The 57,040-nt window shown below is 70.7% G+C and carries 53 protein-coding genes and 3 tRNA genes (2 of these 56 running past the window's edge); 12 read left to right on the top strand and 44 right to left on the bottom strand.

Annotated elements, in window-relative coordinates:
• The 3 genes in view from IR212_RS07495 to IR212_RS07485 are tightly spaced (at most 42 nt apart) and all read left to right on the top strand, a layout consistent with a single transcriptional unit that may run on beyond the window.
• On the top strand, positions 1-587 hold the 3' portion of the coding sequence (locus tag IR212_RS07495; RefSeq protein ID WP_194398288.1) for an App1 family protein. It extends 469 nt beyond the left edge of the window; only the last 587 of its 1,056 coding nucleotides appear in the window; its start codon lies beyond the left edge, outside the window; its stop codon occupies positions 585-587.
• Positions 588-629: 42 nt separating this feature from the next.
• Positions 630-1,337 carry an SOS response-associated peptidase gene (locus IR212_RS07490; RefSeq protein ID WP_194398287.1) on the top strand — a complete coding sequence of 236 codons (708 nt, stop codon included), beginning with the start codon at positions 630-632 and terminating at the stop codon, positions 1,335-1,337.
• Positions 1,338-1,377: 40 nt separating this feature from the next.
• Positions 1,378-2,250: a 3-methyladenine DNA glycosylase gene (locus IR212_RS07485; RefSeq protein WP_420488619.1), complete on the top strand. Its 873-nt coding sequence runs from the start codon at positions 1,378-1,380 to the stop codon at positions 2,248-2,250.
• A 1-nt stretch (position 2,251) separates the two neighbouring features.
• On the opposite strand, the gene IR212_RS07480 is transcribed toward IR212_RS07485, so the two are convergent.
• The 15 genes from IR212_RS07480 to rplU form a co-directional block, all read right to left on the bottom strand.
• Entirely contained in the window at positions 2,252-3,460 is a 1,209-nt protein-coding gene (locus tag IR212_RS07480) for a glycoside hydrolase family 3 N-terminal domain-containing protein (RefSeq protein WP_228479532.1), read from the bottom strand.
• Between the two features lie 27 nt (positions 3,461-3,487).
• Positions 3,488-5,167, bottom strand: coding sequence for an acyl-CoA dehydrogenase family protein (locus tag IR212_RS07475; RefSeq protein ID WP_194398286.1), 1,680 nt, complete (start codon positions 5,165-5,167; stop codon positions 3,488-3,490).
• Positions 5,164-6,249: a zinc-binding metallopeptidase family protein gene (locus IR212_RS07470; protein WP_228479531.1), complete on the bottom strand. Its 1,086-nt coding sequence runs from the start codon at positions 6,247-6,249 to the stop codon at positions 5,164-5,166. The genes IR212_RS07475 and IR212_RS07470 overlap by 4 nt, the downstream gene beginning before the upstream one ends.
• A gap of 37 nt (positions 6,250-6,286) precedes the next feature.
• Complete coding sequence (locus IR212_RS07465; protein ID WP_194398284.1) at positions 6,287-7,426, bottom strand: PQQ-dependent sugar dehydrogenase; 1,140 nt, start codon at positions 7,424-7,426, stop codon at positions 6,287-6,289.
• Positions 7,423-7,914 (bottom strand): VOC family protein, encoded by a 492-nt coding sequence (locus IR212_RS07460; protein ID WP_194398283.1) that lies wholly within the window; start codon positions 7,912-7,914, stop codon positions 7,423-7,425. Before IR212_RS07460 ends, IR212_RS07465 begins: the two co-directional genes overlap by 4 nt.
• A gap of 87 nt (positions 7,915-8,001) precedes the next feature.
• Positions 8,002-8,077 (bottom strand) — tRNA-Ala (locus tag IR212_RS07455).
• A gap of 68 nt (positions 8,078-8,145) precedes the next feature.
• Complete coding sequence (rsfS, locus tag IR212_RS07450) at positions 8,146-8,526, bottom strand: ribosome silencing factor (protein ID WP_194398282.1); 381 nt, start codon at positions 8,524-8,526, stop codon at positions 8,146-8,148.
• Positions 8,526-9,716, bottom strand: coding sequence for a hypothetical protein (locus tag IR212_RS07445; protein ID WP_194398281.1), 1,191 nt, complete (start codon positions 9,714-9,716; stop codon positions 8,526-8,528). Before IR212_RS07445 ends, rsfS begins: the two co-directional genes overlap by 1 nt.
• Positions 9,713-10,309, bottom strand: coding sequence for a nicotinate-nucleotide adenylyltransferase (nadD, locus tag IR212_RS07440; RefSeq protein ID WP_194398280.1), 597 nt, complete (start codon positions 10,307-10,309; stop codon positions 9,713-9,715). Before nadD ends, IR212_RS07445 begins: the two co-directional genes overlap by 4 nt.
• A 9-nt stretch (positions 10,310-10,318) precedes the next feature.
• A complete protein-coding gene (locus IR212_RS07435) occupies positions 10,319-10,543 on the bottom strand; it encodes a hypothetical protein (RefSeq protein ID WP_194398279.1) in 225 nt (74 codons plus the stop codon).
• Between the two features lie 55 nt (positions 10,544-10,598).
• Complete coding sequence (locus IR212_RS07430) at positions 10,599-11,858, bottom strand: glutamate-5-semialdehyde dehydrogenase (RefSeq protein WP_194398278.1); 1,260 nt, start codon at positions 11,856-11,858, stop codon at positions 10,599-10,601.
• The gene (gene proB / locus IR212_RS07425; RefSeq protein ID WP_194398277.1) at positions 11,855-12,697 is read right to left on the bottom strand and encodes a glutamate 5-kinase; all 843 of its coding nucleotides are present in this window, start codon (positions 12,695-12,697) and stop codon (positions 11,855-11,857) included. Before proB ends, IR212_RS07430 begins: the two co-directional genes overlap by 4 nt.
• The gene (gene obgE / locus IR212_RS07420; RefSeq protein WP_194398276.1) at positions 12,694-14,202 is read right to left on the bottom strand and encodes a GTPase ObgE; all 1,509 of its coding nucleotides are present in this window, start codon (positions 14,200-14,202) and stop codon (positions 12,694-12,696) included. Before obgE ends, proB begins: the two co-directional genes overlap by 4 nt.
• A gap of 122 nt (positions 14,203-14,324) precedes the next feature.
• Entirely contained in the window at positions 14,325-14,582 is a 258-nt protein-coding gene (gene rpmA / locus IR212_RS07415; RefSeq protein WP_109211194.1) for a 50S ribosomal protein L27, read from the bottom strand.
• 18 nt (positions 14,583-14,600) lie between these two features.
• The gene (gene rplU / locus IR212_RS07410; protein WP_109211193.1) at positions 14,601-14,909 is read right to left on the bottom strand and encodes a 50S ribosomal protein L21; all 309 of its coding nucleotides are present in this window, start codon (positions 14,907-14,909) and stop codon (positions 14,601-14,603) included.
• 161 nt (positions 14,910-15,070) lie between these two features.
• Here rplU and IR212_RS07405 point away from each other — a divergent pair, with 161 nt between their 5' ends.
• Positions 15,071-15,337, top strand: coding sequence for a DUF4031 domain-containing protein (locus IR212_RS07405; protein WP_194398275.1), 267 nt, complete (start codon positions 15,071-15,073; stop codon positions 15,335-15,337).
• A gap of 4 nt (positions 15,338-15,341) precedes the next feature.
• On the opposite strand, the gene IR212_RS07400 is transcribed toward IR212_RS07405, so the two are convergent.
• On the bottom strand, positions 15,342-16,430 hold the full coding sequence (locus IR212_RS07400; RefSeq protein WP_194398274.1) for a glycosyltransferase: 1,089 nt from the start codon (positions 16,428-16,430) through the stop codon (positions 15,342-15,344).
• Positions 16,431-16,525: 95 nt separating this feature from the next.
• A complete protein-coding gene (locus IR212_RS07395) occupies positions 16,526-18,898 on the bottom strand; it encodes an Rne/Rng family ribonuclease (RefSeq protein ID WP_194398273.1) in 2,373 nt (790 codons plus the stop codon).
• A gap of 331 nt (positions 18,899-19,229) precedes the next feature.
• Here IR212_RS07395 and IR212_RS07390 point away from each other — a divergent pair, with 331 nt between their 5' ends.
• A complete protein-coding gene (locus IR212_RS07390) occupies positions 19,230-19,847 on the top strand; it encodes a vitamin K epoxide reductase family protein (protein WP_194398272.1) in 618 nt (205 codons plus the stop codon).
• 51 nt (positions 19,848-19,898) lie between these two features.
• Here the strand turns inward: IR212_RS07390 and ndk are convergent, their stop codons facing one another.
• From ndk to ileS, 4 genes are read right to left on the bottom strand one after another with little or no spacing between them, the layout of a single operon-like run.
• Positions 19,899-20,315 carry a nucleoside-diphosphate kinase gene (gene ndk / locus IR212_RS07385; RefSeq protein WP_194398271.1) on the bottom strand — a complete coding sequence of 139 codons (417 nt, stop codon included), beginning with the start codon at positions 20,313-20,315 and terminating at the stop codon, positions 19,899-19,901.
• Between the two features lie 19 nt (positions 20,316-20,334).
• Entirely contained in the window at positions 20,335-20,733 is a 399-nt protein-coding gene (locus IR212_RS07380; RefSeq protein ID WP_228479530.1) for a DUF4233 domain-containing protein, read from the bottom strand.
• Positions 20,730-22,088 (bottom strand): bifunctional folylpolyglutamate synthase/dihydrofolate synthase, encoded by a 1,359-nt coding sequence (locus tag IR212_RS07375; RefSeq protein WP_194398269.1) that lies wholly within the window; start codon positions 22,086-22,088, stop codon positions 20,730-20,732. Before IR212_RS07375 ends, IR212_RS07380 begins: the two co-directional genes overlap by 4 nt.
• Positions 22,085-25,501 carry an isoleucine--tRNA ligase gene (ileS, locus tag IR212_RS07370; protein WP_194398268.1) on the bottom strand — a complete coding sequence of 1,139 codons (3,417 nt, stop codon included), beginning with the start codon at positions 25,499-25,501 and terminating at the stop codon, positions 22,085-22,087. The genes IR212_RS07375 and ileS overlap by 4 nt, the downstream gene beginning before the upstream one ends.
• 307 nt (positions 25,502-25,808) lie before the next feature.
• Between ileS and IR212_RS07365 the strand changes: the two genes are divergently transcribed.
• Complete coding sequence (locus IR212_RS07365; protein ID WP_228479529.1) at positions 25,809-27,146, top strand: MFS transporter; 1,338 nt, start codon at positions 25,809-25,811, stop codon at positions 27,144-27,146.
• Positions 27,147-27,218: 72 nt separating this feature from the next.
• On the opposite strand, the gene IR212_RS07360 is transcribed toward IR212_RS07365, so the two are convergent.
• Positions 27,219-29,219, bottom strand: coding sequence for a hypothetical protein (locus tag IR212_RS07360; RefSeq protein WP_194398267.1), 2,001 nt, complete (start codon positions 29,217-29,219; stop codon positions 27,219-27,221).
• 165 nt (positions 29,220-29,384) lie between these two features.
• On the opposite strand from IR212_RS07360, the gene valS reads away from it, so the two are divergent.
• Entirely contained in the window at positions 29,385-31,982 is a 2,598-nt protein-coding gene (valS, locus tag IR212_RS07355; protein ID WP_194398266.1) for a valine--tRNA ligase, read from the top strand.
• Complete coding sequence (locus tag IR212_RS07350; RefSeq protein WP_194398265.1) at positions 31,982-32,230, top strand: hypothetical protein; 249 nt, start codon at positions 31,982-31,984, stop codon at positions 32,228-32,230. The genes valS and IR212_RS07350 overlap by 1 nt, the downstream gene beginning before the upstream one ends.
• 3 nt (positions 32,231-32,233) lie before the next feature.
• Here the strand turns inward: IR212_RS07350 and IR212_RS07345 are convergent, their stop codons facing one another.
• From IR212_RS07345 to IR212_RS07335, 3 genes are read right to left on the bottom strand one after another with little or no spacing between them, the layout of a single operon-like run.
• Complete coding sequence (locus IR212_RS07345) at positions 32,234-33,505, bottom strand: MFS transporter (RefSeq protein ID WP_194398264.1); 1,272 nt, start codon at positions 33,503-33,505, stop codon at positions 32,234-32,236.
• The gene (locus tag IR212_RS07340) at positions 33,502-33,732 is read right to left on the bottom strand and encodes a hypothetical protein (RefSeq protein WP_194398263.1); all 231 of its coding nucleotides are present in this window, start codon (positions 33,730-33,732) and stop codon (positions 33,502-33,504) included. The genes IR212_RS07345 and IR212_RS07340 overlap by 4 nt, the downstream gene beginning before the upstream one ends.
• 10 nt (positions 33,733-33,742) lie before the next feature.
• Entirely contained in the window at positions 33,743-34,363 is a 621-nt protein-coding gene (locus tag IR212_RS07335; RefSeq protein WP_194398262.1) for an ArsR/SmtB family transcription factor, read from the bottom strand.
• A gap of 93 nt (positions 34,364-34,456) precedes the next feature.
• On the opposite strand from IR212_RS07335, the gene IR212_RS07330 reads away from it, so the two are divergent.
• Positions 34,457-36,508 carry a M3 family metallopeptidase gene (locus IR212_RS07330; protein ID WP_194398261.1) on the top strand — a complete coding sequence of 684 codons (2,052 nt, stop codon included), beginning with the start codon at positions 34,457-34,459 and terminating at the stop codon, positions 36,506-36,508.
• On the opposite strand, the gene IR212_RS07325 is transcribed toward IR212_RS07330, so the two are convergent.
• From IR212_RS07325 to IR212_RS07280, 10 genes are all read right to left on the bottom strand, one after another.
• Complete coding sequence (locus IR212_RS07325) at positions 36,505-37,575, bottom strand: alpha/beta fold hydrolase (protein WP_228479528.1); 1,071 nt, start codon at positions 37,573-37,575, stop codon at positions 36,505-36,507. The two genes, IR212_RS07330 and IR212_RS07325, sit on opposite strands and share 4 nt — an antisense overlap.
• 68 nt (positions 37,576-37,643) lie before the next feature.
• Positions 37,644-38,774 (bottom strand): class I SAM-dependent methyltransferase, encoded by a 1,131-nt coding sequence (locus tag IR212_RS07320; protein WP_194398260.1) that lies wholly within the window; start codon positions 38,772-38,774, stop codon positions 37,644-37,646.
• 139 nt (positions 38,775-38,913) lie between these two features.
• A complete protein-coding gene (locus IR212_RS07315) occupies positions 38,914-39,738 on the bottom strand; it encodes a hotdog family protein (protein WP_194398259.1) in 825 nt (274 codons plus the stop codon).
• 122 nt (positions 39,739-39,860) lie between these two features.
• On the bottom strand, positions 39,861-40,832 hold the full coding sequence (locus tag IR212_RS07310; RefSeq protein WP_194398258.1) for a serine hydrolase domain-containing protein: 972 nt from the start codon (positions 40,830-40,832) through the stop codon (positions 39,861-39,863).
• A gap of 50 nt (positions 40,833-40,882) precedes the next feature.
• Positions 40,883-42,151, bottom strand: a complete 1,269-nt coding sequence (gene clpX, locus IR212_RS07305) for an ATP-dependent Clp protease ATP-binding subunit ClpX (RefSeq protein WP_194398257.1) — start codon at positions 42,149-42,151, stop codon at positions 40,883-40,885.
• Positions 42,152-42,333: 182 nt separating this feature from the next.
• Positions 42,334-43,008: an ATP-dependent Clp protease proteolytic subunit gene (locus tag IR212_RS07300; RefSeq protein ID WP_194398256.1), complete on the bottom strand. Its 675-nt coding sequence runs from the start codon at positions 43,006-43,008 to the stop codon at positions 42,334-42,336.
• A gap of 32 nt (positions 43,009-43,040) precedes the next feature.
• Positions 43,041-43,625, bottom strand: a complete 585-nt coding sequence (locus tag IR212_RS07295; RefSeq protein ID WP_194398255.1) for an ATP-dependent Clp protease proteolytic subunit — start codon at positions 43,623-43,625, stop codon at positions 43,041-43,043.
• A gap of 165 nt (positions 43,626-43,790) precedes the next feature.
• A complete protein-coding gene (gene tig / locus IR212_RS07290; protein WP_194398254.1) occupies positions 43,791-45,275 on the bottom strand; it encodes a trigger factor in 1,485 nt (494 codons plus the stop codon).
• 81 nt (positions 45,276-45,356) lie between these two features.
• Positions 45,357-45,430 (bottom strand) — tRNA-Pro (locus tag IR212_RS07285).
• A 78-nt stretch (positions 45,431-45,508) separates the two neighbouring features.
• Positions 45,509-45,886 (bottom strand): nuclear transport factor 2 family protein, encoded by a 378-nt coding sequence (locus IR212_RS07280; RefSeq protein ID WP_194398253.1) that lies wholly within the window; start codon positions 45,884-45,886, stop codon positions 45,509-45,511.
• Between the two features lie 96 nt (positions 45,887-45,982).
• Between IR212_RS07280 and IR212_RS07275 the strand changes: the two genes are divergently transcribed.
• Positions 45,983-46,053 (top strand) — tRNA-Gly (locus IR212_RS07275).
• A gap of 132 nt (positions 46,054-46,185) precedes the next feature.
• Positions 46,186-47,085, top strand: coding sequence for an alpha/beta fold hydrolase (locus IR212_RS07270; protein ID WP_194398252.1), 900 nt, complete (start codon positions 46,186-46,188; stop codon positions 47,083-47,085).
• Between the two features lie 9 nt (positions 47,086-47,094).
• Here IR212_RS07270 and IR212_RS07265 read toward each other — a convergent pair whose 3' ends face one another.
• Together IR212_RS07265 and IR212_RS07260 are read right to left on the bottom strand one after the other, a co-directional pair.
• A complete protein-coding gene (locus tag IR212_RS07265; RefSeq protein WP_194398251.1) occupies positions 47,095-47,634 on the bottom strand; it encodes a gamma carbonic anhydrase family protein in 540 nt (179 codons plus the stop codon).
• Positions 47,631-49,778: an acyltransferase family protein gene (locus IR212_RS07260; RefSeq protein WP_194398250.1), complete on the bottom strand. Its 2,148-nt coding sequence runs from the start codon at positions 49,776-49,778 to the stop codon at positions 47,631-47,633. Before IR212_RS07260 ends, IR212_RS07265 begins: the two co-directional genes overlap by 4 nt.
• Positions 49,779-49,943: 165 nt before the next feature.
• On the opposite strand from IR212_RS07260, the gene IR212_RS07255 reads away from it, so the two are divergent.
• Complete coding sequence (locus IR212_RS07255; RefSeq protein ID WP_194398249.1) at positions 49,944-50,426, top strand: Dps family protein; 483 nt, start codon at positions 49,944-49,946, stop codon at positions 50,424-50,426.
• A 51-nt stretch (positions 50,427-50,477) separates the two neighbouring features.
• Here IR212_RS07255 and IR212_RS07250 read toward each other — a convergent pair whose 3' ends face one another.
• The 7 genes from IR212_RS07250 to IR212_RS07220 all read right to left on the bottom strand — a co-directional run.
• Positions 50,478-51,170 (bottom strand): LuxR C-terminal-related transcriptional regulator, encoded by a 693-nt coding sequence (locus IR212_RS07250; protein ID WP_194398248.1) that lies wholly within the window; start codon positions 51,168-51,170, stop codon positions 50,478-50,480.
• A complete protein-coding gene (locus IR212_RS07245; RefSeq protein WP_228479527.1) occupies positions 51,167-52,591 on the bottom strand; it encodes a sensor histidine kinase in 1,425 nt (474 codons plus the stop codon). Before IR212_RS07245 ends, IR212_RS07250 begins: the two co-directional genes overlap by 4 nt.
• A gap of 84 nt (positions 52,592-52,675) precedes the next feature.
• Positions 52,676-54,181: an amidohydrolase gene (locus tag IR212_RS07240; protein ID WP_194398247.1), complete on the bottom strand. Its 1,506-nt coding sequence runs from the start codon at positions 54,179-54,181 to the stop codon at positions 52,676-52,678.
• Positions 54,178-54,819: an FMN-binding negative transcriptional regulator gene (locus IR212_RS07235; RefSeq protein ID WP_194398246.1), complete on the bottom strand. Its 642-nt coding sequence runs from the start codon at positions 54,817-54,819 to the stop codon at positions 54,178-54,180. Before IR212_RS07235 ends, IR212_RS07240 begins: the two co-directional genes overlap by 4 nt.
• A 92-nt stretch (positions 54,820-54,911) precedes the next feature.
• The gene (locus IR212_RS07230) at positions 54,912-55,910 is read right to left on the bottom strand and encodes an Fpg/Nei family DNA glycosylase (protein ID WP_194398245.1); all 999 of its coding nucleotides are present in this window, start codon (positions 55,908-55,910) and stop codon (positions 54,912-54,914) included.
• 3 nt (positions 55,911-55,913) lie between these two features.
• Positions 55,914-56,462 carry a ribose-5-phosphate isomerase gene (locus tag IR212_RS07225; RefSeq protein WP_194398244.1) on the bottom strand — a complete coding sequence of 183 codons (549 nt, stop codon included), beginning with the start codon at positions 56,460-56,462 and terminating at the stop codon, positions 55,914-55,916.
• A 41-nt stretch (positions 56,463-56,503) separates the two neighbouring features.
• Positions 56,504-57,040 carry the 3' end of a ferrochelatase gene (locus IR212_RS07220; RefSeq protein ID WP_194398243.1) on the bottom strand. 663 nt of this gene lie beyond the right edge of the window, so the window shows 537 of its 1,200 coding nt (coding positions 664-1,200); its start codon lies beyond the right edge, outside the window; the stop codon is at positions 56,504-56,506.

Below are 57,040 nucleotides of genomic sequence, written 5' to 3'. Positions count from 1 at the left end.
CCGTCATGGTCACCGCGCTGCCGCGCCCGCTGCTGGCCGCGTGGAACTCGTTCGTGGTCAACGAGCACGCCCGGCAGCCGGTCCCCGGGATGGCGGTGCTGATGGAGCGCGTCGTGCGCGAGAATCCGGGCGCGCCGTTGATCTACCTCTCCACGGGAGCGTGGAACATCGCTCCCACGCTCATCCGCTTCCTGAGCAGGCATGTCTTCCCGCCGGGCGCGCTCCTGCTCACCGACTGGGGGCCGACCCACGATCGCTGGTTCCGCAGCGGGAAGGCGCACAAGCTTTCCAACCTCCGGCGCCTGGCGGTCGAGTTCCCGCACGTCCGGTGGCTGCTCATCGGCGACGACGGCCAGCACGACGACGAGATCTACACGACCTTCACCGACGAGCATCCCTCGCGGGTCGTCGCGGTCGCCATCAGACGCCTGACCCCTGCCGAGGCCGTGCTGGCCGGCGGCCGCACCGCCGTCAACGACCACGCCGCGGCCGCCGTGCCGTGGGTCAGCGACGATGACGGCGCCGGCCTGCTCGAGCGCCTCGAAGGCGTCGGCGTCGTCGGCAGCGGCGGCGCGATCGAGGCCTGACCGGTCCGCGCCGACGTCCGGGCCCGCGCGTAGGCTGGCCGCATGTGCGGACGCTTCGTGGTGGCAAGTGCCGGTTCCGACCTCGTCGGCGTGCTGCGCGTCGACGTCGAGGGCGACGACCTTCCCGAGCCCTCGTACAACGTGGCGCCCACTTCTCGCGTGGCGATCGTGCTCGACTCGGCCAAGAGCGAGCCGCCCACCAGACGCCTCGAGGCGGCTCGCTGGGGACTGATCCCCTCCTGGGCGAAGGACACCAAGATCGGGGCGCGCGCGTTCAATGCCCGCGCCGAGGAGCTCGAAGACAAGCCGATGTTCCGGGGCGCGCTCGAGAAGCGCCGCGCCGTGGTGCCCACGTCGGGCTACTACGAGTGGAAGAACGTCGACGGTGCGAAGATCCCGCACTACATCCATCCGGCCGATGGCGAGCCGCTGTTCCTCGCCGGCCTGTACGAGTGGTGGCGCGACAAGACGAAAGGCGACGACGATCCGGATCGGTGGCTGCTGAGCTTCACGATCCTCACGCGCGACGCGATCGGCCACCTCGGCTCCATCCATGATCGCATGCCGCTGTTCCTCGACCCCGATCATGCCGACGCCTGGCTCGACCCCACCACCGACAACGTTCGGGACGTGCTCGATGCGGCGATCGACGCCGCGCCGGCGCTGGCCGAGACGCTCGACGACCACGAGGTGTCCAAGGCCGTCGGCAACGTCCGCAACGACTCGCCGGAGCTCATCGCGCCGGTGTGATCGCGGCTGCAGCGCCGTGGTGCCCACGTATCCTCGAACGGTGACCACCGCACCCCCCGCCGCCCCGGTGCTGCCGGCAGCGGTGTGGCGTGCGCGCGAGGCGGCACACGAAGCGCGGGCAGACGAGCTCACCGCCGCGCACCGTGCGCGTCAGGCGCGCCGCGAGGCGCACCCGGTCGAGGATTTCCTGTTCACGTACTACTCGTACAAGCCGGCGGTCCTGCGTCGGTGGCATCCGGGAGTGGGAGTGGAGTTGGCGGATGCCGCCGCCGACGCGCGCGCATCGTGGCGCTGGTACCGCGCCGGCGGCACCCCCGGTGCGATCGCCGTCGACGCCGAGGCGTTCCGCGCGGAGCGCGGCGCCCTGATCGGCACGGTGGCGCGCATCCTGCGGGCGACGGCGGCACGGGCGCCGGGCTTCGGCTGCTTCGGTCTGCACGAGTGGGCGATGGTCTACCGCCAGGCCGAGCATCGGCATGCCGTCCCCCTCCGCCTCGGGCGGGACGGGACCGACGCCGTCGTGGAGGCGCATGAACTGCGCTGCACACACTTCGACGCGTTCCGGTTCTTCACTCCGGACGCCGCTCCGCGCAATCGCGAAGCGCCCACTCGCGAACGGCAGCCGGATCTCGAGCAGCCGGGATGCCTGCACGCCGGCATGGACCTCTACAAGTGGGCGGTGAAGCTCGGGCCGCTGGTGCCGGGCGCGCTCCTGCTCGACGCGTTCGAGCTGGCCCGCGACGTCCGAACGCTCGACATGCGGGCGTCCCCCTACGACCTCAGCGACCGAGGTTACGACGCGGTGCGCATCGAGACGCCGGAGGGGAAGGCCGCCTACGTCCGCGAGCAGCGGCGCTTCGCCGAGCGGGCGCAGGTTCTCAGAACCCGCCTGCTCGCGGCCGCGACGGGGTGAGTCAGCCGGCGGGTTCGCACGTCGTGCACGGCAGCGTCCCGCTTCCCGCCTCGGCGATCGCCAGACGCAGCTCGGTCACGCGCTCCGCCGCCTCGTCCAGACGTTCGGCGGGAAGGGCGCCCGACTCGACGGCGGCCACGATGCCATCGACGGTCTGCGGCGCGGTGTCGGCCGTGGAGCGGACCACGGTGAGCACCATGTCGTTGCCCGCCGCGAGGGCCGCGACCGCAGTGGCGACGGGGTCGCGGTAGGCGTCGATGCCGGAGGCCTGCAGCATGCCGAGGTCGTCGGTGACCGCGACGCCGCCGAAGCCGAGCTCGTCGCGGGCGATGCGATGCCACGCGGCGGAGAGACTGGCCGGGGCGGGATCGACGGCGGTGTACGCGAGGTGCCCGAACATGAGCAGCTCCGCGCCGGCGTCGATGCCCGCCACGAACGGGAGGGCGTCGGCAGCGCGCCACTGGTCGAGCGTCATGCCGGTCGTCGGGATCGTCGCATGGGAATCGCCGGGTGCGGCACCGTGGCCGGGGAAGTGCTTGAGGGTCGAGAAGACGACGCCCCGTTCGCCCGCGACCGCGGCCGAGACCCGCTCGGCTCCGGCGTCCGGCGTCGTCCCGAGCACCCGCCGGTGGATGAAGGAGCCGGGGTCCGCAGAGACGTCGGCCACGATCCCGAAGTTGACGGTGACGCCGCTGCGGGAAAGCAGCGCGGCGCGCTCAGCGTACGCGGCTTCGGACGCGGACGGGTCGGCCTGCTGGAGCTCGTACGGCGCCGGGAGGCCGTCCCAGTGCAGGCGCGCCACGTCGCCGCCCTCCTGGTCCACCGCGACCAGGGGCGGGCGGGCGGGATCCACGGTGAGCGACGCGGTGAGCTGTCGCAGTGCGGCCTCGTCCGCCGGCACGTTGGCCCCCATGAGCAGGAACCCGCCGATTCCGCTGCCCGCCATGTACGAGTGCAGTACCGCGGGATCCGTCGTGGGGATATGCCCCATCACGACGCTGGCAGCCCGCTCCCGCAGCGTCATCGCGGCGACCGCCTCCTCGGCCGGACTCACCTCGACCTCCGGCGTCGGCGTCGGCGAGGGCGCGGACGCCGCGGGGGGCGACGCGGTGCGAGCCGGCGAACCGGCGGACATCGGCGCGCAGGAGGCGCATGCGATCGCGGCGACCACGACGGCGGCGAGCGAGGTCGCCCGCCGTGATGACATCATCCATCAAGCCTAAGCGGGGGCCCGGTGTCAGTGGCGCGCGGCGATGGCCGAGGCATCCGCTCCCCCAGGCAGCACCCCGAACTGCGCCCGCCGGTCGTCGCCCAGGCGGGCTCCGATGAACTCCTCGGCATCGCGGGATGGCGCGTGACGCAGCATCAACGACGCCTGCAGCGCCAGAGCGAGGTCTTCGCTGAGCCGACGTGCGTGCGGTGCGGCTTCGGCGGTCTCCGACCGCGAGAGGCGCTGGAGCAGCGACAGCGCGCTCTGGACGTGCCGATCGAGGACGGCCGATGCTCCCCCGGTCGTGCTGAGCTCGTCCGCGAACGCCTCCGCCGAATCGCCGTCGCGCGAAAGGGCGCGCAGCACGTCCAGTGCGATCACGTTCCCGGAACCCTCCCAGATCGCCATCACCGGCTGCTCCCGGTATCGGCGGGCCAGCGGGAAGGATTCGGTGTAGCCGTTCCCCCCGAGGCACTCGAGCGCTTCGTAGGCGTGCTGCGGACCGCGCTTGCACACCCAGTACTTCGACACGGGTGTCGCGAGCCGCCGCAGCGCGACGTCCCGCTCGGGAGCCGCGGCGTCGAACAGCTGTGCCAGTCGCAGTCCGGTCAGCATCGCCGCCTCCGACTCCAGCGCGAGGTCGGCGAGCACTGCCGTCATCGCCGGCTGGTCGACCAGCACGGAGCCGAAAGCGCGACGCTCGCGGGCGTGCCAGAGCGCCTCCGCCACCGACTGGCGCATGCCGGCGGCGGTGCCGAGCACGCAGTCCAGCCGGGTGCGCTGGACCATCTCGATGATCGCACGGACTCCCCGCCCGGGTTCGCCGATCAGAAATCCGACGGTGCCGTCGAACTCGACCTCGGCGGATGCGTTGGAGCGGTTGCCGAGCTTGTCCTTCAGGCGCTGGATGCGGAAGACGTTGCGGATGCCGTGAGGGAGGATGCGCGGCACGAACAGACAGGACAGACCCTGCTCGGTGCCGCCGTCCCGCGTGTGCGCGAGGACGAGGAATGCGTCCGACATGGGCGCCGAGCAGAACCACTTGTGCCCGGTGAGCTGATACGCGCGCCCGCCCATGGCCTCGCCCACCGTGGTCCCGGCACGGACGTCCGACCCGCCCTGCTTCTCGGTCATCGCCATACCGACCAGCGCGCTCCGCTTGCCGCCTTCGACGACGAGGCGAGGGTCGTACTCGCGCGAGTACAGCCGGGGAAGCCAGTCCTCCGCGATCGCGCCGGATCCCTCCAGCGAGGCCACCGCCGCGTGGGTCATCGACACCGGACACGCGTGCCCGGGCTCCACCTGCGCGAAGAGCATGAACATCGCCGCGCGGGCGACGGTCGCGCCCGCACGAGGAATGGCCCAGGCGGACGTGTGGGCGCCGCGGGCGATCGCCTCGCCGATCACGCGGTGGTACGACGGGTCGTACTCGACCTCATCCAGTCGGAAGCCCCAGCGGTCGTGCGAGTGCGCGACCGGAGGGTGGGTGTCTGCCAGCTGGGCATCGCGCTGGAAGGAGGCGGAGCCGACCACCTCGCCGGCCTCCCGGAGGTCGTCGTGCGCCCACGCCGCACCGAACGCCCCCACTGCCTCGGCGAGGGGGCGGTTGAGCTCGTACTCGTTCACGTCGACGCGCCACGGCGGCTGGTTCTCCACGTGGTGCGTCGCCGCGCCGATCACGCGATCGCCGCGGGCGAACGACGTCATGCCCGCTCCGTCTCGGCCGGCACCGCGAGCGCATACTGCTGCTCTGGCGTGAGCGGGGCGCGCGTGACGATGTCGTGGACGAAGGCCAGCTTGTGGCGCACCGGGGAGACGATCGTGAACGGATACAGATCTCCGAAACCCATGGAGCGGTTGATGCGGTTGAAGCCCTGCGACAGCCATTCCCAATCCGTGAGCAGGCGCTGGATCGGCTCACGCTCGTAGGACGCGAGCGGGACGACATCGGTGTCGCGCAGGTTGCTCACGGTCGCGTCCAGGCGGATGCCGATCACCGCGGCGGTCTGCAGCGTGCCCGTGATGTGCAGGTAGTGGGCGAAGGTCTCCGCGAAGTCCTCCCACGGATGCATGGTGGCGTACTCCGAGATGAAGGACTCCTGCCATCCCGAGGGCGCACCCATCTTGTAGTACGCGGTCAGCGCGTCGCGGTAGCTCACGCGCTCGTCGCCGAAGAGCTCGCGGCATTCCGCCCACAGCGCGTCGTCCGTCAGGAGGACGTTCTGGAAGTAGTGGCCGACCTCGTGCCGGAGGTGGCCGAGGATCGTCCGGTACGGCTCGCCGAGGCGGACCCGCAGGGCTTCGCGGCGGTCGTCCAGGCTCTCGGCCAGATCGATCGTGATGATGCCGTTGGCGTGGCCGATGGTCACCGGCTTGCCGTCGGAGAGGCTCGAGATGAGGTCGAAGCCCAGGCCTCCGGTGCGCACATCCCATCCGACGATCGGCAGGCCCAGATCGGCCAGCTGCAGCACGAGGCGGCGCTTGGCCTCCTCCGTCTTGGCGAGCTTCTCGAGGGCGACCGTGTCGTCTGCGGCAGGCCGCCGGCGGGTCAGCCGACACGAGAAGCAGCGGCCGGCCGGCGCGTTCTCCCACACGAGCCAGTTGCAGGCCCAGTCGCGGTTCGAGCAGGTGTACCAGGTCTCGCCGTCGATGCCCACCTGACCGTGACGGATGCCGTAGAACTGCCGAGTCAGGAGGTGATACGCGATCTCCCCCTCGCAGTTGGGGCACCGCAGCGTGTCGAGGTAGACGAAATGGCGGCAATGCGGACAGCGCGGCTGCGAGCTCACGCTCTCACCGTAGCGCGCCGCACCGACCGCGGGCGCGTCACGTCGCGGGCGTGAGCTCCACCCGAAGCAGGCGGTCATCGTCCGCGCGGGGTGCCCCACGGCCGTCGGTGTTGCCGGTGAGCACCCAGAGGGAGCCGTCGGAGACCGCGACGACGTCGCGCAGCCGACCGTGTGCGCCGTCGAGGGCGGCCACCGGGCTCCGGACCAGCTCACCGTCCGTCGTGTCGACCTGCCAGAGCCGCTCGCCGCGCAGACCGGCGACGAAGACCGTGTCGCCGTATGCGGCGATGCCGCTCGGGCTCGCCTCGCTCGTCGCCCAGGTCACGACCGGCTCGATGAAATCCTCCCGGCCGGCCGCCCCCTCTACGACGGGCCAGCCGTAGTTGCCACCGGCCTCGATGCGGTTGAGCTCATCCCACGTGTTCTGCCCGAACTCGCTCGCCCACAGAGTCCCATCGGCCGTCCAGGCGATTCCCTGGACGTTGCGGTGCCCGATCGAGTACACCTCCGTGCCCCACGGGTTCCCCGGCGCGGGTTCGCCCTCCGGGGTGACGCGCAGGATCTTGCCGCCGAGAATCGCGGGGTCCTGTGCCGCATCGCGCTGCTGCGCGTCGCCGGTGGTGATGTAGAGATGCCCGTCAGGACCGAAGGCGAGCCGTCCGCCGTCGTGCGTGCTCGCCCGCGGGATCCCGGCCACCACCACCTCGGCAGGTCCGAGTGCGTACGAACCGGGTTCGCCGAGCAGCGGCATCCTGACCACGCGGTTGTCCTCCGCCGCTCCGAAGTACGCGTACAGCAGGCGCGTCCCGCTCTCCTCGCGCAGCGCGAGACCGTGCAGACCGGACTCTCCTCCCGAGACGACGCCCGGGATGGTGTCCACCCTGCGCACGTCGCCGCCTGCGGTCACCTCGAGCACCGCTCCATCGTCCCGCTGCGAGATCAGCGCGCCGCCTCCGGCCAGTGGCACCACCGACCACGGCGACGAAAGGCCCGACGCCAGGGTGCCGCTCGCCGCCCCGGCGCGCCACCACGCTTCCGCGTGCACCGTGGGGCTGGGCCCGAGCGTGGGGGCCTGGGGCGACGGCGCGGCCCCCGGCGGAGGCGCGCTGCAGCCCGACAGCGCCGCCGCTGCCAGCAGCAGGGCCGCTGCCGCTCCCCCGACGGCGAGGCGGCTCATCCCGGAGCGGCGACCGTGTCCGCAACGGCCTCTTCGAGGCCGGCGAGATCGATGCGCCGCATCCGGAGCATCGCCTGCACCGCGCGGTGCGCGACGTCGGGGTCGGGATGGCGGATGAGCTCGACGAGGCGGTCCGGGATGATCTGCCACGACAGCCCCCACCGGTCCTTCAGCCAGCCGCAGGGCTGCTCCTGTCCGCCGTCGGCGGTGAGCGCGTCCCAGTAGGTGTCGACCTCTTCCTGATCGGCACACGAGACGTAGAGCGAGACGGCCTCGGTGAACGGGAACTGCGGCCCTGCGTCCATGCCGTAGTAATCGCGGCCGGCGAGGCGGAAGTGGACGTGCATCACCTTGCCGCCCATGCCCGGCACCTCGTCGGGGTACCTGCTCATCGAAACGATCTCCGAGCCGGCGATGAGCGCGGTATAGAAGGCGACAGCCTCCTCGGCGGAATCGTCGAACCAGAGGAAGGGAGTCACGCCGCTCATGCGTCCCACCTTTGCCGACGAGGCGCGCGGGCGCAACGGCCGACATCGCCGGGAATGGGCGAAGGCCGCCGGGAAGGGCGGCCTTCTTGGTGGACCTGAGGGGACTCGAACCCCTGACCCCCTGCATGCCATGCAGGTGCGCTACCAGCTGCGCCACAGGCCCGGATGTTTCCCGCTCCCGCGGGCAACTCGTCTAGCTTACAACACTCCTCCAGGTCCTCCGAACCACTGTCACTCCTCGGCGGCGGCGGACGCGGGAAGCGTCACGGGAACCACGGGGCAGTCCTTCCACAGGCGCTCGAGTCCGTAGTAGACGCGCTCCTGCTCATGGAAGACGTGCACCACCAGGTCGCCGAAGTCGATCAGCACCCAGCGCGATTCCTGGCGGCCCTCGCGGCGAAGCCGCTTGTACCCCGCCTCCAGGAGCTTGTCCTCGATCTCGTCGGCGATGGCCGCGACATTGCGCTCGCTGCGGCCCGTGACCAGCAGGAAGATGTCCACGAGCGGAAGCGGGCCGGACACGTCCAGCGCGACGAGGTCCTCGCCGCCTTTCGCGTCCGCTGCCGCGGCGGCGACCTGGAGCATGGCGTGCGACTGCGGGCTCGCGACCATCAGAAGACCCCCGTCACGAACGCGAGGATGAGCACGCCCACGAGCGCGAGGGCGAGGACCCCCGCGGTGACGGCGAGTGTCATCATGAGCCTGCCGCCCTTCTCCGGCGCCGGCGGTTTGATGACGTCGCCCGGCATCTTGGACGTGCTGACGGCGGCGCTGGCGGCGATCGGCGTCGGCGAGGAGTGCCGAGGCAGTTCGCCGTCGATGAGCGTCGCGTCGATCTCCTTGCCGTCGGCGGTCCCCTTCGCATGACCGGTCGAGCCGAGACCCTCGGGCAGGCTGTAGGTACCCGTGACGATGACTTCGCCGGTCGCGGTCACCGGCGCCACCAGCGGCGACATCTCCGGCGCCTGCGAGACGATGAGCGTGTTCGGGATGACCGTAGCGCCGGTGGTGCGCGACAGCAGCTGATCGAACGAGGGCGGAAACTCCACAGCCTGCGGTGCGGATGCCGCGGGGTCGGCATCGAGCAGCTGCGCGCCCAGGCTCGGATTCACCACCGAGGCGGGCCGGTCGCTCCCGGCCGAGTCATCGGCAGCCGCCGGCGCGGGAATCTCCTCGTCGTGGGCGTCCTCCGACTGCTCCGGAGCGAGGACGGGTGCGGCGGCTGCGGACGCGTCCGACGATTCCGCGTCGCCGTCGCGCTCCGCAACCCCGGCCTCGGTGTCGCGCGAGAGCCCGAACAGGGCATGCACGCCGCTGTCGGTCGCCTCGGCCGACGCGGCGCCCGGGGCCGTGAAGATCGGGCGCTCCGCCTCGGCGAAGGACTCGTCGGGGACCGGTGGAGCGTCGACGGGAAACGCAAGTGCCGGGGAGTGGCCGGGGGCAGCCGCGGCGTGCGCCGCGACGACCTCGGGTGTGATGACCGGCACCGAGGCGGTGCGGATGCGCTCCTGCTGCCGGGCCTGGCGTCGGGTGAGAGGCGAGACGCCGAGATCGACCGCCGAGTCGGCGACGGGAGGCGGGGGCACCACCACCGGGTCGGCCGGTCGCGGGAACGGCGCCGCGGCCGGCTCGGGTGCTGCGGGCGGCGTGGACGGAACGGGCTGCTCGGGCTCGGTCGACTGGGCGGACTCATCGGTCGCGGCCTGGGCGCCGGTGATCACGGGGGTCGACCCCGTGTTGCGCAGCTCGCGCATCTGCTTACGCGTGAGGGCTGGTGTTGCCGGGTGCTCGGGTGTGCTCATTCCTTGCTCCGGTAGAGGTGGTGCTTCGCAATGTATTGGACGACCCCGTCGGGAACGAGGTACCACACGGGGTGTCCGCGTTGAACGCGATCGCGGCAGTCGGTCGACGAGATGGCGAGGGCGGGGATCTCGAGCTGGCTGACGTCATCGCTGGGCAGGCCGTCCGTGTTCAGCACGTGTCCGGGTCTGGAAACCGCGACGAAGTGGGCGAGGTCCCACAACTCATCATGGTCTCTCCAACTGAGAATTTGCGCTATGGCGTCCGCGCCGGTGATGAAGAACAGCTCCGCCTCGGGGCGCTGCGCCTTCAGGTCACGGAGCGTGTCGATGGTGTAGGTGGTCCCCTCGCGGTCGATGTCGACGCGGCTGACCGTGAAGCGGGGATTGGATGCCGTCGCGATGACGGTCATCAGGTACCGATGCTCCGTCGGCGAGACGTCGGATTTGTGCCAGGGCTCGCCGGTCGGCACGAAGATGACCTCATCGAGGTCGAACCACTGCGCCACCTCGCTGGCGGCGACGAGGTGACCGTGATGGATCGGGTCGAACGTCCCGCCCATCACCCCGATGCGCGGGGCCGCCGTCACCGACATGAAGCAGCCTCAGTGGCCGTGCCCCGCTCGCTGGACGTCGTCGGCGTGCGCACGGGCGTACGCCTCCGCCTTGTGGGAGTGTCGGTTGGCCACATTGCGATACGACAGAGTCACCAGTGCCAGCGCCGCGAAGACCACGATCGCGACGATGCCGTACCACACCGTCTCGAGCGCGACGTTCCCGTGGGACTCGGCCTCTTCGGCGGCGAGGGCGATGATCGTGGCGAATGTCATTCGGACTCCGTTTCGGGTTCGCCTCAGGGGCGCAGGACTGGACCAGTCTATTCCGTTACGCCCGCACCTGCCCGGCGCCGCGCGCGAGCCACTTGGAGCTGGTGAGCTCCGCAAGGCCCATGGGCCCACGAGCGTGCAGCTTCTGCGTGGAGATGCCGACCTCGGCGCCGAACCCGAACTCGCCGCCGTCCGTGAAGCGCGTCGACGTGTTCGCCATGACGACCGCCGAGTCCACCTCCGCCAGGAAGCGCGCCTCGCTGGCCGCGTCCGCGGTCACGATCGATTCGGTGTGGTGGGTGGAATACCGGCGGATGTGGTCGAGCGCATCGTCGAGGTCGTCGATCACGCGCATCGCCAGGTCGAGGCTGAGATACTCGGCCGCCCAGTCCTCGTCGGTGGCGGGGACCACCCCGGGGGCGAGCCGGGCGACGGACTCGTCGCCGTGCACCGTGACGCCGCCCTCTTGGAGGGCCTCGACCACCGGTCCCACGAGTCGCTCGGCAGCCGCGCGGTGCACGAGCACCGTCTCGACCGCATTGCAGACACTCGGACGCTGCGTCTTGGCGTTGACGACGATGTCGCGGGCCCATTCCAGCGGTGCGCTCTGGTCGAGGACGATGTGCACGACGCCGGCGCCCGTCTCGATGACCGGGACGGACGACTCGGTCACCACGGTCTCGATCAGCTGCGCACTGCCGCGCGGCACGAGGACATCGACGATACCCCGGGCATGCATGAGCTCACGCGCGCCCTCTCGCCCGAAATCGTCGACCGTCTGGATCGCCTCGGGATCGAGGCCTCGCTCGGCGAGTGCGGCGCGCATGGCCTGGACGAGCGCCGCATTCGTGCGCTCGGCGGCCGTCCCACCGCGCAGCACCACCGCATTCCCTGAACGCAGGGCGAGCGCAGCGATGTCGACGGTCACGTTGGGACGCGCTTCGTAGATGGACCCCACCACGCCGAAGGGCACCGCGATCTTCGTGAGCGACACACCGTTGGGGAGCGTCCGCTCATCCAGCACGCGTCCGACGGGGTCGGGCAGCGCGGCGATCTCACGTACCGAGGCCGCGAGGGCCTTCACGCGCGGCTCATCCAGGCGCAGCCTGTCCTGCAGAGCCGTGGAGAGCCCTGCCTCGGCGCCGCGCCGCAGATCCTCCGCGTTCGCCGACACGATCTGCTCCGTCGCGGCTTCGATCGCGTCGGCGATGGCCAGCAGCGCATCGCGCTTGGCCTCGTCTCCGAGCAGCCCCACCGTGCGGGCGGCATCCTTCGCCAGAAGCATCCGTTCGCGGGCCGTCGTGGCGATCGTGGTCATCTGGCCATTCTATCGACGGCCGTGCGCACCGGCCCGGTCGCGGCGGGCGCCGCCGGCTCGGGGTTCGGCTGGAACCACGTGCCGATCTCGTCGCCCGCGAGCGCCTCGGCGACGAGGTCGGCGCTGGTGACGAGAACGCCGATCCCGGATGCCGCCGCCAGCCGCGCGGCGGACACCTTCGTGGCTGCTCCCCCGGTGCCGACGCTGTTGACCACGACCGATCCGAACTGGAAGCCGTGCAGGTCGTCACCGTACGCGACGCGAGGAATGGGCACGGCGCCCGGCTCGTCCGGCGGACGCGTGTAGAGGCATTCGATGTCGCTCAGCAGCACAAGCGCGTCGGCGCCGATCAGCTGCGCGACCATTGCGGCGAGGCGGTCGTTGTCGCCGAACCGGATTTCGTGGGTGGCGACGGTGTCGTTCTCGTTGACGATCGGCAGGATGCGCAGCCCGAGCAGGCGCTCCATCGCCCGGCGCGCGTTCGAGCGGTGGGTGGCGTTCTCCAGATCGCCCGCGGTCAGCAGCACCTGACCGGCGACGATCCGGAAGGGGCGCAGCGCCTCCTGGTACCGGTAGATGAGCACGTTCTGACCGACGGCGGCCGCCGCCTGCTGCGTGGCGAGGTCGCTCGGGCGCTCGTCCAGCAGCAGGTACGGCATGCCCGTGGCGATCGCACCGGAGGACACGAGCACGACCTCCGTGCCCCGTCCGTGCGCGGCGGCGAGGGCGTCGACCAGCGGAGCGATCTTGTGGGCGTTGTCCCCGCTGATCGAACTGGAGCCGACCTTGACCACGACCCGGCGCGCGGTCGGGATGTCGCGACGCTCCGCCGCGCTCACTCCTCACCCTCCTCGTCCCACCCGCGCTCGGCGAGGCGCTCGGCCTCGAGGTCGGCGCGGGCCTGGGCCTTGGCATCCATGAGCTCGTGGTACTGCGCGCGGCGCTCGGAGCTGGTGCGGCGGCCGCGATCGTAGAGTCGGGGGTCGGTGCCGCGCGGGGCCGTCATGACCTCGGCGGCCGACGTGAGTGCGGGCTGCCAGTCGAAGACCACGCCGTCTCCTTCGCCGATGACCACCGTGGCACCCGGCGTCGCACCCGCGCGGTAGAGCGCATCGTCGACGCCGAGACGGTCCAGGCGGTCGGCGAGATACCCGACGGCCTCGTCGTTCTGGAAGTCGGTCTGCTGCACCCAGCGCACCGGCTTGTCGCCGAGGATGCGATAGACGTTCCCGTAGGTGCCGCCCTCCACCCGCACGGTGAACTCCCGATCGGCGCTCCGGGGCCGGATCACGATGCGCTCGGGCGCGGGGGCCTTCGCCTGCTCGAGCCGGTGGTCGGCGACGATCTCGGCGAGCGCGAAGGTCAGCGGGCGCAGGCCGGCATGGCTGACGGTCGAGATCTCGAACACGCGGTACCCGCGCGCCTCCAGGTCGGGGCGCACGAGGTCTGCCAGATCCTTCGCCTCCGGGACATCGACCTTGTTCAGCGCGACGAGCTGCGGCCGCTCCAGGAGCGGCACCTGACCATCCGGAACGGGGTAGGCGCCGAGCTCGGCGAGGATGACGTCGAGGTCGCTGATCGGGTCTCGCCCGGGCTCGAGGGTCGCACAGTCGAGCACGTGAACGAGCGCGGTGCACCGTTCGACGTGGCGCAGGAACTCCAGCCCGAGGCCCTTGCCTTCGCTCGCGCCCTCGATCAGGCCCGGAACGTCGGCGACGGTGAACCGCACGTCGCCTGCCTGCACGACGCCCAGGTTGGGGTGCAGCGTCGTGAACGGGTAGTCGGCGATCTTGGGCCGCGCTGCGGAGACCGCGGCGATGAGGCTCGACTTGCCGGCTGACGGGAACCCGACCAGCGCGACATCCGCGACCGTCTTCAGCTCGAGGACGACGTCGCCTTCCCAGCCCGGCACTCCGAGGAGCGCGAACCCCGGCGCCTTGCGCTTGGGGTTGGCCAGCGCGGCGTTGCCGAGCCCGCCTTGTCCGCCCGGGGCGACGACGAAGCGCATGCCCGGTTCGATCAGGTCGACGAGGACCTCGCCGTCAGGATCGCGGACCACGGTGCCGACGGGCACGGGAAGATCCAGGCCCTCGCCGGCTGCACCCGAGCGGTTGTCGCCCATTCCGAACCCGCCGTTGCCGGCGTGGCGGTGCGGCGAGTGGTGGTATGACAGCAGCGTCGTGACCTGAGAATCCGCGACGAGCACGATGTCTCCGCCGTGTCCGCCGTTGCCTCCGTCGGGCCCGGCGAGCGGCTTGAACTTCTCGCGGCGCACCGACACGCAGCCGTTGCCGCCCTTGCCGGCGCGCAGGTGGAGCGTCACCCGGTCGACGAACGTGACCATGCGGTCCCCCTCGGGTCGGGGCCCCCGGGTGAGCCGGGAGCGGATGAAACGGAAGGGGCGAGCCGAAGCCCGCCCCTTCACGAAGTCTGCGCCACTCTCGCGGTGCGTGAGCCTTTCGAAGACTACTCTGCGACCGCCACGACGTTGACGACCTTGCGACCGCCCTTGTGGCCGAACTCGACAGCGCCCGCGGCCAGCGCGAACAGCGTGTCGTCGCCACCGCGGCCGACGTTGGCGCCCGGGTGGAAGTGCGTGCCGCGCTGGCGGACGAGGATCTCGCCGGCGTTGACGGCCTGCCCGCCGAAGCGCTTCACGCCGAGGCGCTGCGCGTTGGAGTCACGACCGTTGCGGGTGGAGCTTGCGCCCTTTTTGTGTGCCATCTCTGCGTCTCCTGTGGCTTACTTGATGCCGGTGACCTTGACGCGCGTCAGGTCCTGGCGGTGACCCTGGCGCTTCTTGTAGCCGGTCTTGTTCTTGAACTTCTGGATCACGATCTTCGGGCCGCGCTCCTCACCGAGCACCTCGGCGGTCACGGTGACCTTCGCGAGCTTGTCGGCGTCGGTCGTCACGGTGTCACCGTCGACGAAGAGCACCGCGGGGAGCTCGATCTTGTCGCCGACCTTCGCGGCCTGGCGGTCGAGAACGACGATCGTGCCGACCTCGACCTTCTCCTGCCGGCCACCGGCGCGCACAACTGCGTAAACCACTTCACACCTGTTTCTTCTGGGAGCACGCGTACGCGCTCAGGACGTCATCCAAGACTCGGTGCGGATATCTCGACGCACCAAGGGTCTACTTTACCAGATGCCGCATCACCTCGCGAAAGCGCGTGCGACCGTGTCGAGGCATCCGTGCGTAGGATTCGGACGTGGCGATCCTCATCGACGACCCGCGCTGGCCCGCTCACGGCCGCCTGTGGGCGCACCTGGTGACGGATACCGACCTCGCCGAGCTTCACGCCTTCGCCGCAGCGAACGGAATCCCGCGCCGCGGCTTCGATCTGGACCACTACGACGTCCCGCAGGAGGCGCACGCCCGGCTGGTCGCCGCCGGCGCGGAGCACGTCAGCGGGCACGAGCTGGTACGCCGCCTCATCGCATCCGGTCTGCGCGTGAGGGCACGCGACCGCCGCTGACCGCTCACGGCGAGGAGGCGGACAGCTCCAGCACCCGCGCTGCCCTGGTCGGTCCGTCGAGAGCTCTGACGGCCTCCCCCAGGCGCTGAGAACGCCGCTGGAGGGATTCGTCCCGCAGCATGCGTTCGACGGTCGCGCGGATGGCCGCGGGGCCCGACCGGCGAGGCAGCGTCTCGCCGACTCCGGCCAGCGTGACCGCCCGCCCGATGCGGGGCTGGTCCGACGTCGAGTCCAGGGGGAGGACGAGCACCGGCACGCCGTGGGCGAGCGCGGCGAGGGACGTGCCGTGTCCGCCGTGGCTCACCACGAGCGCGGCATCCGGGAACAGCTCCTCGTGGGGCATCCATTCGTGGACCCGTACGTTCGGCGGCACACGCACCTCGCCGGGAGCGAGCGCGGGCCCGAGGGTCGCTACGACGGGCGCGTCGATCGCGCGGACGGCGTCGAGCACGCGCTGCCACAGCGCGACCAGGCCGGGGAACCGAAAGGTGCTGAGGCTGAGCACCACGGTGGCGGCATCGCGGCGGGCGGCGCTCGCCGGCGTCATGGGTCCCGCGTACACGACGGCGCCGGGTGCCGCCGTCAGCGGCGCCGGCGGGAACGGCACGCGCAGCCGCGGGACGGACGCCACCACGATGGGCCTGGCGTGCGAGCGGGGTCGTGCGACGCGCATCCCGCTGGTCCAGACGAGGGGCTCCAGGGCGCGCAGACCCGGAACGAGGATGTCGTGCATGGTGTGTTCGAGCACGGCGAATCGCTGGTCCGCGCGGTCCAGCGCGTCCAGCACCGAGACGAGCATGCAGTCCACGACCACGACGTCCGCGGACTCGGCGGCCAGCCAGCCCACCGCGTCGTCGGCGAGGCCCCGGTCCGTCACGAGCCGCAGCAGGCCCCGCGGCCGCGGATCGAGCCGGAAACCGGGGGCGCTGGCATAGGGCCGGAAGCGCAGGCCCGCCGCACGGTAGGCGTCGGCCTGCGAGTCGTGTCCCAGCACGCGCACCTCGTGCCCACGGGCGGCGAGAGCGCGTCCGATGGCGATGGTCGGCGTGCGGTTGCCACCGCCGTCCCATGTGACGAACATGTAGCGCGCCATGGCGCCCCCGCTCCCCCCGCTCCCCCCGTCCCCCGGGCCCACCCTAGCGATGCCGCGCCGGCGCCGACAGGGCCCGGAGGGACCGGGCCGCGGTCTCAGTCCTCGGCGGGAGTGTGCGCCACGGGGGTGCCGGTGAGGGCGGCGGTGGTGACGCGTCGGCGGGAACGCCCCTGGCCCGGCGCCTTCGGCTCGGGAAGGGCGCTGAGCACCGAGTCCAGGAGCATGTCCTTCTCGGTCTTCGCCTCGCGCTTCTGGCCCGAGTCCTGGCGCTTCTTGCGCTTCTTCGGACGCTCCGCCGGCGCGGGATCCACCGGGGGTGCGGGCTCGGGCGCCGGCGCCTCGTCGTGGTGGTGGATGGTCGAGGCGGCGATCTGAGCGAGCGCCGACTTCACGCCCTCGGTGATGACGTGCGTGCCGTTCGAGCCGCCGTTCGCCGGCGCGGGCGAGCCGCCGCGCGGGCGGCGGCCCGAGGTCGGCGCGCCGGCTGCAGCCGAGCGGTGCTTGACCACGGGATCGTGGTGCACGATGAGGCCTCTGCCCGCGCACACCTCGCACGGCTCACTGAAGGTCTCGAGCAGCCCGAGGCCCAGCTTCTTGCGGGTCATCTGCACGAGACCGAGAGATGTCACTTCGGCCACCTGGTGCTTGGTGCGGTCGCGGCTCAGGCACTCCACGAGCCGGCGCAGCACGAGGTCGCGGTTGGACTCCAGCACCATGTCGATGAAGTCCACGACGATGATGCCGCCGATGTCGCGCAGCCGCAGCTGGCGGACGATCTCTTCGGCCGCCTCCAGGTTGTTCTTGGTGACCGTCTCCTCCAGGTTGCCGCCGGAGCCGACGAACTTGCCGGTGTTCACGTCGACGACGGTCATCGCCTCCGTGCGGTCGATGACGAGGGATCCCCCGGAAGGCAGCCACACCTTGCGGTCGAGCGCCTTCTCGATCTGCTCGGTGACGCGGAACTCGTCGAACGGATCGTGTTCGCCCTCGTAGCGCTCCACGCGCTCGAGGAGGTCGGGCGCGACTGACTCGAGGTACTTCGAGATCGTGTGGTGCGCGTCGTCGCCCTGGATGAGCATCTTCGAGAAGTCCTCGTTGAACACGTCACGGACGATCTTGACCAGCAGGTCGGGCTCCGAGTGCAGCAGGGCCGGCGCCTGGATCGACTCGATCTGCTTCGAGATGTGCTCCCACTGGTTGGTGAGTCGCTGCACATCCCTGGTCAGCTGCTCCTCGGTGGCGCCCTCGGCCGCGGTGCGGACGATGACCCCCGACGACTCGGGGAGCACCTCCTTGAGGATCTTCTTCAGACGAGCCCGCTCGGTGTCGGGGAGCTTGCGCGAGATGCCGTTCATCGCGCCGCCCGGCACGTACACGAGGTACCGGCCCGGCAGCGAGATCTGGCTGGTCAGCCGCGCCCCCTTGTGCCCGACCGGATCCTTGGTGACCTGTACCAGCACGCGGTCGCCGGTCTTGAGCGCCAGCTCGATGCGCCGCGGCTGGTTGCCCGTCTCGACGGCGTCCCAATCGACCTCGCCGGAGTACAGCACCGCGTTGCGCCCGCGGCCGATGTCCACGAACGCCGCCTCCATGCTGGGCAGCACGTTCTGGACGCGGCCGAGATAGACGTTGCCGATGAGCGATGCGTCCTGACTGCGCGCGACATAGTGCTCGACCAGCACGTTGTCCTCGAGGACGGCGATCTGGATGCGCCCGTTCCGCGAGCGCACGATCATCACGCGGTCCACGGCTTCGCGGCGTGCGAGGAACTCCGCCTCGGTGACGACGGCGCGGCGTCGGCCGGCCTCCCGGCCGTCGCGGCGACGCTGCTTCTTGGCCTCGAGCCGGGTCGAGCCCTTGATCCGCTGCGGCTCGGTGATGAGCTCGACGGCGCGCTGACGCGGGTGCGGCGGCTGATCGGAGGGAGCGGATGCCTCGTCCCGGCCCTCGCCACCTCGGCGGCGGTTGCGACGGCGCGACGATCCGGGACCTGAGGCATCCGCCTCGGGCTCACGGTCGCCGAAACGATCGCGCTCGCGCCCCGGCCGAGCGGGGAGGACCGTGATCTCGGGTGCGTAGAAGTGGAGCTGCGTCGAGACCGCCGAGACGAATTCCGCCGGCAGCAGCCCCAGGCTCACAGCAGTGGGCGCCTCGGTCGCGGGCTCTCCGTCGGCGCCGTCGACCTCCGCATCCTCAGCGGGCGAAGCCTCGGGCTCCGCGCCCGCGCTGCCCGACTCCACGCCCCGGGCGTCGGTCCCTGCAGGACGGGGATCCGCCTCGTCGGCGGCATCCGGGATCTCCTCGGCGGCATCCGGAGTCGCGGCCTCCGCCGCGTCCTGGCCGGCCTCGGTCGCGTCCGTCGCCTGCTCGCCCGTGACCTGGTCGGGTGCCGCGTCGCCCGCGGATGCCGTCAGCGGCGCGTCCGGATCGGTCTCAGGCGGGAATTCTGCATCGGTTCCATCAGCCATCACTGGCGTACTCCTAGCGGGGCGGCACCGCGCGTCGCCCGGCGAAATCTCGTGCGGCGCCGCCCATGCCCCTCCGGACGGGGCGGTGCCGCGAACTCACTCGGTCTGCAGCGGATCCCGGCGCTCCGGCGGAGGTTCGCGCTGCCAAGGGCATTCGTCGCCCTGAAGTCTTCTGTAGCGATCTCCACGGCGCGGCCGTGATCGATCGAGTCTCATTATCGCACTTCCCCCGCCGGATTGCCCATTCGCGGCACGCCGACGGCTTCCCACCGCGATTTCGCACGGCCGCTCCGTGCGGGCCCTCCCAGAGCCGGATGCCATAATCCGAGGCATGCCCGAGCAGCCGACCCGCGCCCGTCCCACCGGACTCGCCGTCTGGCTCGTGGTCGCCGGCGCGGTCGGCTGGTGGGCGGCACTCTCGCTGACGCTGGAGAAGCTGCACTCCCTCGCGAATCCGGACGCGATCGCCTCGTGCGACTTCTCGGTGCTGGTCCAGTGCACAGCCAATCTGGACTCGTGGCAGGGCAGCGTGTTCGGCTTCCCCAACCCGATCCTCGGTCTCGCGGGATGGGTCGCGCCGATCGTGGTGGGGATGGCGCTCCTGGCCGGCGCCCGGTTCGCACGCTGGTTCTGGTGGTGCTTCTGGGCCGGCATCGCCTTCGCGTTCGGCTTCGTGATCTGGCTGATCGCCCAGAGCATCTACGCCCTCGGGACCCTGTGCCCGTGGTGCATGGTGACGTGGTCGGTGACCATCCCCACGTTCTACGCAGTGACGCTCCACCTGTTCCGCACCGGGCAGTTCCCCGCATCCGCACGCGTGCGGCACGCCGCCGACCGGCTCATGGCATGGGTGCCGCTTGCTGCGATCCTCAGCTACGCCCTCATCCTGCTGCTGGCGCAGCTCGAGATGAACGCCATCGTGAACATCTGGCAGACATTCGTCGGGTGAACGAGCATGCCGCCCTCGGCGACCGCCCCTCCGGCTGCGTCTTCCGAGGTGTCAGGCGAACCAGATGTCGAGCTCGCGGGCGGCGGACTCCGGGCTGTCGGACCCGTGGACCAGGTTCTGCTGCACCCTCAGACCCCAGTCGCGGCCGAGGTCGCCGCGGATCGTCCCCGGCGCGGCCGTGGTCGGATCTGTCGTCCCCGCCAGCGAACGGAAGCCTTCGATGACGCGGTTGCCGGCGAGTCGGATCGCGACAGACGGCCCCGACATCATGAACTCCAGCAGCGGCTCGTAGAAGGGCTTGCCCTCGTGCTCGGCGTAGTGGCGCTCGAGCCGCTCGCGGTCGGGCTCCACCAGGCGGATGTCGACGAGGGCGTACCCCTTCGCCTCGATGCGGGCGAGGATCGCGCCGGTGAGGCCTCGAGCGACGCCGTCGGGCTTGACGAGGACCAGGGTCTCTTCGGTGGGCATGCGGGCCTTTCGTCTCGGATCAGGCTTCTTCGGGGCTGCCCGCCGGCTGCGCGTTGCGCCGGTCCAGGGCGGCCCCCTTGATCGTCGCATATCCGTACATGCCCCCGAAAACGACGGCGACGACGGCCAGCGCCGGCACGAGGAACGCGCCGAGCGCGACGATCACCTGCAGCGCCCAGCCGAGCGCGATACCCCAGCGGAAGCGGAGCACTTGCGTGGTCGCGATCATGAGCACCGCCATCACGATGCCCGCCACGATTCCCCACCACGGCTCTATGGGCGCCGGAAGCGCCGCCAGCCCATAGATCACGAGCCCCGCGAGGAATGCGATCAACGACTCGAATCCGAGCACGATGGCGCCGAGCGACTCGGCCGCGCCCCGGGGACGGCGCCGCCGTGCGGGGCGTTGCGCGCTCACTCGCTCCACCCGCTCTTCCAGTCCTCCGCGGTCGCGAGGGCCAGCGCCTCCCCGGCGAGCACGACCGAGCCGGCGACGACGACGGCGCGCCGATCGGATGCCGCGGCCCACGCCCGCGCCGCGTCCGCGGCGGCCGGCAGGTCGGCGTGCACCGACACGCGCAGGTCCTGCGCCTCGGCGAGATCGGCGATGGCATCGGCGTCCTCGGCGCGCTCGGACTCCGGCGCCGTGGCGAAGACGTGCGCTGCGATCGGAGCGATCTCCGCGACGATCCCGGCGGCGTCCTTGTCGGACAGCACGCCGAGCACCACCCCCCACTCGTCGAAGTCGAAGCTCTCGCGCAGTGCGGCCACGAGCGCCCGCACGCCGTGCGGGTTGTGCGCGGCGTCGACGAGCACCGTCGGCGCCGTGCCCACGAGCTGCAGACGGCCCGGCGACGTCACGGCACCCAGCCCCTCAGCCAAGATGTCGCCGGTGATCCGCTGCGTACCGCCGCCGACGAGCGACTCCACCGCCGCGATGGCCAGCGCGGCGTTGAAGCCTTGATGCGCGCCGTACAGCGGAAGGTACTCGTCCTCGTACGTGCCGGCGAGGCCGCGCACCGTGATCTGCTGGCCGCCCACCGCCAGTCGCTGCGAGGCGAGGGCGAACTCCGCCCCCTCGAAGGCGATCGACGCGCCGTGGCGCCGCGCGGTCTCGCGCAGCACGCCTTCCGCGGCGGGATCCTGGCGGGCCGAGACCACCGCGGCTCCGTCCTTGATGATGCCCGCCTTGACGCGGGCGATCTGCGAGATCGTCTCGCCGAGACGGTCCGCATGGTCGAGGTCGATCGGGGCGAAGACGGCGACATCACCGTCGGCGGTGTTCGTCGAGTCCCATGACCCGCCCATTCCCACCTCGAGCACCAGCACGTCGATGGGCGCGTCGGCGAACGCGACGAAGGCGAGCACGGTGAGCAGCTCGAAGAAGGTCAGCGGCGCGTCGTCCTCGGAGGCGAGCTCCGCGTCGACGATGTCGACGAACGGCGAGACCTCGTCCCAGGCGTCGGCCACCGCGGCGTCGTCGATCGGCTCGCCGTCGATCATGATGCGCTCGGTGAACCGCTCCAGGTGAGGGCTCGTGAACAGCCCGGTGCGCAGGCCGTGGGCGCGGACGAGGCTCTCGATCATGCGGCTGGTCGAGGTCTTCCCGTTCGTGCCGGTGACGTGGATGACGCGATACGTCTTCTGCGGGTCGTCGAGCAGCTCGAGCACGCGACGGGTGCGCTCGACGCGCGGCTGCACCCAGCGCTCCCCCTGGCGCTGGAGCAGCGCCTCGTAGACCGCGTCGGCGCGGCGGCGGTCGCGGTCTGTCATGCCGGCACCTCCGTCCGGCCCACCGACACCGTGAAGGCGCCGCGGTTGGCGTAGGTGCCGGCGTCGAACACCGCCTCGTACTCGATCGGGGCCTCGCCGTCGCGCGACGCGACGAGCTCGCTCGCCCCGGTCGTCACGGCGTAGCCGACGGCGAGCGTCTCCCCCGCGACATCTGCCGCGTCGAAGGCAGCGGCCACCGCCTCGCCGTCCGCCGCATCATCGAAGAGGAGCCTCAGGTGGATGCGGTCGCTGACGTCGAAGCCGGCGGCCTTGCGCGAGTCCTGCACCGCGCGGATGACGTCGCGGGCCAGCCCTTCGGCCTCGAGGGCGGGCGTGGTCGTCGTGTCGAGCAGCACGAACCCCTCCCCCGCGAGCAGCGCGATCGCCGTTCCCTCCTGGACCCCGCCCGCCTCGAGGGTGAGCTCGTACTCGCCCGGCTCGAGGGCGATGCCGTCGACGACCACGACGCCGTCGCGCTCCTCCCAGACACCCGCCTTCGCACCGGCGATCACGTGCTGCACCTGCTTGCCCAGGCGCGGGCCGGCGGCGCGGGCGTTGACGGACAGCCGCTTGCTGATGCCGAATCGCTCCGACACCTCGTCGCCGAGCTCGATCAGCTGAACCGTCTTGACGTTGAGCTCGTCGCGCAGGATGCCCTCGAACTGCGCGAGGGAGGCGGCATCCGGGACCGCGACGGTCAGCGTGGGAAGCGGCAGGCGCACCCGGCGGCCCTCCTTCTTGCGCAGCGCGTTGGCGACGCTGGATGCCTCGCGCACGGCGTCCATGGCGGCGCGGATGTCATCGGCCACGGGGAACGCCGTGGCATCGGGCCAATCCTGCAGGTGCACGCTGCGTCCGCCGGTGAGCCCCTGCCAGACCTTCTCGGATACCAGCGGGATGAGCGGCGCGGCCACGCGCGTGAGCGTCTCGAGCACGGTGTACAGCGTGTCGAAGGCTTCGCGGCTCTTCGGGTCGTCGGTGACGCCCAGCCAGAACCTGTCGCGGGAGCGGCGGATGTACCAGTTGGTCAGCGCCTCCGCGAAGTCGCGCAGCTTGGCCGCCGCGAGCGTCGAGTCCAGCGCCTCCAGATCGGCCGCGACGTCGCGCACCAGATCGCCCGTGAGCGCGAGGATGTAGCGATCCAGCACGTCTGTCGAGTCGGTACGCCACGACGCCTCGTAACCTTCGCCGCCCGCACCACCGGCGGCGTTGGCGTAGGTCGCGAAGAAGTACCACGCGTTCCACAGCGGCAGGAGGAACTCGCGGACGCCTGCGCGGATGCCCTCCTCGGTGACGATGAGGTTGCCGCCGCGCAGCACCGGGCTGGCCATCAGGAACCACCGCATCGCATCCGACCCGTCGCGCTCGAACACCTCGCTCACATCGGGGTAGTTCTGCAGCGACTTGGACATCTTCAAGCCGTCGCTGCCCAGCACGATGCCGTGGCACGACACCCCGATGAAGGCGGGTCGGTCGAAGAGCGCGGTCGAAAGCACATGCATGACGTAGAACCAGCCGCGCGTCTGCCCGATGTACTCGACGATGAAATCCGCCGGCGAGTGCTCGTCGAACCACTGCTGGTTCTCGAAGGGGTAGTGAACCTGCGCGTACGGCATGGAGCCGGAGTCGAACCAGACGTCGAAGACGTCCTCGATCCGGCGCATGGTGCTCTTGCCGGTCGCGTCGTCCGGGTTGGGCCGGGTCAGGTCGTCGATGAACGGGCGGTGCAGGTCCACCTCGCCCTCGGCGTTGCGGGGCAGGCGGCCGAAGTCCCGCTCGAGCTCCTCGAGCGACCCGTAGACGTCGACGCGCGGGTGCTCGGGGTCGTCGCTCTTCCACACCGGGATCGGGGACCCCCAGTAGCGGTTGCGACTGATCGACCAGTCGCGCGCGCCGTCCAGCCACTTGCCGAACTGCCCGTGCTTGACGTTCTCGGGCACCCACGTGATCTGCTCGTTGCCCGCGAGCAGGCGGTCCTTGATGGCGGTCACCCGCACGAACCAGCTCGACACCGCGCGGTAGATGAGGGGGTTGCGGCAGCGCCAGCAGTGCGGGTACGAGTGCTCGTAGCTCGCCTCGCGCAGGAGGCGGCCCTCCTGACGCAGCAGGCGGATGAGCGGGCGGTTCGCGTCCATCCACAGCTCGCCGGCCACGTCGGTGACCTGCGGCAGGAACCGTCCGCCGTCGTCGAGGCTCATGATGAGCGGGATGCCGGCCGCCTCGGTGATGCGCTGGTCGTCCTCACCGAACGCCGGTGCCTGGTGGACGATGCCCGTGCCGTCGCCGGTGGTGACGTAGTCGTCGACGAGGATGCGCCACGCGCTCTGGGTGCCCCACGTCGCGGCATCCGCGTAGTAGTCGAACAGCCGGTCGTACGCGACGTTCTCGAGCTCGGTCCCGAGCACCGTCTGGACGACGGCTTCGCGCGCCGCCTCGGCGGAGTCGTAGCCGAGGTCCTTCGCATAGCCGCCGAGCAGCGCCTCGGCCAGAAGGTAGCGGTGCGCGTACGCCTCCTCGGCCTCGTCCGCCTGACCGTCCGGGCCGCGGTGCACGTCGGCGGCGCCGTTCGGCCCACCCGGCACGACGACGTACCGGATCTCGGGGCCGACAGCGAGGGCGAGGTTGGTGGGCAGCGTCCACGGTGTCGTCGTCCAGGCGAGAGCGCGCACGCCGGTGAGCCCCAGCGCCTCGGCCTTCGTCCCGACCAGCGGGAAGGTGACCGTCACCGAGGGGTCCTGACGCATCTTGTAGACGTCGTCGTCCATGCGCAGCTCGTGCGCCGACAACGGCGTCTCGTCGCGCCAGCAGTAGGGCAGCACGCGATAGCCCTCGTAGGCGAGACCCTTGTCGTGGAGCGTCTTGAACGCCCAGAGCACCGATTCCATGTACGACGAGTCGAGCGTCTTGTAGCCGCGCTCGAAGTCGACCCAACGCGCCTGACGGGTGACGTAGTCCTCCCACTCGCGCGTGTAGGCCAGCACCGACTCTCGCGCCTTGGCGTTGAACGCGGCGATGCCCATCGCCTCGATCTCGCTCTTCTCGGTGATGCCGAGCTGCTTCATCGCCTCGAGCTCGGCGGGGAGGCCGTGGGTGTCCCACCCGAAGACGCGGTCGACGCGCTTGCCGCGCATGGTCTGGAAGCGCGGGAAGAGGTCCTTCGCGTAGCCGGTGAGGAGGTGACCGTAGTGCGGCAGCCCGTTGGCGAACGGCGGGCCGTCGTAGAAGACCCACTCGTCGGCCCCCTCGCGCTGGTCGATGGACGCCCGGAAGGTCTGATCGGCCTCCCAGAACGCCAGCGTCTCACGCTCGATGTCGGGGAAGCGAGGACTCGGGACGACGGGACTGACTCCGGTGGCCGGGCGCGCTGACGCGTCGGCCGCGGGTCCGAAGGCGGAGGGGCGGGGATAGGTCATTGGTCTCTCGCAGGTGCTCGCTCGCGTGCTTCCTGCGGGGACGACCCGTCTGGAGACCAGACCGACCGCGGTACCACCCTGCATTGCCGGATGCCTCGGCTGAGGCATCCGACCCCTCTCACTGCGGCTGTGACGGGCCTGCCCCGCCCGGTTCTACTGGGGATGCCACGCCGTGGCGTCCTGTTCTTCCGAGAGCTCCCCGGTGATGGCCGGATCTGCGCTGGTCCGATGATTCTACCGTGGCGCCGCAAGGGGGAATGCGGCGGCCACGCTCGCGGTTTCTGGACTCGTGCCAAGATTGACGTCCGTGACCGCCGCTGCATCCGCCTCGTCCCGTCCCGCCGACACCTCGCCGACGCGCCGCGTCGCGTGGGCGTCGATGGTCGGCACCTCGCTCGAGTCGTTCGACTTCTACCTCTTCGCCTACTTCTCGGCGTTCTTCGTCGGGCCGTTGTTCTTCGACCCGCTGGGGCAGTTCGGTGCCACGAGCGCCGCGTTCCTCACCATCGCGCTGGCGTTCGTCGTGCGCCCGATCGGCGCGATCATCTTCGGCTATATGGGCGATCGCGTGGGTCGCCGCGCGACGCTGCTGTGGACCGTCGCGATCATGGGCGTGGCGACGGGCCTCATCGGCCTGCTGCCCACCTACGCGCAGGCCGGATGGCTCGGCGCGATCCTGCTCATCCTGTTGCGCATCGTGCAGGGGCTGTCGCTGGGCGGCGAGTGGGGCGGCTCCATCCTGATCGCCACGGAGAACTCCGGGCCGGTCAAGCGCGCCTTCTACGCCGCGGTCCCGCAGCTGGGGTCGCCGGTGGGCTCGATCCTGTCGGCGACCGTGTTCATCGTCCTCACGGCCGTGCTGCCGCCCGAGCAGATCGCCGAGTGGGGATGGCGGATCCCGTTCCTGCTGGCGCTGCCGCTCCTGCTCGTCTCGCTGTACCTGCGCTGGTCGATCTCGGAGACCCCCGTGTTCGAGGGTCTCGTCGCCGAGGGGCGCCGCGACCGGATCCCCTTCGTGACGATGTTCGTCCAGCGCCCCGCCGCGATGGCGATCGCGATCGGGGCCGCCCTGCTGGGCATCGGCTCGTATTCGCTCATGAACACCTACACGGTGAACTACGGCGTCGAGCAGCTCGGGTTCAGCTTCCAGGATCTTCTGATCGCGACCACCGTCGGCGGCCTCCTGCAGCTCGTCACGATCCCGCTGTTCGGCGCGTGGGCGACCCGCGTCGGTTCGGCGAACGTCGTGGTGTGGGGGGCGCTCGGCACGCTCCTCATCACCTTCCCGATGTACTTCCTGCTGCAGTTCGCGACCTTCCCGATCCTCGTCGGGACGATGATCGTCGGCGGCATCCTGCCGACGATGGCGTGGGCGGCGCTGGGGGGGCTGATGAACGACCTCTTCCCCGACCACTTCCGCTATTCGGCACTGTCGTTCGCGTATGCGCTGGCTGCGACCCTCAGCGGATTCGTCCCGTACCTCACTCTCACCCTCGGCGAGGCCACGGGGTACGCATGGTGGCACCCCGGCGTGATCCTGGCGATCATGTCGGCCGTGACGCTCGTGTCGGCCTTCCTCGCTTCGCGGCGCCGCCCCGAGCCGGAGCTCGCGACCGAGCCCGAGAGCGTCACCGCCAACGCCTGACCGCAGCTGACGAGAGCGGATGCCCCGCCCCGCCGCGCGCGCGGAGCACCTCGTGATCCCGGGACGGCCGCATCACCAGGTGGTGATCGTCGCCTCCGAGAGCCGGGGATCCGACCTCAGCGAGTCGTGGATGTGCGGCGGCACGACGATCACGACATCGGGGTCGGCCGCGTGGATGCGCCCAGCGGCCTCGGCCGGAGTGCGTGGGCGATCCTCGACGGGGACGCTATCGCCCCACAGCTCATCGACGATGCGGTAGCCCGCGTCCGTCCACTGCCCGACGAGCGCGAACATCCACTGGTTGGTCAACCGCGGCTGTGTGGATCCGTCGAGGTCCGCCGGCACGAAGATGTGCTGAGCGGCATCCGTCACCGCAGCCGCTGCCTGCAGCTCGACGGGCGATGATTCGGGCTCTGATGGCGTCGGTCCGTCCGACATGCGCTGCCACGCCGCACGGCTCTCGACGGCGGCCGGAGTTCGCAGGGCGACCCCCTCAGCGACCACGTTCACGACGCCGGAGTAGACCAGCAGCAGGCACGTGAGACCGACCGCGGCGACGACCAGACTGGTGCGCGACGTGCGGCGCCGTCGCTCGACGCTGACGAGGACGCCGGTCGTCACCGCGATCAGGACGATCGAAGACAGCTGGACGGCGGCGCCGTACTTGTAGAAGTAGTAGCCCAGCTGGCCCACCGAAGCGACCTGATAGGCCGCGAGGGCGGCGAGAAGGGCAAGCCCGGTCAACGGCAGGAGACCTAAGGCTGCAGTCCGCATGGCCTCGGACGACCCGCACCGGTCGCGATGTCGAGATCGCCACCAGAGCGCGATCGCCCCGAGGACCGCGACGACGGGAGCCAGCAGCATCTCGGAGCGCGAGCCGCCGATGAAGCCGCCGTCGATGAGCAGATGGGACACCGCCTTTCCGCCGGGCGCACTTTGCAGGGTGAACCACGCGAGCGCGACCCCGAGCAAGGTGACGGCCGCGACCCCCGCCAGTGACATCCATTCCCGGGAGGATCGTGGCCAGCGGCCGCGCCTCGCAGGAATGAGCACGCCGACCAGCGCTCCGACCGCCGGGACCAGCAGCAGCGCCCAATTGTGGGCGACGCCCACGAGCGCCGCGGACAGCGCGAGCGCCGGTGCAATCGGCGTCACACGCTCCAGGCAGATGACGATGACCGGGACGCACGCCAGCAGTGCGACGGCGACGAGGAAGTTGGGGAAACCCGCGAAGACCAGCGTGCCGCCCGCAGGGCCCAGGGTGAACGCGACTGTCACGAGCGCGACGAGGGGCACCGCGACCAGGGTGTGGCGGCGGATGCTCGGAATCGAGACGACGCCGGCGAGCAGCACGGCGACGACGAGCACGCTCACCACAGCCGTCGCCTGCGCGAAGCCGACCAGCTCCTCCCCCGGGGCCGCGAGATCGCCTCCCAGCGTCAGTTCCATCAGGACTGCCACAGCCGCATGGAATCCCTTGGGGTAGTCGCGGTAGGCGAACCCCTCGAAGGGCGGCCCCGCCGTGAGCGAGAGGAGTGAGCCGCTTCGCCGGATCATCTGGACCATGTCGAAGTGCGCCGCGTAGTCCCAGCCGCTTCGCATCATCCGCAGCGCGGTGTGTCCGTCTCCGACGGTCAGCAGCGGCGCCACGCACCAGGCAGCGAACACCGTGCCCGCCGCGGCGACCGCGTCGGTGCCACGAAGACGAGGCACGAGGTCGCGCGCTCGAACTGTCCCCCCGACCACACAGGCTGTCAGTACCGCGATCACCAAAGCGGTGGACGCGCCGTACCGAGTCACCCCCACCTGAGGAAACGGCAGCCAGAAGATCAGCGGCGCGAACCCCACCGCCATGCACCCGATGAAGAGCACGCGTCGACCTAGCTCGCGCGAGAGAGGCAAGGCGAGGACGGCGATGACGCCGATCACGACCAGCGGCCAGCCGCCGACGATGCCCAAGCGCTGCACACCGACGAGCAGGAGGAACACGGCGATCCCCGCGGCGACCGCGACGAGGACCGCACGCGGGCGCGAACGCCGCTTCCGATGGCGGAGATCGGAGTCTGTGGCCATGCCATCACCATAGGTCCCCGTCCCCGGGGCGATCGTGAGCGGAATCGCACGCCGGGGTCCTGGAGACGCCGGGCGGCGCCCCGCACGCGCGCGGGCTAGAATCGAGCGACATCTCACACTCAGGCACGCTCACACAGTGCCGCATATATCGCTCGAGGAGCCGCCATGACCGACGCCCGCCCCGCGCAGGGACACATTCCCGACAAGCCCGCTCTGGAGGGACTCGAGCAGAAGTGGGATGCCGCCTGGTCGGAGCAAGGCACCTACCTCTTCGACCGCAACCGTGCGGCCGAGGTCGGCCGTGACGGCGTGTACTCGGTCGACACGCCCCCGCCCACCGCTTCGGGAAGTCTCCACATCGGGCACGTGTTCTCGTTCACGCACACCGATCTGAAGGTGCGCTACGAGCGAATGCGCGGCAAGACCGTGTTCTACCCCATGGGCTGGGACGACAACGGCCTGCCCACCGAGCGGCGCGTGCAGAACTACTACGGCGTGCGCTGCGACCCGTCGCTGCCGTACGACCCCGCCTTCACCCCGCCCTTCGAGGGGGGCGACAACAAGTCCAGCCGCGCAGCCGACCAGGTGCCGATCAGCCGGCGCAACTTCATCGAGCTGTGCGAGCGCCTCACCGTGGAGGACGAGAAGCACTTCGAGGCGCTCTTCCGTCAGCTGGGCCTCAGCGTCGACTGGACCCAGACCTATCGCACCATCTCCGACGACACGATCCGCACGAGCCAGCGGGCGTTCCTGCGCAACCTCGAGCGCGGCGAGGCCTACCAGGACCTCGCACCGACGATGTGGGACATCGACTTCCGCACCGCGATCGCGCAGGCGGAGCTCGAAGAGCGAGAGCAGCCCGCCGCCTATCACCGGGTCGCCTTCCACCGCACCGACGGATCGGGCGACGTCCACATCGAGACCACCCGCCCGGAGCTCCTCCCCGCGTGCGTGGCGCTGGTCGCCCATCCCGACGACGAGCGCTACCAGCCGCTGTTCGGAACGACGGTGCGCACGCCGCTGTTCGAAGTCGAGGTCCCGGTGCTGGCTCACCCGCTGGCGCAGCCCGACAAGGGTTCGGGCATCGCGATGATCTGCACCTTCGGCGATGTGACCGACATCGTGTGGTGGCGCGAGTTGAGCCTGCCCAACCGCACGATCCTGGGTCTCGACGGCCGTGTCCTGGCGGACGCGCCCGAGGCGGTCGTGTCGGATGCCGGTCGGTCGGCGTACGCGGAGCTCGCCGGCAAGACGGTGTTCAGCGCGAAGAAGCGCGTGGTCGAGCTCCTCCGCGACTCGGGCGAGCTCGTCGGCGATCCGAAGCCGTTCTCCCACGTGGTGAAGTTCTACGAGAAGGGCGACCGCCCGATGGAGATCGTCTCGACGCGCCAGTGGTACATCCGCAACGGCGCGCGCGACGAGGCGCTGCGCGAGAAGCTCATCGCCCTCGGCAAGCAGATGTCGTGGCATCCGGATTTCATGCGCGTCCGTTTCGAGAACTGGACCAACGGCCTCACCGGCGACTGGCTGGTGTCGCGCCAGCGGTTCTTCGGCGTGCCGATCCCGGTGTGGTACGCGCTGGACGAGAACGGCGAGCGGGACTACGGCCGCGTGCTGACGCCCGACCACTCATCGCTGCCGGTCGACCCCTCCACCGACGTGCCGCCGGGCTACACCGAGGAGCAGCGCGGCGTGCCGGGCGGCTTCGACGGCGAGACCGACATCTTCGACACGTGGGCGACCTCGTCGCTCACACCGCAGCTGGCGGGCGGCTGGGAACGCGACCCCGAGCTGTGGAACCTGGTGGCCCCGTTCGATGTGCGGCCGCAAGGTCAGGACATCATCCGGACGTGGCTGTTCTCCACCCTGCTGCGCAGCGCACTGGAAGACGATCGCGCGCCCTGGACGGATGCCGCCATCTCGGGCTTCATCGTCGACCCCGACCGCAAGAAGATGTCGAAGTCCAAGGGCAACGTCGTCACGCCCGCCGACATCCTCGCCCAGCACGGCTCCGACGCGGTGCGGTATTGGGCCGCATCAAGCCGCCTGGGCACGGACGCCGCGTTCGATCCCCAGAACCCGACGCAGATCAAGATCGGCCGGCGCCTGGCGATCAAGGTGCTGAACGCGGCGAAGTTCGTGCTGTCGTTCCCGGTTCCCGAGGGCGCCGAGGTCACGCACGCCCTCGACGCGTCGATGCTCGCGACCCTCCATGGCGTCGTGCGCGAGGCGACGAAGGCGCTCGACGGCTACGACCACGCCCGCGCGCTCGAGGTGACGGAGTCGTTCTTCTGGACCTTCTGCGACGACTACCTCGAGCTCGTCAAGGAGCGCGCCTACAACCAGAGCGATGTCGGGCAGGCCTCCGCCGCGCTGGCGCTGCGTCTGGCGATGTCGGCGCTGCTCCGGCTGCTCGCGCCCGTGCTGGCGTTCGCCGCCGAGGAGGCGTGGTCATGGTTCAACGAGGGGTCGGTCCACAACGCCGAATGGCCCGTCGCCCCCGCCGAGGAGTGGGGCGACCCCGCCGTCCTCGCCGCCGTCAGCGAGGCGCTGATCGGCATCCGCCGGGCCAAGACCGAGGCGAAGGCGTCGCAGAAGACGCCGGTCGCCCGGGCGGTCATCGCCGCTCCCGCCGCGACCCGCGCCGCACTGGAGCTCGCCGAGGGCGACCTCAAGGCGGTAGGCCGCATCGACGACATCTCGTACCTCGACGCCGACAGCGTGGCGGTCGCCGAGATCCAGCTCGCCCCGCAGGAGGCCTGATGCAGCTCGGAACGCGCTGGACGTCGGGTGACGAGCCCCCCGCCGCCGTCCCCGACGCGCTGCGGCGGGGGGTGAAGTCGGTCGATGCGACCATCCCCGCCGACCAGTTCGGGCAGCCGCGCCCCCGCTGGACGTTGACGTGGCTCGAGGGCAAGCCGATCGCGGAGCTGGATACCGGAATCATCGTGTCGCTCGATGCCGACGGCCAGCCGGTCGCCCGCAACGATCCCGATGACGGGTTCGGCTGAGCGTCAGTCCTCCGAGACGTCGTGCCGGGACGCCTCGAGGAGCAGTCGTCCGGCGATGAGGGTCGCCGCGATCGTGACGCCGGCGGCGATGACGAACGGCAGCCGCAGGTCGGCACGCGCCACCCAGCCGCCCAGCAGCGTCGCGAACGGGAAGATCCCCCAGGTGAGACTCCGGATGATGCCGAGCACCCGCCCGAACAGCTGACCCGGGATGATCGCCTGACGCAGCGCGCCCCAAGGGACATTCCAGATCGACACGGCGCACGCCATCACCGCGTAGGCCACCGTGCCGCTGACCGGCTCGGGCGCCATCCAGACGCCGAACAGGCCGAGAGCGGCGGTCACGTTGGCGCCGATCATGACGCGGCCGCGGCCGAAGCGCTCCACCAGCCGGGATGCGATCAGCGATCCCACAAGCGCGCCCAGCCCGATACCGGCGGTGACGAAGCCGATCGCTGCGGGGGCGACGGCGAGCTCGTCCAGGAAGTACAGGAAGATCGGCGCCTGGGCGAACGAGAACGCCGAGCCGACGACGCAGGTGAAGAGCACCATCCCACGCAGGAATCGGTGCTGCCAGAGGTAGCCCACAGCTTCGCGCGCCGAAACCGGCGACGCCTGGGCGGTGGCCGCGGGTTCGCGAAGCGGGCGCGCAGCCGACAGCGGCAGGAGCAGCGCCAGGGCGATCGGGATCAGATAGCCCGTCGCGCCCACCCACAGCGGCAGCGCGAGCGAGACGGCGAAGAGCACGCCGCCGATGGGCGCCGCGACGAAGTTGTCGATCGTGATGTGCGCCGCCTGCAGGAAGCCGTTCGCGCGGTCGAGCCCGCGTCGAGGCACGACCGTCGGGACGATGGCGTTCGTCGCGTTGTCGAACAGTGTCTCACCGAACCCGAAGACCAGCACGCCGACGAGCAGCCACCACACCGTGATCGAGCCGGTCACCGTCAGCACCGCGAGGCCGACCGCGGCGACACCGCGGATGGTGTTCGCGATCGCCATGATCCGGCGGCGATCGAACCGGTCGACGATCATGCCCGCCGGAAGGCCGAACAGCAGCCACGGCAGGAAAGCCAGCGCGCTGATGGCCGCGATCGCGAGCGGATCGCGTGTCAGCGTCGTCGCGACCAGGGGCACCGCGACACGCCCCACGCCGTCGGCGAGGTTGCTGAACGCCGCGGCTGTCCACAGCTTGCCGAAATCGCGGCCGAGCGGGACCGGCCGCGCACGCCGGGCCGGCGACCCACTGGGCGCCGCGGTGCCCGTCGGCGCACTCACCGCGGGAGGATCCCGATGGCCGCCCGTGCCGCCGCTTCACGGCGCACCGCGTCCACGCGAGCCTGCACGGTCAGCGCTCGGCGCCGCTCGAGGCCGGCGCGCCGGCCCAGCCTCGCGAGGACGTGAGAGCCCAGGGCGTCCGCCGCGCGCAGCAACGCGCGATCCACGCGCGTGGCAGCGGGAGCGACGCGCCGGGTGGGCACGTCGGAGACGGTGAGGGTGGTCATGACTGCGCTCCTATCCTTCTAGTCCCGGCAGTGGGAAGACATCTGCCCGGATGGTGACGGGACGGACGTCATCGCCGTCCTGGTCGCGGTGCTTGTCGACGGCATCGTCGATCAGCGCCATGATCTTGCGCGTGAGCTCCTTGCTCTGCTCGGGGGTCAGTCGCGCGGTCGCGGTGGAGATCATCGTCCCCTCCTGCCACGACGGGTCTTCTCCACCGAGCCCGCGGTCGACGAAGGCCATGAGCTGCTCCTGCCGCAGACGGAAGAACTCGTTCATCACGATCTGCGTCGCCGCCCTGCCGGAGGGCGTCTTGATGGCTTCCGGGTTGGCGAAGGACACGCCGCCCACGGGTCTTTCCCACCACCGCTCCCGCCCCGACCCTCGTCCGTCGACCTCCACGATGAGCTCGTGCTTCGCCAGCGCGCGCAGGTGGTAGCTCGTCGAACCAGACGATTCCCCCAGCCGCTCGGCGAGGGAGCTGGCGGTCTGGGCGCCGTACTGGCTGAGGATGTCGTAGATCCTCACCCGCAGCGGGTGAGCAAGTGCCCGCAGCGCCCCCGCGTCCAGCACACGATCGCCCGGCCGGACCCCGTCCCCGGCGCCGTCCTGCGCAGGCAGCTCGTTCGTCATGTTCCAAAGGTAGCTTTGCAAAGGTGTCTTTGCAAGCATCTGTTTGCAAAATATCGTTGGGCGGATCGGATGCCGCGCCATAGGCTGGCACGCATGCCGACGAGCAATCCCCTCCTCTCCCCCAGCGGGCTCCCCTACGGCCTGCCCGACTACGCAGCGATCCGGCCCGAGCACTATCTCCCGGCTTTCGAGGAGGCTTTCGCCCGGCATTCGGCCGAGGTCGGCGCGATCACCAGGGTCCGCTCCATGCCGACCTTCGAGAACACGCTCGTGCCCCTCGAACAGAGCGGCCGGCTGCTCGGCGACGTCTCACGGGCCTTCTACACGGTGTCCTCGGCCGACGCGACGGCCGAGATCCAGGAGATCGAGGAGAAGCTGGCCCCCCTCATGTCGGCCCACCATGACTCCATCCAGCTGGACTCCTCCCTGTACTGGCGCATCAAGACGATCCACGACCAGCTCGACCAGCTCGACCTCGACGCCGAACAGCGATACCTCGTACAGCGCCACTTCACGGAGATGTCCCACGCCGGCGCCGGTCTCGATGACGACGCGAAGCAGCGCTTGACGCGGCTGAATCAACGTCTGTCGACGCTGACCACGCAGTTCGAGAAGAACCTGCTGGCCGACACGAACGACCTGGCGGTCGTCTTCGACGATGCCGCGGAGCTCGACGGGCTGTCGGAGGGCGAGCTGTCGGCTGCGGCCCAGGCCGCCGCCGACCGGGGTCTGGACGGCAAGTGGGTGGTCACGCTGACCCTGTTCACCGGGCACCCGTACCTGTCGAGCCTCACCGACCGGCGGTCCCGCGCGCGCCTGCTCGAGGCATCCCGGTCGCGCGGGTCGCGGGGCAACCAGCACGACAACCGGGCGACGCTCCTCGAGATCGTGCGACTGCGCGCCGAACGTGCCGCCTTGCTGGGCTATGGATCGCATGCCGCCTACATCACGTCCGACGAGACCGCGGGCTCTCCGGCCGCGGTGCACGACCTTCTCCGTCAGCTGGCGGGACCTGCAGCTCGCAACGCGCGCCGTGAGCAGGAGAAGCTCCAGGCGATCATCGACACCGAACCGGCGCCCTTCCCGCTGGAGGCGCACGACTGGGCCTTCTACACCGAGAAGGTCCGCGCCGCCGAGTACGATCTCGACCGCGCGACGCTGCGCCCGTGGTTCGAGGCGGAGCGGGTGCTGCAGGACGGCGTGTTCCGGGCCGCCACCGACCTCTACGGCGTCACGTTCACCGAGCGCGGCGACCTCGTCGGCTATCACCCCGACACCCGGGTCTTCGAGGTCCACAACGCCGACGGGTCCGCCCTGGGGCTGTACATCCTGGACCTCTACACCCGCGACACCAAGCGCGGCGGGGCCTGGATGAACTCGATCGTGCTCCAGTCCCGCCTCCGCGGCACCGCCCCGGTCGTCGTGAACAATCTGAACGTGCCCAAGCCGGCCGCCGGGCGCCCGACCCTGCTCACGCTGGATGAGGTGACCACGCTCTTCCACGAGTTCGGGCACGCGCTGCACGGCCTCTTCGCGACGGTCACCTATCCCCACTTCGCCGGGACGAACGTCTTCCGCGACTTCGTCGAGTTCCCGAGCCAGGTGAACGAGATGTGGATCTACTGGCCGGAGGTCCTGGCGTCGTACGCGCGGCACATCGACACCGGCGAGCCGCTGCCCGCCGAGATCGTCGAGCGGCTCCACGCGTCCGAGGCGTTCAACCAGGGCTTCGCGACCAGCGAGTACCTCGCGGCGGCATGGCTCGACCAGGCCTGGCACTCCCTGTCGGTCGACGAGGCTTCGGCGGAGCTGGATGTCGCTGCATTCGAGGCATCCGCCCTCGCCGACATCGGCCTCGACAACCCCGCGGTGCCGACGCGGTACTCGTCGACGTACTTCGCCCACGTCTTCTCGGGCGGGTACAGCGCCGGGTACTACTCCTACATCTGGAGCGAGGTGCTGGACGCCGACACGGTCGAGTGGTTCCGCGAGAACGGCGGGCTGCGCCGCGAGAACGGCGAGCGGTTCCGCGACCGGCTGCTGGGTGTGGGGGGTTCGAAGGATCCGCTGGAGGCCTACCGGGACTTCCGAGGGCGGGATGCCGTCATCGAGCCTCTGCTCGAACGCCGCGGTCTCACCGGCTAGCTGCGACGGTGCGAGACCGCCCAGGCGGCGGCCGCCGCGCGCGACGGCACACCGAGCTTGGTGCGCGCGTTCGCGACGTGCCGGTGGACGGTGTGAACGCTCAGGAAGAGCTCCGCGGCGATCTGGGCGTCGGTGAGCCCGCGGGAGACCAGCAGCAGCACTTCGAGCTCGCGATCGGAGAGCGGGGAGTCGCCGTTCCCCTGGTGTGCGGCGCTGCCGGCGGAGGTGAGCCCGCCGGCGCCCAGCGACGCCGCCGAGACCCCGTCGAACGCGAGCGCGCGCCGAAGGAGGGTCTCGGAGTCGCCGTGCCAGGGGTGGTGGTCGGAGCCGTCCAGCACCTCCAGGTGCGCTCCGGCGATCGCGGCGGCGGTCTCCGCGCCGAGCGCGAGGCGGATCGCCCGATCCCCGCGCCGGTGCAGGACGAGCGTGGGTGCCCGCACGGCGCCGGCTTCCGCACGCGCGTCGAACGAATAGACCGCCTGCAGCCCGGCGGCGGCGGCCTCGGGGGTTGCCGTGGACCGTTGGTGCCGCGCGTACGCCCGCCGCTGCTCTGCCGTGGCATCGGGATAGAAGATGTCGGACATCACCCGCGAGCTCACCCCCCAGCTGCTGCGCACCAGCTCCACCAGCGCCGCCCGATCCGCCGGCGCAGCGACGGACGCTCCGTGGAGGTAGGCGCCCGAGAGCACCAGGCGACGCACGCGGTCCGGGTGGCGTGCCGCGAACGCGATGGCGACGGCGCACCCCGACGACCCGGCGAACAGCGTCGCCCGCCCCGCGTCCGCCGCATCGAGCACGGCCAGCATCGCCTCGACGTGCGGATCGAGGGTCGCCGGGGTGTCGGGCCGGGAGCGCGAGAGCCCGCTGCCCGGAGGATCCATGCGGATCACGCGGCGGAATCGGGCGATCGCCTCGACGAACCCGCGAAACGGCGGGTAGTCCCAGTCCCGCTGCAGATGACTCATCCACCAGCCCCCGACGAGCACCGGATCTCCGTCGCCGAGCTGCGACCACGCGACGTCGTCGGAGCCCGACCACACATAGCGGATGTCTGTGGCGGTGGACACGACAACAGTATGGGCCACGGCCCGGACCGCACGGGGCGGGCCGGGCCGCGGCATCCGCAGCATCAGCGTCACGGGTCGAGCCGGTAGAACGACCACGTCGGGTGGTCGATCGCCAGCCGGGTGCTGCGCCGGAGTCCGGCCTCGGCGCTCCACGCGGCGACCGTCGGAGCGCGCAGCACCGTGCCGTGCGCGTGCCCCGCGCCCTCCGCGAGAGTCGCTGGCAGGCAGTGGAGCACACTGAACGCGGCGAACATCCGGTCGAGTTCACCGGCAGGGGCGACGAACTCGTCGGCCACCTTCGCGTCGCCGACGAGGATCGCGCCCTCTGCGGCGAGAGTCCCGGCCATCGCTGCGAGGGCGCGTTGCGGATCGTTCATGTCGTGCAGGGCCAGGAACACGGTGACGAGCGTCGCCTGCTCACCCACGAGTGCACGCAGCGTCGTCGCATCGCCGACGTCGGCCCGCTCGAACCGCACGCGATCGGCGACGCCCGCCGCCTCCGCGTGCCGCCGTGCCTCGGCGACCGAGGCGACGTCGAGGTCGACGCCCACCACCCGGGCGTGCGGGAAGCGACGCGCCAGCGCGATGCTGGACCAGCCGGTTCCGCAGCCGGCGTCGAGGATGACCCCGCCTGCGTCCAGTCGCGCCTCGATGTCGGGAAGCTGCTCGAGCCAGGATGCCAGGGCGTGGGTGTATCCGGGGCGGTAGATCATCTCGAGTCCCTGACGCACCGGCGCGCCGAACTGCGCGAAGCCCACCGCACCGCCATCGGCGAACGATCCCGCGACCGCATCGAAGGTCGACGCGATGCCGGCGAACATCGACGCGAGGCCGGCGCCGTGCACGAGCGATGTGGGGTCGAGGAGCACCGGTCGGTGGGCCGCCGGCAAACGGTATGCGCGGGAGTCCTCGTCTTCCGCGGCATCCGCTTCGAGGATGCCGGCGATGGCCTGCTGGTCGAGCCACTCACGCAGCTGCCGCCGGCCGTAGCCGGTGCGTCGCGCGAGATCAGCGGCCGTCACGGACCCTGCGGCATCGATGGCGGCGTACAGGCCGACGCGGTGGCCGAGCTCCACGGTGAGCAGCTCCAGAGCGGGCCCGACGGATTCGAGGAGGCGCTGCGCGAGGGCCGCGGCCTGCTCCGCCGTCGAGGCGGACTCCAGGGCCGCGTCGGCGGTGTCGAGGGTGATGGTGGACATTCGTGTTCCTTTCTGCGGACCGGGCGTTTCCCGGCATCCGCGCGTCCGTCCCGCGGCCGAGCCGAGGAAGGACCGGCAGGATCTGCCGTTGAGATGGTCGCCGACCTGGCCGGACGGGCCAGGACGGCGGAGCCGCCGGCTAACGGAGCCAGCGGATGACCGAGGCGAGGCCGCGGCGCGCGACGGCGATCCAGGTCGCATCTGCGCGCGCGACCTCGTCGCCGCGCTCGTCCGTCATCGCGACCGACGTCTCGTAGCGGCGGCCGCTCGTCTCCCGCGTCCAGCTGTGGACGACCAGGTGCTCCCCCACGAGGGGACGGCGCTCGATGCGCGCGGTCATCGTGCCCAGAAGGCACACCACGCGCTGCTCGAGTGCGACGGCGGGGTAGCTGGTGCAGTCGAGGGCGCCCCAGACCGCCGCGTACCAGGCCGATCCCGCATGGGAGAACGCGCTCGTGACCGTCCACGGCGCGGCCAGCTCGTGCCGGCGGCCGGCGAGTGCTCCAGGAGTGACGTGCATCCCGTCGAGGCGACGCGGCCCGCAGACCACGCAATCGGAGAGCGGGTGGCGGACACCGGCGAGCGGATGCCGCGCGCGAGCGAGCTGCGCGTCCGCGAAGCTCGGCGCGGTGGGCGCCGGCCCCGCTGCGAGAGCCGAGGGGAAGCCACGCGCGATGGTCTTCCCCCCGTCGCGGACCACCACCGCGCCGTCTCCGTCGTCGAAGACATCCAGTGCGCGCGCGACGGGGACGGGACGCCGGAGCACGACCGACACGGTCTCGGAGTCGACGTGCTGTGCGATCGACCCGGCGGCGAACCCGCCGTTGGCGAAGCCCCGCGGGCCGTTCAGGTACCTGTCGACGAACACCCTGCCGATCGGCCGGGCGGGATCATGACGGGCGGAAGCGACGTGCGCCGGCGCGGACGTCGACGCGGTGGATGAAGCGAGAACCAGTGCTGACATGCCTCGAGTCAACGCCAGGATGCCGGTCGGTCGCGTCGCACGGAGCGGCCATCCCGGCATGGCCGGAACGGGCCATCATGTGGGAGTCCGAGCGGTCGTGACGACGCTCCGCGCGGCGGCCCTCAGCCGAAGCGGCGGACGGCTTCCATCGCCGCGCGCGTACGGGCGAAGGTCGGCACCTCGATGTTCGCCAGAGCGGAGACCGTGACGCCCGTCGCCGGATCGTGCCGGCTCACGGCGGTCACACCGTGATCTCCCCCGGCCATCACGAAGTCTCCGCCGTCGAGCCACACTCCGCGTCCATACCCCATGCCGTCGCCGACATCAGGCGTGACCGCCTCGGTCGCACGTGCCGCCAGTCGCGGTTCGAGGATCGTCCCGCCGAGGAGCGAGAGCCAGAACCGGTGGAGGTCGCCGACGGTGGAGTGCGCTCCTCCGTCGCCCGATCCGACCACCGGCAGCTCGAAGACGTTCGTGCGCCCATCGTCCTTGTAGCCGGTCGCCGTACCCGGCGGCAGCAGATCCGAGCGCGGGAACCCGGATGCCGTCATTCCGGCAGGTGCGAACACCCGCTCGGTGACCAACTCGGCGAAAGCCGTGCCGGAGACGCGCTCGGCGATCACCGCCAGGACGACATAGCCGCCGTTGCAGTACGAGAACCGCTCCCCCGCCGGGAACTTGGTCGGAAACCCTTCGAGCATCGGAAGGTACGCCGGGGTGGAATCGAGCCGCTGCGCCGGAATCGTCAGCGGCGCGAGGGCGTCGACCTCCTCGTCGAGGTAGTCGCCGATGCCGGACGTGTGCGTCAGAAGGTGGTCGACCGTGACGTCGGAGGCGATCAGCGGCAGATCCTTCTCGAGGACGTCTCTGGCTCTGGTGTCGAGAGTCAGCGCGCCGTCGCCGACGAGCGAGAGCACCGTCGCGGCGGTGAACGTCTTGGTGCCGCTGGCGAGCCCGAATCGCGTGTCTGGCGTGTGGGGGACGGCGAAAGTGCGGTCGGCCAGCCCGACCGTCCACTCGCCGAGCACGTCGTCTCCGCGGCGGACGCTGATGACGCCGTTGAATCCGTCGAGGTCGGGGGCGAAGTCTTCCACGGTGGAACGCCTCGGTCGTGTCAGCTTTGCCGGCAGGTCTCGTCGGAGCGTCAGGCGCTCTTGCGCTTCTGGCGGAGCACCAGCGTCGGCGGGGCGCCCTCGTCGACCGATGCGCGGGTCACGACGACCTTGTCGACGTCGTCCGTGGACGGGATCTCGAACATGATCGGCCCGAGCACGTCCTCGAGGATCGCACGAAGCCCGCGTGCGCCGGTCTTGCGGGCGACGGCGAGATCGGCGATCGCCTCGAGCGCCTCGCGGTCGAACTCGAGTGAGACGCCGTCGAGCTCGAACATGCGCTGGTACTGCTTGACCAGCGCGTTCTTCGGCTCGACCAGGATCTCCATGAGCGCCTCCTGATCCAGCGGCGACACCGAGGCGACCACCGGGAGGCGACCGATGAACTCGGGGATGAGGCCGAACTTGTGGAGGTCTTCGGGACGCACCTCGCTGAACAGGCTCAGGTCGTCGCCCTTGTTGTGCAGCGGCGCACCGAAGCCGACGCCGTGCTTGCCCACCCGGGACGAGATGATGTCTTCGAGCCCCGCGAACGCCCCGGCCACGATGAACAGCACGTTCGTGGTGTCGATCTGGATGAATTCCTGGTGCGGGTGCTTGCGGCCGCCCTGCGGCGGGACGGAGGCCACGGTGCCCTCGAGGATCTTCAGCAGCGCCTGCTGCACGCCCTCGCCCGACACGTCGCGGGTGATCGAGGGGTTCTCCGCTTTGCGGGCGATCTTGTCGACCTCGTCGATGTAGATGATCCCCGTCTCGGCGCGCTTCGTGTCGAAATCGGCCGCCTGGAGGAGCTTGAGCAGGATGTTCTCGACGTCTTCGCCGACATAGCCCGCCTCCGTCAGCGCCGTGGCGTCGGCCACGGCGAAGGGCACGTTGAGGCGCTTGGCGAGCGTCTGCGCGAGATAGGTCTTGCCGCAGCCGGTCGGACCGAGCAGCAGGATGTTGCTCTTGGCGATCTCGATCTCGTCGGCCCGCTGCTCGGCGGACTGGATGGTGCCGTGGGCGCGGACGCGCTTGTAGTGGTTGTAGACCGCGACCGACAGCGCGCGCTTAGCGTCGTGCTGGCCGACCACGTACTCCTCGAGGAATGCGAAGATCTCGCGCGGCTTGGGCAGGTCGAAGTCGGCGACGACACCCGACGACGACTCGGCCATGCGCTCTTCGATGATCTCGTTGCACAGCTCGACGCACTCGTCGCAGATGTAGACGCCGGGACCCGCGATGAGCTGCTGGACCTGCTTCTGGCTCTTCCCGCAGAAGGAGCACTTGAACAGGTCGGCGCTCTCACCGATGCGTGCCATGCGGCTCCTCCTCGTCACCGCCGGGGAGAGCCCCCCAGCTGACTCCGAGCCTAATAGCTGGGGCCGACAAGCGTCGGCATTGCGACGCACGTTGTGGACGGTCCGGGTTCGCGCTCAGCGGACACACGACGACGGCGCCCCGCCACCGAGGGGTGGCAGGGCGCCGCTCGCGAAAGGACGCTCTACGTGGTCAAGGCGGCCTGCTGACCGCGCTTGCGCGTGGTCAGGACCTGATCGACCAGACCGTACGCGACGCTCTCCTCGGCGGAGAGGATCTTGTCGCGGTCGATGTCCTTGTTGACCTCGTCGACCGACTTGTTGGAGTGCTTGGCCAGGGTCTGCTCGAGCCAGGTGCGCATGCGCATGATCTCCTGCGCCTGGATCTCGATGTCGGAGGCCTGTCCGTGGCCGGCCTCGCCCATGGCGGGCTGGTGGATGAGGATGCGCGCGTTGGGCAGTGCCAGTCGCTTGCCGGGCGCGCCGGCCGCGAGCAGGACCGCGGCGGCGGACGCCGCCTGCCCGAGGACGACCGTCTGGATCTGGGGCGAGACGTACTGCATGGTGTCGTAGATCGCCGTCATCGCCGTGAACGAGCCGCCGGGAGAGTTGATGTACATGATGATGTCGCGATCGGGGTCCTGGCTCTCCAGCACGAGCAGCTGCGCCATCACGTCGTCGGCCGACGCGTCGTCGACCTGGACGCCCAGGAAGATCACGCGGTCCTCGAACAGCTTGTTGTACGGGTCCTGGCGCTTGTAGCCGTAGGCGGTGCGCTCTTCGAACTGCGGCAGGATGTAGCGACTGCCGGGCATCTGGAGGCCCTGGGGGGCGCGGGATCCGAAGGTGGGGGTCTGCATTGCGGGTTCTCTCTCTTTCGCCTTCGAAGCCGTCAGTTCGCCGTGCCGCCGCCGCCGATGACGTCGGTGGCGGACTCGCGGATGTGGTCGACGAAGCCGTACTCGAGCGCCTCTTCGGCCGAGAACCAGCGATCGCGGTCGCCGTCGGCGTTGATCTGCTCCACCGACTTGCCGGTCTGGGCGGCGGTGATCTCCGCGAGGCGCTTCTTCATGTCGAGGATCAGCTGCGCCTGCGTCTGGATGTCGCTGGCGGTTCCGCCGAAGCCGCCGTGCGGCTGGTGGAGCAGCACGCGCGCGTTCGGGGTGATGTAGCGCTTGCCCTTGGTGCCTGCGGTGAGCAGCAGCTGACCCATCGACGCCGCCATGCCGATCCCGACCGTGACGATGTCGTTGGGCACGAACTGCATGGTGTCGTAGATGGCCATGCCGGCGGTGATCGACCCGCCGGGCGAGTTGATGTAGAGGTAGATGTCCTTCTCGGAGTCCTCCGCGGCGAGAAGCAGGATCTTGGCGCAGATCTCGTTGGCGTTCTCGTCGCGCACCTCCGACCCCAGCCAGATGATGCGGTCCTTCAGCAGCCGGTCGAAGACGCTGGTCGCGACAAGTGGTTCGGCCATGTGTACTCCTGTTTCCTTGGGTCGCCATCGAATCTACCGGGGCGCCGTGAACGACCCGCGCGTGTTCGCCCTGGGCAGATCGGGCCCCGACGAGAAGAGGACGGATGCCGCGCGGCATCCGTCCTCTCCTTCACCCGATCCCGATGGCACCACCGGGGTCCGGCGTCACTCCTTCGCCGCGGCAGCCTTCTTGGCAGGGGCCTTCTTGGCGGCAGCCTTCTTCGCGGGAGCCTTCTCAGCGTCCGCGTCGGCGTCGGCCTTCTTCGCGGCGGTCTTGCGGGCGGGGGCCTTCTTGGCGGGCTTGTCGTCGACCTCGGCGTCGGCAGCAGTCGCCTGCTCCGCATCCGCGGCCTCATCCTCGACGGACTCGTCCTCGACCGCGACGAAGCCGGTCAGGTCGACCGGCTTGCCGTTCGTGTCGACGACGGTCACCTTGCCCAGGACGACGGCCAGAGCCTTGTTGCGTGCGACCTCGCCGACGATCGCGGGAAGCTGGTTGCCCTCCTGCAGCGCGTTGACGAACTCCTGCGGGGCCATGCCGTACTGCGCGGCCGACTGCACGAGGTACTGCGTGAGCTCCTCCTGCGACACCTGCACCCCCACCTGCTCGGCGATCTTGTCGAGGAGCATCTGAGTCTTGAACTGCTTCTCGCTGGCCTCGGCGACCTCCGCGCGGTGCACGTCGTCCTCGAGCCGGCCCTCGGACTCGAGGTGGTTGTGCACCTCGTCCTCGATCAGCTGCGGCGGAACGGGGATCTCGACCTGTTCGAGGAGCACGTCCACCAGCTTGTCGCGGGCGGCGGAGCCCTGAGTGAAGGCACCCTGCTGTCCCACGCGCTCCTTGAGGCTCTCGCGCAGCTCGGCGATGGTGTCGAACTCGCTGGCGATCTGCGCGAAGTCGTCGTCCGCCTCGGGGAGCTCGCGCTCCTTGACGGCCTTGACCGTCACCGAGACCTCGGCCTCCTCGCCGGCGTGGTCGCCACCGACGAGCTTGGAGCGGAACGTGGTGTCCTCGCCGGCGGTGAGCGAGTCGATGGCCTCGTCGATGCCCTCGAGCAGCTCGCCCGAGCCGACCTCGTACGACACGCCCTCGGCGCGGTCGATCTCGGCACCATCGATCGTGGCGACGAGGTCGAGCTCGACGAAGTCGCCGGTCGCGGCGGGACGGTCCACGGTCACCAGGGTGCCGAAACGGCCGCGAAGCCGGTCGAGCTCCTCGTCGACGGCCGCGTCGTCGACCTCGATCGCGTCGACCTCGACGGTCGTGCCCTCGAAGGACGGCAGGTCGAACTCGGGACGGACGTCGACCTCGACCTCGACCTCGAGGTCGCCCGAGAAGTCCTTCTCGTTCGGCCACTCGGTGACCTCGGCCGAGGGGCGGCCCAGCACGCGCAGCTCGTTGGCGGCGACGGCCTCGCGGTAGAACGTGTCGAGCCCCTCACTGACCGCGTGCTCGAGGACCGCGACGCGGCCGATGCGCTGGTCGATGATCGGCGCGGGCACCTTGCCCTTGCGGAAGCCGGGGATCTGCACGTCCTGAGCGATGTGCTCGTACGCGTGCGTGATCGAGGGCTTGAGCTCGTCGGGGCTGACCGTGATGTGCAGCTTCACCCGCGTGGGGCTGAGCTTCTCGACGGTGCTGTTCACCATGCCTGTTACTTCTCCTCTATCGGACCGCGCCGGGACGCGGCGGGCTGAAGGTCGGGGTTCGGAAATTCCGTGGCCGTGATGTCGGGGCGACAGGATTTGAACCTGCGGCCTCCCGCTCCCAAAGCGGGCGCTCTACCAAGCTGAGCTACGCCCCGGGCGGGTTCGCACGCGTGCGCGCGCCGTTCGGCCCCGAGAAGTCTAGCCGACCGGGCAGGGCGCTTCCTGCGCGGCCCTCACATCCGCTCGACCCACTGCGCACGCCATTCCGGGGCGGGGAAGGGCTTGGTCCAGTACGCGGTCTCCTTCGCGATCCGGCCGTCGCGCAGCTCGAAGACGAAGACCGTCTGGTACGGGTCGCCGTCGCCGTAGTCGAGGTCGGCCTGCAGCACCCACAGGTCGCCGTCGCCGACCAGCCGGCGCGGCGAGATCGTGGGCAGCCGCGGGAACGCCCCGTAGATCGCCCGCCGATTGCCGGCGCCGACGATCCGCTCCCCCGACTGCGGCCACTCCATGACCGCGTCCTCGTGGAACAGATCGTCCATGCCGGCGACCTCACCGGCGTTCAGCGTGGCCACCAGGGCCTCCACCACCTGCTTGCCCGTGTGCTCCATGACGGCGCCCTTCCCTCGACCGCGCGTCTGGATCGTTCGGGACGGGTCGCCCGCCGCGATGTACTACGATTGGTCGGTGCCCCTCAGCGGGCGCACGGGGATGTAGCTCAATGGTAGAGCCTCAGTCTTCCAAACTGATGGTGCGGGTTCGATTCCCGTCATCCCCTCCGACCGCCCCGAGCAGCCGACCGATGGTCGACCGGCGCGGGGCCCGCGCATTCATGCGATCCGCACTACTGGCCTCCAGGCGGCCCGGGGCAGACTGGCTTGAGCACCGTTCCCCGCTCGCAGGAGGCGTGATGGGCACCCGCAAGCCGGCTCCGGAGTCGTCACAGCCGAAGCTGCCGCGCCGACCGGCGTCGACGCTGACAGAGAAGTGGACGCGGATCGACGACGTGGACGTGTTCTACCGGGAGTCGCCGCACCCTCCGGCCGACGCCAGGGTGATGGCGCACATCCACGGATTCGGGCTGTCGGGGCGGTACCTGCTGCCCACGGCCGAGCGGCTCGCCGACGACTTCCACACGTTCGTGCCGGACCTGCCGGGGTTCGGTCGCAGCGGCAAGCGTCGCGACATGCTCGACATCCCCGATCTCGCGCGAGCCGCGGTCGACTTCCTCGACGATCGGGGGGTCGAGAAGGCGACGCTGGTCGGCAACTCGATGGGCTGCCCCGTCATCATCGAGTGCGCGCACCGCTTCCCCGAACGGATCGACCGGGCGGTGCTCGTCTCGCCGGCGGGCGGGGTGTTCAATCAGCCGCTGCGCCGGGCCATCCGACAGCTCACCGCCGACGCGCCGCGGGAGCCGGTGCGGATGGCGCGCGTCGCGGTTCCGGACTACGTGAGGTTCGGTGTACCGAGCACCATGCGCATGTTCCGGGCGCTCACGCAGTACCCGTCGCTGGAACGCCTGCTGGAGATGCGCATCCCGACCCTGGTGGTGCTCGGACAGCGCGACCCGCTGCTGCCGCACGCCCACCGGATCGACGAAGTCGCCAGTCAGACCGACAGCCACGTGCTCGTGGTGCTGCTCGAGGGCGCGGCACACGCCATCAACTTCAGCCACCCCGGGCAGCTGGCGCACGTGATCCGGCTCTTCATGGACGACCTGCCGATCGAGAACGATCCGTCCTGGCCGGGCCACGTGCGGGTCTACGAGGTGCACCGGGGCAAGCATCACCCGCCGTCGCAGGCGTGAGATCGGCCGTCAGCCGGCCGGGCTGGCGTCGCGATGCTCCCGCACGTGAGTGAGATAGTGCTCGGCGTTGCGCAGCAGCCCGGCACGCTCCGCCGGCGTCAGCTCGCGCCGCACCTTCGCGGGCACGCCCGCCACGAGCGAGCCGTCCGGGATCTCGGTGCCCTCCAGCACGACGGCGCCGCCGGCGACGAGGCATCCGGAGCCGATCTTCGCGCCGTTGAGCACGACCGCACCCATGCCGATCAGCGAGCCGTCGCCGATGGTGCAGCCGTGCACGACGGCGTTGTGCCCGACGGAGACGCTCTCGCCGATGATCACCGGCCTGCCGGCGTCGACGTGCACCGACACGTTGTCCTGCAGGTTGCTGTCCCGTCCGACGGTGATGGTGTCGCCGTCCGCGCGGAGCACCGCGTTGTACCAGACGCTGGCGCCCTCACCGAGGGTCACTCCCCCGACGATCCGCGCACCTGCCGCCACGAAGGCGGTGGGATGCAGGTCGGGGGTTCTTCCCGCTGCGGACAGGATCGAGGCTCCGGGTGCGACCGTCATGATCCCATTCTGCTGGTCAGGGCCGCCTGGATGGCCTCGGAGTACCACGGCGCGAGGGTGTCCGCGAAGGTCACCGTGAGGTGGTCCTGGTCGCGGTAGACGTTCGCGCCGCCGACGACCGGCTCGCAGCGCTCGTCCTGGCAGAACACGTCGGTGAAGTCCAGGAGCGTGACGGCGTCGAATCCGGATGCCGCATCGCGCAGCGGATCCTCGGCCACCAGCACGTCCGATCGGGGAGCATCGCACTCCGCCTGATCGCGGGTGCGCAGGCACTTGTTCGGGTCGGTCTCCCAGACGGGGTTGTCGACGACGGTGATGACGGGGATGCCGCGCTCGGTGACCGTGCTCCACGCGTCGCGGTAGCCGGCGACGGCCGCGTCGTGGGCCGAGTCGTAGCCTGCGGACGAGTAGGGAGTGGTCGCGATGGCCGCGGTGAACACGGCGTCCAGCTCCGCGTCGTCGATCGCCCGCTGCACCCGCTCCCGCCACTCGGTGCAGGCGGCGCCGAAGGAACCGGGGGTCGACAGCGGTGTGGTGCTCCACGGGCAGGCGCCCTTGAACCAGGTCACCAGCTGCCACCCGTTCTCGTCCGCCATGCGCTGGAAGGTCGACAGCAGCTGGTACGCGTGGCTGTCGCCGATGAGAGCGACGCGCGGCGCCGACGGGTCGTCGGAGCCGAACGCGCACGACACCGGCCGCGAGTCGGTGAGCTGCACGAAACACTGCTCGTCCGACGGGCGATCGATGCCGGCGAAACCGGGCGCGGGGAGGATCGTGTCGCCGAACTCGACCCCGGCGCACGAGGGATCGAGGACGGATGCCGCGCCGAAGCACTCCGGAGGGTCCTGCTGCAGCTGGGCGATGTCGCGCGTGCCGCGCTCGTACAGCGGGGCGTTCACCAGCCAGGCCGTGCCCGCCACGACCGCGACGACCACCATGCCCGCCAGCGATGACCACAGCGTCACCCGGGCCGGGCGCCGTGTGAGCACCTTCCAGCCCCGCACCGGATCCTCCACGAAGCGCTTGGTGAGCCAGGCGAGCACGAAGCAGAGGACCAGCAGCGAGACGCGGTGGTAGATCGTGAGTCCCCAGAACGGGACCGACGGGGCGATGATGATGAGCGGCCAGTGCCACAGATAGAGCGAGTACGAGATGTCGCCGACGAACTGGGCGGGACGGATGGAGAGGATCCGCGTCGGGTACCACCACCGGTCGGCGTTCGACGCCGCGATCACGGCCGCCGCCCCGAGTGTCGGGATCGCTGCCATGTATCCGGGGAACGGCGTCTGCCCGTCGAAGGTGAAGGTCGCGTACAGCAGTGCCGCGATCCCCGCCCAGCCGAGCACGAAGCTTCCCACCGCGTGGCGGATGCGCAGCAGCGGGACGAGGGCGATCATCGCACCGACGCCGAACTGCCACATGCGCCCGAAGGTCACGAAGTAGGCGGGGGCCGGATCGGTGATCGTGAAGACGACGCAGAAGACGAATGAGACAACGGTCACCACCGCGAGCGCCACGATGATCGCGCGCCGCCGAGCACCGCGGAACCACTTCACCGCGATCCACGCGGCCAGCAGCATGATGAGCGGCCACATCACGTAGAACTGCTCTTCCAGCGACAGCGACCAGTAGTGCTGGACTGTCGTGGGGTCACCGCCGTGGTTGAGGTAGTCGGCGGAGGTGAGGGCGAGGTACCAGTTCTCGACGTAGAACGTGGAGGCGAGGATCTCGCGGACCTCGTTCGGCAGCGCCGACGTCGGCATGAGGTAGGGCGACATCGCCACCAGCGCGCAGAACAGCAGGACCAGCAGCGACGCGGGGAGCAGGCGGCGGGCCCGACGCGCCCAGAACTGGCTGAGTCGCACCGTGCCGGTCGCCGTCAACTCCCTCATCAGATGCGAGGTGATGAGGAAGCCGGAGATGACGAAGAAGATGTCGACGCCGATGTAGCCGCCGGTGACGCGGCCCGGCCAGAAGTGGTAGAGCACGACGCACAGCACGGCGATCGCGCGCAGCCCCTGCACGTGCGGAAGGAACCGCGACGGCTCGGCGTGCTCCGGCGACCGGTCGCGCGGCTCGCGCGTCACCGTCCGGGCAGGCTCGCCCAGATGCTGCGGTCCGAGGTCGTGATCGGCGGAAGGCACGAATCGACGTTAGCCGCTGTCGTCGCCGTGCCCGAACCGACGGGGCCGCCGGGGCCGGTTTAGCCCAGCCTTCACTTGCTTGCGGAATGACTCCCGCTGAGTACCGTTGCAGTCACTGGAGGCCGATCGCCAGCCGAGCGACCCTCCGAATGATGGAGGCCAGACATGTCGAACACCCAGACCACCCCCGCCACCGCCGCCAACCCCGACGTCGCCGCCGCGACCGCGCAGTTCCTCACTCCCGTCGTGCTGGGGCTGCAGGCGCTCGCCGTCAACGGGAAGCAGGCGCACTGGAATGTGCGGGGTGCCAACTTCATCGCGATCCACGAACTCCTGGACTCCGTGGTCGCCCACGCCCAGGACGGCGCCGACCAGGCAGCCGAACGCATCGTCGCCCTCGGCCTGCCGATCGATGCCCGCGTCGCCACGGTGGCTCTGAAGACCGAGAGCGCGGTCCCGGCGGGCTTCACGCAGTGGGATGCCCTCATCCGCACCGTGATCGCCGACATGGACGCCGTCATCGCCGACGTCCAGGCCGCGATCGACGGGCTCGACGAGTTCGACCTCACGAGCCAGGACATCGCGATCGGCATCAAGGAGTCGCTCGAGAAGGACCGCTGGTTCCTCTTCGCGCACCTCGCCGAGTGACGAGGGTGCTCCCATCCGAAGGCCTCCGGTGACCACCGGGGGCCTTCGTCGTCAACCGGCCTGGAGGAAGGCGAGCACGGCGAGCACCCGCCTGTGCTCGGTCCCCGACTCCTCGAGCCCGAGCTTGGCGAAGATGGCGCTGATGTTCTTCTCCACCGCGCCCACGCCGATGAAGAGACGCTCGGCGATGCTGCCGTTGCTCCGCCCCTCGGCCATCAGCGAGAGCACTTCCCGCTCACGAGGGGTGAGGGTCGACAGCGGGTCCGGACGCGCGGAGAGCAGCGCCTGCACCACGACAGGGTCGAGCACCGTGCCTCGCTCCCGCACCCGCCTGACGGCGTCGGTGAACTCCGCGAGCGACGTGACGCGGTCCTTGAGCAGATATCCGACGCCGCCTTCGCCGCCGGCGAGCAGCTCGCGCGCGTAGACCGCCTCGACGTACTGGCTCAGCACGAGGATGCCGACATCCGGCAGCGCGCTTCGCACCTCCAGGGCGGCGCGGATGCCCTCGTCGCGGAAGCCGGGCGGCAGGCGCACGTCGAGGATCGCGATGTCGGCATGCGCGCCGCGCACGCGCTCGACCACATCGCGTGCGTCGCCCCACGCGCCCGCCGTGACGTAGCCGGCCTCGTCGAAGAGGCGGACGAGCCCTTCGCGCAGCAGGAGGGAATCCTCGAACAGGACGACGCGGGGTGCGAGGGGATCGAGCACGGCGTCCACCTCCTCAGCATAGGGACCGGTCACGGCGCGCTCCCGAGAGGGACGTGCGCGCCCACCGACGTCGGCCCGCCGACGGGGCTCTCCAGCACCACCAGCCCGCGCAGCCCCGCGAGCCGCTCACGCAGCCCCTCCAGCCCATGACCGGGTGCGAACGTCGCGCCGCCGCGGCCGTTGTCGACCACCCAGACGTCGAGGTGGGTCGGGGCGCCGTTCGGCGCCCTTCGCAGCCCCGCCGTCAGCGTCACCGCACTGGCACCGGCGTGCTTGACCGTGTTGGTCAGCAGCTCGGCGACGACGAAGTACGCCGTGCGTGCGACCTCCGCGCTCACGGCCCGATCGATGGCCGGGTCGATGTCGACGTGGACCGGCAGCGGGGAGCCCGCTGCGACGGCCTCGAGCGCTGCCGCGAGACCGCGGTCCTGCAGCAGGGGCGGAGCGACCCCGCTCGAGAGCGCGCGCAGTTCGTCCAGCGCCGCCTTCGCATGACCGCGCGCCTCGCGGGCGAGGTCGGCCGCGGCATCCGCTTCGCCCGCCTCGGCTCGCCGCTCGACAGCAGCGAGATCCATCTGAAGCCGCACCAGTCGCTGCTGCGGACCGTCGTGGATGTCGCGCTCGAGCCGGCGCAGGGCGACGTCCTCGGCGTGGACGGCAGCCTCGCGGGCCGCGGACTCCGCCCGCACCTCGGCGGCCAGGTCGTCGGAGCTCCAGCGTCCCAGCATCGCCGCCGCCACCGCGTGGTGGGCGCGCGCGAGACCGCCCAGCACCCACGGCATCGTGATCGTGAACACGATCCCGGCCAGGAGATACAGCACGACCTCGACGCCCCAGCTCGACCATCCGCCGAACAGCCAGGGCACGACGTCCGCGACGTAGCGACCCCAGTCGCCGTCGCCGTCTCGGGCTTCGCGCGGGAGGAACATGCCCCAGAACCAGTAGGTGAGTCCGCCGAGCCCGACGCTGAGCCAGACGATGGTCAGCGCGAACGAGACGGTGCTGAGGATCGGGCTGACGATCATCCCGTGCACGAGATACACCCAGTAGTGGGGATCGCGGACGGGCCGGGTGAGGGCCGCCCAGAAGCCGTTCCCGCCGTCGGTGCGGCGTCTCCATTCCGGCTCCGCGACCGGGGGCAGGCCCGTGAGCCGGAGGAGGAAGCGGTCTGCCACGCCGAATCCGCGGGCGATGAGAAGGGTCAGCACGCCCAGCGGCAGGCCGACCACGAGGATCAAGAGGCCGACGCTCGTCCAGAACAGCGCGGCGAGGATGCCGAGCGACAGCATGGCCAGGACGAACACCGCCAGGAGGTACAGCGCACTCCCGGGCGTTCGGATCCACGCCCGGCCGTAGGTCGGCCAGAACCCGCCGTCCCCGTCGCGCGCGACGGTGCGCGGCAACGGCCCGGGTTCATTGGTCATCGCGGTCACCGACGTCTCCCTCAGGGTCATGATCCCAGCCTCGCGGCAGTGCGCGGGGTGCGGCATCCGACCCGCTCCCCGACCGGTGCGGGGGCAGACCCCCGGTGGGGGCGCTCACGCGACGTGGGTGAGTCGACCGCCGAGAACCGTCGCCGCGACGTTCATGCCGCGCATCTGCTCCTCGTCGGCAGCCAGCGGGTCGCGTTCGCACACCGCGAGGTCGGCGATGTCACCGGGACCGATGCGGGCGGGCTCCTCAGAACCCCCGCGGGTCGAGGCGCCGAGCGCCGTCGCCGCATCGAGGCGCTGCCCCGGCTGCCAGGGCTCGCGTCCGTCCCGGGTGCGGAAGACCGCGGCCGCCATCGCCGCCCACGGATCCAGCGGCGACACCGGCGCATCCGAGCCGAAGAGGATGTTCGCGCCGGCGTCCCGGAGCGCGCGCAGCGGGTAGGCCTGTGCGGTCTGGCTCGCCCACACCGAGTCCGTGAGGTCGCGGTCGTCCAGGGCGTGGACGGGCTGCACGCTGGCGCCGACCCCCAGCCGCGAGAAGCGCGGGATGTCGGAGTGGGCGACGAGCTGGGCGTGTTCGACGGTCCCCCACGCGCCCGTGGCCGCGAACGCGTCCAGCGCGTGCGTGTTGGCGACGTCGCCGATCGCGTGGATGGCCGACGCGATGCCGGCGGCGGTGGCGCGACTCATCAGCTCGATCAGAGTCGCGATGTCGACGGTGAGGACGCCGTGGTTGCCGGGGTCGCCGGGGTAGGCATGGGAGCACGCTGCGGTGCGGGTGCCGAGCGAGCCGTCGGTGATCACCTTGAGCGGACCGACGCGGACGAGATCGGATGCCGCGCCCCGCGCCGCGTCCCCGGTCCGAAGCCCCTCCCCGATCGCACGGTCGAGGAACTCCGGGTAGATGCCGAACGACACCCGCAGGGCATCGAATCCCGCCGCAAGCCGGCGCACCCAGGCGTCCTCGTTCCAGGCCATGTCGAGGTCGACGAGGCCGACGACGCCTCGGGATGCGGCATCCTGCGCCATCTGCGCCACGAGCGGATCCGACACCGACGTGTCGACGGCGTTGAGGCGCCGCGAGATCTCGAACGCCGGCTCCTCGCGCAGCAGGCCCACGCCGTCCGGCTCGAAGCCCTCCCGCCGCAGCGCGGCGGAGTTCAGCCACACGCTGTGGACGTCCGCGTTGATGAGGTACGTGGGCACTTCGCCGGTGGCCGCATCGAGCACGGCCAGTTCGGGCGCGTCCGGCCAGAAGGCGTCGCGGAACCCGCTGCCCACCCGCCGGCCGTCCGCGAGCGGGTCGGCGGCGCCCATGAGTGCCGCCGCTTCGGCGGCCGAGCCGGCGCCGCCGAGGTCGACGCGCTGGACCGAGAGCGCCCACTGCACGGTGTGCACGTGGTGGTCCCACAGGCCCGGGATCACGAAGCCGCCGTCGGCGTCGAGCACGAGCCCGTTGCAGGGAAGAGCGCCGGCGGGGGCGAGATCGGCCACCAGTCCGTCTGCCAGGTGCACGTCGACCGCCTCGTCGCCGAACGGGTCGGTCCGATCGGTGCCGGTGAGGCGGGCGTTCGCGATGACGTCGGGTCGGTCGCCGCGGGCCGGGGTCACCGCGCCGCCCTGCGGGTCTCGAGATCGCGGCGCATCTCGGGTGCCAGCCTCGCGTCGGCATAGGGGCTCGCACCGGCCTCGAGCCGGAGGATGATGTCCTCCACGACCTCGTCCGGCCGGTTCTGACTGAGCTTGCGTTTGGCGACGACCCGGGTGGGCGTGAGGCGGAAGCCGACGGTGCCGCATTCGAGGCGGCGCACGTAGTCGGGATCGTTCGGAGGCTCCCACATCAGACGGGGCTGCGGCATCCCGCCCTCGAATCGTGCGACGAGCCGCTCCAGCACCTCGAGGTTCTCCTCGGGGGTGAGGATCTCCGGGATGCCGCTGAGATGCGCCGAGACGAAGTTCCAGGTCGGCACGCTCGGGGTCTCGCCGTACCAGCCGGGAGAGATGTAGCCGTGCGGACCCTGGACGACGGCGAGCAGCTCCCGCTCGCCGAGTCCGTGGACGAGGTCGTCGGGCTTGCCGACGTGACCGACGATCGTGAGGTCGTCGCGGGCGGGATCCAGCATCACGGCGTAGTGCGAGGCGACCAGCCCGTCACCGGTCGAGCTGACGATGGTCACCCACGGGTTCTGCTCGATGAGGCGGCGGATCTCGCCGACGTCCGTCATGGCGAAGCTCGGGTTCTGACGCATGGGGCCCAGCCTAGGGTCGCGGATAGGCGTTCGAATCGCGCACCCGGCGCCCGAAGGACCGGTTCACCTGCAACGTGCGCGACTCGAAGCGGTCAACGCTGGCAGTTCGGGCACCAGTAGAGCTTGCGCGTCGCGAGCTCCTCGACCACGATCGCGGTGCCGCAGACCCGGCAGGGCAGCCCCGCCCGGTGGTAGACCCAGTGGCGGTCGTCTCGGCTGGCCATCGCCCGGCGGTAGGCCGCCTCGTCGAGGTCGTCCATCGTCATCATCTGCCCGGTCTCGACCCCGATGGCCAGCAGCCGCACCCAGTCGCGCCAGATCCCCCGCACGACCTCTTCGGGCACGTCTCTGCCCGGTGTATGGGGGTGCTGCCGGGCGCGGAACAGCAGCTCGGCGCGGTAGACGTTGCCGATCCCGCTGACGACCGCCTGATCCATGAGGAGGAGCGCGATGGAGGTGGGCTTGCGCCGCACGACCGTGGTGAACCGCTCCTCGCCCTCCGCGACATCATCCACCAGGGGATCCGGGCCGAGCCTCGCGATCGTCGCCACCACCTCGTCGGGCGTCTGCAGCTCGCACGCCGTCGGCCCGCGCAGGTCGGCGCACGTGACGTCGGTGAGGAGCCGCAATCGCACCTGACCGACCACCGGCGGCGGCCACGTGTCCGGCTCGTCGGCCAGGCCGGTGGTCTGCTCCGACATCCGCACGTGCACGCGGGTGCGACGCGGTGCACCGATCGAGGTCAGCGAGTTCTCGCCCGCGACGTCGTAGATCGGCTCGTCGAGGTCGGTGCCGCGCTGGTTGGTCTGTCCCATGCGACCGTTGGCCGAGGCGATCGTCGCGTCGACGACGATCTCGCCCGCGAAGTCCCACGCCCCGTACATCCCCAGGTGCACCCGCAGCCAGAGGTCGTCCTCGAACTCGAGGAACATCTGCTTGCCCACCGCTCGGACCGACGTGGCGCTCCGGCCGGTGATCGCGGCCGCCCCGTCCGCGAACCGCCCTTGCGGGCTGGAGGCATGCACGGGCCTGCCGACGATGTTCCGGTCGAACTGGCGGGCGATGCGATGGACGGAATGGCCCTCGGGCACGGGTCAGCCGGCTTCGGGATCGAACGAGCTGTCGTCGGCGGCCAGGACGTCGGGGTGTCCGGGGGCGGTCGCGCGCGGATCCGGCTCGAGGGCGCCGTCTTCCTCGTAGGCGGAGAGCTGTGCGATCCGGCGAGCGTGACGCTCCGCGCCCGAGAAGGGGGTCTCGATGAAGCGGTCGATGAACGAGGCCGCCTCGTCGAAGGTGTGCTGACGGGCGCCGATGGCGATGACGTTGGCGTCGTTGTGCTCGCGAGCGAGCTCCGCCGTCGCGATGCTCCACACCAGGGCGGCGCGCGCGCCCACGACCTTGTTCGCCGCGATCTGCTCGCCGTTGCCGGAGCCGCCGAAGACGACTCCGAGCGTTTCGATGCCGTCGGCCTGGTCGCGGACCACCGCCTGGGCGGCACGGATGCAGAACGCGGGGTAGTCGTCGAGCGGGTCGTATTCGATCGGACCGTGGTCGACGACCTCGTGCCCGGCGGCGGCCAGGTGGTGCTGGAGCTGCGTCGAGAACTCGAGGCCGGCGTGGTCGGTCGCGATATGGATGCGCATGGGCTCCATCCTAGGGAGCGGCGACAGCAGGCAGCCGCGGCTCAGGGCGCGACGCCGGCGGCGGCGGGCTTGAAGCCTGCGCGCACGTTCTCGCAGCACGCCGGACGGCACACGTCGAACCACGGACCCAAGTCCGTGCGGTGCGGGCGATCACCCGGGGGCGTGCCGTTCAGGCGCTCCTCGACCAGGTCGATGAGGCCCGACACGAAGACCGGGTCGACGCCCGGCGTCGGCGTGCGCACCGCCCGGATGCCGGCTTGGGCGGCAGCCTCCATGGCCTCCGTGTCCAGATCCCAGAGGACCTCCATGTGGTCGCTCATGAAGCCGAGGGGCACGACTGCGACGGCCTCGATCCCGGCCGCCGGCAGCTCGGCGATCACGTCGTTGACGTCGGGCTCGAGCCACGGCTGCGACGGCGGTCCGGAGCGGGACTGGTACACCAGATCCCAGCCGATGCCCTCGGCGCCCGGCACCTCCGCGGCGACGGCCGCCATGACGACCTCGGCGACCGCCCTGTGCTGGGCGGCGTACGCGCCGCCCTCCCCCAGGTCGCGGTGCCTGTCGTCGCCCGCGCGCGG

Source organism: Microbacterium atlanticum, from assembly GCF_015277815.1.
Lineage (GTDB): Bacteria > Actinomycetota > Actinomycetes > Actinomycetales > Microbacteriaceae > Microbacterium > Microbacterium atlanticum.
This window is presented reverse-complemented; position numbering and strand designations above follow the sequence as displayed.

Coding starts and splice junctions, on each gene's coding strand:
- IR212_RS07490 (WP_194398287.1), top strand. CDS start 630: ATGTGCGGACGCTTCGTGGTGGCAAGTGCCGGTTCCGACCTCGTCGGC.
- IR212_RS07480 (WP_228479532.1), bottom strand. CDS start 3,460: ATGATGTCATCACGGCGGGCGACCTCGCTCGCCGCCGTCGTGGTCGCC.
- IR212_RS07475 (WP_194398286.1), bottom strand. CDS start 5,167: ATGACGTCGTTCGCCCGCGGCGATCGCGTGATCGGCGCGGCGACGCAC.
- IR212_RS07465 (WP_194398284.1), bottom strand. CDS start 7,426: ATGAGCCGCCTCGCCGTCGGGGGAGCGGCAGCGGCCCTGCTGCTGGCA.
- IR212_RS07460 (WP_194398283.1), bottom strand. CDS start 7,914: ATGAGCGGCGTGACTCCCTTCCTCTGGTTCGACGATTCCGCCGAGGAG.
- rsfS (WP_194398282.1), bottom strand. CDS start 8,526: ATGGTCGCGAGCCCGCAGTCGCACGCCATGCTCCAGGTCGCCGCCGCG.
- IR212_RS07445 (WP_194398281.1), bottom strand. CDS start 9,716: ATGAGCACACCCGAGCACCCGGCAACACCAGCCCTCACGCGTAAGCAG.
- nadD (WP_194398280.1), bottom strand. CDS start 10,309: ATGTCGGTGACGGCGGCCCCGCGCATCGGGGTGATGGGCGGGACGTTC.
- IR212_RS07435 (WP_194398279.1), bottom strand. CDS start 10,543: ATGACATTCGCCACGATCATCGCCCTCGCCGCCGAAGAGGCCGAGTCC.
- IR212_RS07430 (WP_194398278.1), bottom strand. CDS start 11,858: ATGACCACGATCGCCACGACGGCCCGCGAACGGATGCTTCTGGCGAAG.
- obgE (WP_194398276.1), bottom strand. CDS start 14,202: ATGGTCACGTTCGTCGACCGGGTGACGCTCCACCTGCGCGCCGGCAAG.
- rpmA (WP_109211194.1), bottom strand. CDS start 14,582: ATGGCACACAAAAAGGGCGCAAGCTCCACCCGCAACGGTCGTGACTCC.
- IR212_RS07400 (WP_194398274.1), bottom strand. CDS start 16,430: ATGGCGCGCTACATGTTCGTCACATGGGACGGCGGTGGCAACCGCACG.
- IR212_RS07395 (WP_194398273.1), bottom strand. CDS start 18,898: ATGGCTGATGGAACCGATGCAGAATTCCCGCCTGAGACCGATCCGGAC.
- IR212_RS07390 (WP_194398272.1), top strand. CDS start 19,230: ATGCCCGAGCAGCCGACCCGCGCCCGTCCCACCGGACTCGCCGTCTGG.
- ndk (WP_194398271.1), bottom strand. CDS start 20,315: ATGCCCACCGAAGAGACCCTGGTCCTCGTCAAGCCCGACGGCGTCGCT.
- IR212_RS07375 (WP_194398269.1), bottom strand. CDS start 22,088: ATGACAGACCGCGACCGCCGCCGCGCCGACGCGGTCTACGAGGCGCTG.
- ileS (WP_194398268.1), bottom strand. CDS start 25,501: ATGACCTATCCCCGCCCCTCCGCCTTCGGACCCGCGGCCGACGCGTCA.
- IR212_RS07360 (WP_194398267.1), bottom strand. CDS start 29,219: ATGGCCACAGACTCCGATCTCCGCCATCGGAAGCGGCGTTCGCGCCCG.
- valS (WP_194398266.1), top strand. CDS start 29,385: ATGACCGACGCCCGCCCCGCGCAGGGACACATTCCCGACAAGCCCGCT.
- IR212_RS07350 (WP_194398265.1), top strand. CDS start 31,982: ATGCAGCTCGGAACGCGCTGGACGTCGGGTGACGAGCCCCCCGCCGCC.
- IR212_RS07340 (WP_194398263.1), bottom strand. CDS start 33,732: ATGACCACCCTCACCGTCTCCGACGTGCCCACCCGGCGCGTCGCTCCC.
- IR212_RS07335 (WP_194398262.1), bottom strand. CDS start 34,363: ATGACGAACGAGCTGCCTGCGCAGGACGGCGCCGGGGACGGGGTCCGG.
- IR212_RS07330 (WP_194398261.1), top strand. CDS start 34,457: ATGCCGACGAGCAATCCCCTCCTCTCCCCCAGCGGGCTCCCCTACGGC.
- IR212_RS07320 (WP_194398260.1), bottom strand. CDS start 38,774: ATGTCCACCATCACCCTCGACACCGCCGACGCGGCCCTGGAGTCCGCC.
- IR212_RS07315 (WP_194398259.1), bottom strand. CDS start 39,738: ATGTCAGCACTGGTTCTCGCTTCATCCACCGCGTCGACGTCCGCGCCG.
- clpX (WP_194398257.1), bottom strand. CDS start 42,151: ATGGCACGCATCGGTGAGAGCGCCGACCTGTTCAAGTGCTCCTTCTGC.
- IR212_RS07300 (WP_194398256.1), bottom strand. CDS start 43,008: ATGCAGACCCCCACCTTCGGATCCCGCGCCCCCCAGGGCCTCCAGATG.
- IR212_RS07295 (WP_194398255.1), bottom strand. CDS start 43,625: ATGGCCGAACCACTTGTCGCGACCAGCGTCTTCGACCGGCTGCTGAAG.
- tig (WP_194398254.1), bottom strand. CDS start 45,275: ATGGTGAACAGCACCGTCGAGAAGCTCAGCCCCACGCGGGTGAAGCTG.
- IR212_RS07280 (WP_194398253.1), bottom strand. CDS start 45,886: ATGGAGCACACGGGCAAGCAGGTGGTGGAGGCCCTGGTGGCCACGCTG.
- IR212_RS07270 (WP_194398252.1), top strand. CDS start 46,186: ATGGGCACCCGCAAGCCGGCTCCGGAGTCGTCACAGCCGAAGCTGCCG.
- IR212_RS07265 (WP_194398251.1), bottom strand. CDS start 47,634: ATGACGGTCGCACCCGGAGCCTCGATCCTGTCCGCAGCGGGAAGAACC.
- IR212_RS07255 (WP_194398249.1), top strand. CDS start 49,944: ATGTCGAACACCCAGACCACCCCCGCCACCGCCGCCAACCCCGACGTC.
- IR212_RS07245 (WP_228479527.1), bottom strand. CDS start 52,591: ATGACCCTGAGGGAGACGTCGGTGACCGCGATGACCAATGAACCCGGG.
- IR212_RS07235 (WP_194398246.1), bottom strand. CDS start 54,819: ATGCGTCAGAACCCGAGCTTCGCCATGACGGACGTCGGCGAGATCCGC.
- IR212_RS07225 (WP_194398244.1), bottom strand. CDS start 56,462: ATGCGCATCCATATCGCGACCGACCACGCCGGCCTCGAGTTCTCGACG.